This window comes from Candidatus Eisenbacteria bacterium (genome assembly GCA_035712145.1).
Taxonomy (GTDB): domain Bacteria; phylum Eisenbacteria; class RBG-16-71-46; order RBG-16-71-46; family RBG-16-71-46; genus DASTBI01.
This window is the reverse complement of sequence record DASTBI010000054.1, coordinates 1-54,949: the sequence shown is the minus strand read 5'-3', so window position 1 is coordinate 54,949 and position 54,949 is coordinate 1. Positions and strand designations below refer to the sequence as shown.

The following is a 54,949-nucleotide window of genomic DNA, read 5'->3' as shown; positions in this document are numbered from 1 at the left end:
ACCAGCGCCGAGATCTCGTGGATCGAGAGGCTGCCGTCGAGCAGCTGGAGCAGCTCGAAGGCCTCGATGCGGAGCGCCACCGGGTTCGGCAGGACCCCGAACGGATCGGAGATCAGCAGCAGCTCCTGATCTCCAGACCGCACCGGCACGATCTCGAGCGGCCGCAGTCGCGGGTACTCCGGCAGGTCGTCCTCGGTCTCCACCGACGATCCCGGAGGCAGGATGATCCGCGAGCCGCGCGGCTCCGGCGGAGCGGCAGCTTGCGGTTCGGGAGTCTCGGGAGGCTCCTCGAGACTTCCGGGCAGGATGATCCGTCCCGAGCTCTTCGGGCGCTCTGATTCGGGTGGCTCGACCGGCACGCGCTTCCTCCACGTCGAGTAAGTGGGTCGCCCAGTCTAGACCCGGGTCGCGCGACGGCTCAAGGACAGGAGCACTCCCAGCGTTCCGCGGACGCGCACGAAGTCTCCGGGTCGCGGTCCTGGTTGCGCCGCCATCGGGCTGGGCTCGGGCGGCGTGGCCGTTTCCTTGGGTTCATCGCACCGCGAGATCGCAACCAGCCACATCGCGATCAGGATCCACGAGACGCGCACCGAGAGGCCTTTCTTCGCGAGATCGAGGGCCCGCCCACGATCCGCCGCCATGATACGAAAAACCCGTGCGCTCGGGACGAAGGTTGACGCAATATGCGCATGCCTTGAACCCCTCGAACTGCCATATCCACGCCACGCAGATTGACGTCCGCATCGACAAGGAAACCCAGGTCCCGGGCCGGGCCTGGTGCGCCGAGCGTCCACGAGCGCTGGTCGCCATCATTCATGGCCTGGGCGAGCACAGCGGCCGCTATGCCGCGCTCGCGGGAGCGCTGGTCGACCACCGCTTCACGGTGGTGTCTCTGGACTTGCCGGGTCACGGCGAGGCGATCGGGCCCCGGGGCCACGTGAAGTCGTGGACCATGCTGCGCGACCTCGTCGTGCCCGCGATGTTCACCGTCACGCGCGGGATGCTGGGACAGCCGCCGGACCTGCCCATCATCCTGGTCGGCCACAGCATGGGGGGGCTTCTGGCGCTGGACTACGCGCTCGCCCATCCCAAGACCATCCTGGGGCTCGTGCTCTCGGCCCCCGCGGTGCGCAGCAATCCGCCGCCGGCGTGGAAGATGACGCTGGCAAGGATCGCGCACTCCCTGTCGCCGAGCGCCGGCTTCTCGAACGGCCTCGACGAGAGTGGCATCTCTCGCGATCCGGAGGTGCTGATGGCGCGGAGCCAGGATCCACTGGTCCACAACAAGATCAGCCCGAGGCTCTATTTCGGGCTCGAAGAGGCTCGCCGACGCGTGATGACGGAAGCGCGGCGACTCGCGGTGCCCACCCTGATCCTCCAGGGCGCGGCCGATCGCGTGGTGAACCCTTCGGGCTCGCTCGAGCTCAACGGCCTGGCGCCACACGGGATGGTGCGGCTCATCACCTATCGCGATGGATACCACGAGGTGTTCAACGATCTCTCGCGCGATCAGGCGATCCAGGATCTGCTGGGCTGGCTGGACGCGATCCTGGTGGTCTAGCGCGGCTCCTATCCGTCCCGGGACGGATGACGAGCGGACTTTGTCAGCACGGCATGGGTTGCGCCCGCGGTCGGCACATGGGTGGTGCACTCATAGCCCAAGGCCGTGAGATCGAGGCCGTAGAACAGATGCTCGCCGGAGCCGAGCAATCTTGGCGAGATCGCCACGTGCAGCTCGTCGATGAGCCCCGCTTCGAGATACTGGCGCACCGTCGATACGCCGCCTCCGATCTGCACGTCCTTCTCGGCCGCTGCCGCCGTGGCGCGCTCCAGAGCCTCGCGAACACCGCCCGTGACGAAGTGGAAGACCGTACCGCCTTCCATCTGGGCGGGCGGGCGGCCATGATGCGTCAGCACGAACACCGGGCCGTGATACGGCGGGTTCTTTCCCCACCAGCCGCGCCAGGCGTCATCGGGCCAGGGACCGCGAATCGGGCCGAACATGTTGCGTCCCATGATCCACGCGCCGACGCCCTCCCCGAATCGCGCCGCGAAATCGTCATCGACGCCGGTCGTGCCGGTCTTCCCGCCCATCCGCTGGAACGTGCGCGTAGGGATGTACCAGTCGTGCAACGCTTCACCACCGACGCCGAGGGGCTCCTCGCGAGTCTGGCGCGGGCCGGCTCCGTAGCCGTCGAGCGAGATCGTGAAGTTGTGGACGCGTACACGAGTCATGGTTTGCTCCCAGGCAAGGATGGCTGACTAACTCCGTAGCAGCATGGTCACTGCGTCCTTCCACCGCCGATACTCCGCTTCGCGCCACGCTCGCCCCATCCGTGGCTCGAACACCTTCTCGATCACCCGCGCGCGATCCAGCTCACGCGGGGAGCGCCAGAAACCAACCGCGAGCCCGGCCAGCAATCCCGCGCCCAGCGCCGTGGTCTCCACCACGCGCGGCCGGACCACGCGCACGCCGAGCAGGTCCGCCTGGTACTGCATGAGGAAGTCGTTGGCCGAAGCACCACCGTCCACGCGCAGCACGCTCACCCGGCGCCCGGCGTCTCGCCCCATCGCGTCGAACACGTCGCGCGTCTGGAACGCCAGCGACTCGAGCGCCGCGCGCGCCACGTGCGCGCGCGTCGTGCCGCGCGTGAGACCGAGCAGCGCGCCACGCGCGTCCGGCCGCCAGTAAGGGGCGCCGAGTCCGGCGAAGGCGGGCACCAGGACCACCCCGCCGCTGTCTTCGACGCCGCGCGCCATCGCCTCGCTCTCCGCGGCGCGCCCGAGGATGCGCAGTCCGTCGCGCAGCCACTGGATCGCCGCTCCGGCAATGAACACGCTGCCTTCGAGCGCGTAGGCCGGCTCTCCGCGCGCGCCGCAGGCGACCGTGGTCAGCAGGCCGGCCCTCGAGCGCCGGGGCCGGTCGCCGGTGTGGAGGAGGAGGAAGCAGCCGGTCCCGTAGGTGTTCTTGCAATGTCCCGGGGCCACGCATCCCTGTCCGAACAAGGCGGACTGCTGATCGCCCGCCACGCCCGCGATCGGAATGCCATCGGGAAGCCCGTCCACGCCGCGCGTGGCGCCGAAATCGCCGCTCGAAGGGCGGACCTCCGGCAGCACGGCCGCCGGGACGCGCAGCGTCCGCAGCAGGGCTTCCGACCAGGCGAGCTTGCGGATGTCGTAGAGCAGCGTGCGCGACGCGTTGGTGGGATCGGTGGCATGGACGCGCCCGCCGGTCAGCTTCCAGATGAGCCAGGCATCGACCGTCCCGAACGCGAGACGCCCCGCGCGCGCACGCACCCGCGCGCCGTGGTCCAGCATCCACTCGAGCTTCGTCCCGGAGAAGTAGGGATCGAGCCGCAGCCCGGTGCTCCGCGCGATCTCGGGCTCGAGCCCACGGCGACGCAGCGCAGCGCACCGCTCGGCGGTGCGCCGGTCCTGCCACACGATCGCCGGTCCGACGGGTGCGCCGCTCTTCCGATCCCAGAGGAGCGCGGTCTCCCGCTGATTGGTGATGCCGATCGCGGCGACGTGCTTCCCGGTGGTGCGGCCATGCGCGAGCGCGCGCTTCACCGCCGCCCGTACGGTGGCCCAGATCTCACGGCCGTCGTGCTCGACCCATCCCGGCCGTGGGAAGTGCTGGGGCAGCTCCGCGTATCCGCGGCCCCGGGTCGAGCCCTTCGCATCGAGCAGCAGCACGGTGGTGCCGGTCGTGCCCTGATCGATCGACATCACCACCGCGCGTTTCACGCCACCTCCCGCGCGGAGACCAGCAGACGGTCCTCGTGCTCGAGCGAAGCGAAGAACTCGCGTTGCTCCGCACGCGCGCGCTCGGGCGACCAGCCGAGGGCGCGCGCCAGACCCGCGGCCACCTGCGGCGCCGCCACCCGCCCGCGATCCGGTGTCAGCCACAAGCGGCTGCGCCGCCGGATCACGTCCTCCACCCTGCGCGCGAAAGCGCTCTGCGCCGACGATTCGGCGAATGCCTCCAGCGACTCGGTCGGCTCCGGCAAGCGGGGCAGAGGCTCGACCGAGTCGCGCGGATCGGGACCGCCGCGCTTGAGCTTGTCGACCAGGGCCTTCACGGCGTCGCGCGCCATCACGCGGAAGGTGGTGTACTTGCCGCCTACCACGGTCAACAGCGGACCGTCGTCGATGAGGCGGTGCTCCCGGGTCGCCGCGGCGATCGGCCCGGTGGCCGCCAGCAGCGGTCGCACGCCGGACAGCACGGCCATGGCTGGAGCCTCGGCGGCCTTGGGAATCGCGCGCGCGAGCTCCGATCGCAGGTAACGGATCTCCTCGACGCTGGGACTCACGTCGTCGTCACGGAGGGGAGAGACCACCTCTACCTCGGTGGTCCCGACCAGCGAGTGCTCGCCGAACGGGATGACGAAGAATACGCGGCCGTCGCTCCTCGCGAACAACAGCACGCCGTGCGAGCGGGTGAGCCGCGGAAACACCAGGTGCACTCCTCGCGAAGGGCGCAGCACCGGCGCCGGCTCGATGCTGCCGGGCTTGAGCGAGCCGAGCAGCATGGCGCGCGTGCGGTCGGCCCACGGTCCCGTGGCGTTGATGATCACGCGCCCTCGCAGCGCGATCTCGGCGCCCGAGAGCCGGTCGCGCGCCAGCAGGTCGAACCGATCCGCGTCGGCCGGACGCAGTCCGATCGCCTCGGTGTAATTGTGAACCTGGGCACCATGCGAGACCGCGTCGAGGCCGACCGCGACCGCGAGGCGCGCGTCATCCATCACGGCGTCCGTATAGAGGCCGGCGCCCTTCAAGCCGCCTTCCGCGAGATCCGGCTCGAGCGCGAGCGCCTCGGCGCGGCGCACCGAGGCGTGCCGGGCGAGGGTGGATCGTCCGGCGAAGGCGTCGTAGGCGAAGAGCCCGATGCGCACCATCCACGGCGGCCGTCGGTCGCCACGATAGAACGGGATCATGAATCGGGTGGGCCGCGCCAGCGAAGGCGCCATGCGGCTCACCGCGGCGCGCTCGCGCAGCGCCTCGCTCACCAGCACGAAGTCGCCGTGCTCGAGGTAGCGCAGGCCGCCGTGCAGCATGTGGCTCGAGGCGCTGCTCGCGCCCGAGCCGAGATCCCCGCGCTCCACCAGCGCCACGCTCAATCCGTTGCGCGCCGCGAGCCGGGCGATGCCGAGACCGGTGATGCCGCCGCCGACCACGACGGCGTCGAACATGGTCATGAGCGAGGCTCTATCCCTGGCATGAAGGCCTCCATCCTGGCTGCCATGGCTTTCCGAGTGCGCGGGGCAGCATAGCATCCGCCCCTTGGCGCGCCAGGTTGCCGTAATTCGCAGCGCGTGGTAATCGTCGATGCGACCTCCACGCGCAACGAGGAGCGCCGCATGATCTCGCTATTCCCCAAGCAGGAAGACTTCTTCACGCTGTTCGAGAAACAAGGGAGCGTGGTGCGCGAAGGCTGCGACCTGCTCCTCGACATGGTCGAGCACTTCGAGAACGTCGAGCAGAAGGCCGCCAAGCTCAAGCAGGTCGAGCACAATGGCGACCTCATCACCCACGACATCTTCGAAAAGCTCAACAGCACGTTCATCACGCCGCTCGAGCGCGAGGACATCCACGGTCTGGCGAGCAGCCTCGACGACGTCCTCGACGCCGCGGAGGCCATCGGCAGCCGCTTCGTGCTGTTCCGGGTCAAGCAGGTGACCCCCGAGGCGATCAAGCTGTCCCGCATCGTGGCGCAATCCGGGGTCCAGATCGAAAAGGCCGTCACCCACCTCCGGGATTTCGAGAAGCTGATGCCCATCACGATCGAGCTCAACCGGCTCGAGAACGAAGCCGACGAGATCTCGCGCGCAGTGGTGGCGGAACTCTTCAACGGCGGGCACGATCCGATCGACGTGCTGCGCTGGAAGGAGCTCTACGGACGCCTCGAAGCGGCGGCGGACATGGGTGAGGACGTCGCCAACATTCTCGAGGCCATCGTCCTGAAGAACCGCTGATCTCATGACCATCGCGACCGAGATCTGGCTCATCATCGCGGTGGCGCTGGCGTTCGACTTCATCAACGGGTTCCACGACGCCGCCAACTCGATCGCCACCGTGGTCAGCACCCGGGTGCTGACGCCGCGCGCCGCGGTGGTTTGGGCCGCCTTCTTCAACTTCATCGCGTTCCTGGTGTTCGGAGCCCACGTCGCCAAGACCATCGGCAAGGGCGTGGTCGATCCCGCGATCGTGTCTCCCATGCTGATTCTCGCCGGGCTCGCGGGCGCCATCGTGTGGAACCTGCTGACCTGGTGGTGGGGGCTGCCCTCCTCGTCCTCTCACGCGCTGGTCGGCGGCTATGTGGGCGCCGCGCTCGCCAAGGCCGGTCCGGATGCGGTCATCGCCGACGGCGTCATCAGGGTCGCCCAGTTCATCGTCTTCTCGCCGCTCATCGGGTTGACGCTGGGCTTCCTCAACATGTGGATCATCATGTGGATCTTTCACCGCTCGACTCCGGCGCGCGTCGACCGACTCTTCCGCAAGCTCCAGCTGGTGTCGGCCGCCGCGTTCAGCCTCGGCCACGGCGGCAACGACGCCCAGAAGACGATGGGGATCATCACCGCGCTGCTGTTCTCCACCGGCCATCTCACCGGGGAGTTCAAGGTGCCGCTGTGGGTGATCCTGTCGGCCCATGCGGCGATGGGGCTGGGCACGATGGCGGGAGGCTGGCGGATCGTGCGCACGATGGGGATGCGGGTGACCAAGCTGCAGCCGGTGGGCGGCTTCTGCGCCGAGACCGCCGGCGCGGTGACGCTGTTCGCCGTGACCGCGCTCGGCATTCCGGTCTCGACCACGCACACCATCACCGGGGCGATCGTCGGCGTGGGCGCGACGCGCCGGCTCTCGGCCGTGCGCTGGGGCGTGGCGGGACGCATCGTCTGGGCCTGGATCTTCACGATCCCGATGGCGGCCGCGATCTCGGCGCTCACCTACAAAGCGATCGCGCTGTTCGGCGCGAAGTAGCCGCGTTGTTAGTCGCAGTCGGACGGTGCTCACCCAAAATTGTACCGGTTGAAGAGAGAGCCCGATCAATTATCGGGCTCTCTCTTCTGAGGGGTACTGGGCTACTGCGGCAATAGAATCATTTTCTTCTGGTCGCGGAAACCTGGCGCTGTCATTCGATAAAGATACATGCCGGGAGCGAGCACCGATCCGGATCGATTTTTGCGATCCCAATCGACCGATTGATATCCAGCTTCGAACTCGCGGTCCGCCAAGACACGCACCCGTCGGCCGAATAGATCGAACACCTCGAGTTTGACTTTGGCCCTAGTTGGTAGCTCGAATCGGATGAGTGTGCTTTTCCCAAACGGGTTGGGCTGGTTCTGAGTCAGTGCAAAACGGGGCGGCAAGCCGCTGATCCCGGAGCTGAATACCTTCGCCGTGTATACACCCCTCGAGACCAGGAAGAGATCACGCGCCAGCCCCGCCGGAACCGGAGGAGCCTCGAACTCCAAGCTCAACGCCTGACCTGGATCGATCGTGGCCACCTTGCCGCCCGAACTGGTCAGTGCCTCCAGCACGTTCTTGTGAACTGAATGACGAGCGATCCGGAGCGGCAACTCCAAAGGTTGGGCTCTTACAGCGTTGGCGAGCTTGCCGACGAACTCCAGATGCTGCTTCCCCTGGAATGTCAGGCGCACGGACCCATGCCCTGCGCCCTCGACAACAGCTTGATCCCCGTTTTCTCTCGGATAGAGAGTGCTCAATAGACGAGCAGTGCCGCTGGCATCGGCGGTTTCGACCTTGAAGCCCGAACCGTCGAGGATTGTGGAATCGATCAGGCGTGCAGCATTCGGGTCCGATGGCTTGAGCGATCCTGGATTGGGCCCATTCTTTTCGCAACAAGGCTCCTCGAATAGACCAGGATCATCGTGAACGATACCAGGGTCTCGCGATTCCGAAGGGTCATCCATCTCGACGAGTACTATGTCGCCGACATTGCCGGTGAGCCGGCCGCCGCCGATCAGTAACTCGGTGACGTCCCTTCCGCTCGCTGTCACCCGGTGAGCGGGACGCCGCTCCCCTAGCCACACACGATCCGCACTGGCCACAGCCGTGAGTCTTGGGTCGTGATCAACCGCCAAGAGCCTGACTTGGTCCAGGGTAGTTTGCTCCTGCTCATTCTCGCGAATTTCTAGCCGGTAGCTGTTCTGAACGCGAGCGGGTTTCTCGCGCAGCTTGTAAGCGTCGACCATGTAGCGACCGTCCTTCGAGCGGCCGAGGATGGTGTTCTCCGTCCTCCAGCCCTTGCCCGTATACGATGCGAGGGTCGGGCACCCACCGCCTCCGCCGGTAGCGACCCAGATCTTTGCGATCGCGTAGTCCACGCCACCGCTCTGGGTCTCGACCTGGAAGCGGACGTCGTAACTGTGTAACAGATCCACCGTGTCGGGTGGTGTCCAACTTAACGTCTGACTAGAAGGACTGAAGCTCATCCCAAGGTCAGCTCGGAGGAAGTACGCCTTGAATGTCAGCGGATCTCCTTCGGGGTCCGTGGCCTCGACCACGAAAGTATTGAGGCTTCCACGAAGAGCTTGAAGTTCAACCACCGGTGTTGAATCAATGACCGCCTGCCCACCCACTGCATCGATCACTGGCGGTTTGCTCATGTTGCGTCGGCTTGCCCAGAGGTTCGCCCGTTGCTCAGGATGCCCTGGGTTCATCGCCCGGATTGCGACTCGCGTTCCGTCCGGAGAGAACCTTGCGCCGGGTGATTGAAGCTCGCCTTCTTCTTCTTCCTCGCCGGCGCTCAACACATATTCAGGGTAATTGCTGATCGCCCGATCTAAGGTCGTCTGTGAGGTGAAGCCCGCTATCGCCGTCCTCGTCGTCAAAGAATCGATGTCCCCAGTGCTCACTACGATCACTTTGCCGTCGGAACTGTATGCGGGTGTTACGGCCTGTAGGTTCGTCGGCGTCAATAATGGCACTGGGTTCCCACCGTTTTTGTGGATCCGGTAAGCCTGATGATATGTGCCGAAAGGGGCTCGCCGATCGAAAGTGATGGAATCGCCGTCCGGCGACCATCGCGGGTATAGCTCTTCGTACCCGTCGCTCAGGTTGGTGAGAGGAATGGCGACGGCTCCACTCGGCGTTCCCCCTACGGCGATCTTGAAGAGCTTGAAAGGCCCGGCATACATGTGCCTACAAAAGGCTATCCAGTTTCCATCCGGCGACACTGCGGGGAAGACATCGCCGGTCGTCATCGGTATCGCAGCCCCAAGACTGTCGTGGTGCGTAACTAAGCGGAGGGGCGTGCCTCCAGGCCAAGGGGCGGCATATATAGTGCTGTCCCCGCGATCGAAGAGCACTTCATTCCCCAGCGGTGACCACTCCGGGTCGTAGTCGTGAACTCTTACAGGAGGAGATGTGAATACATATGATGAATTGCCATCCTTTGGATCGGAAGGCACCACCGTCACCTTGCAATCACCTGAATCAGGATGGGCTCCGTCTCTAAATACCGTGTAGCCGAGCCAGCGCCCGCTTGGCGACCAGCTGGCAGGACTTGCACCAATCGTGTTCCGTGAGCCGTTGGGGCAGGTGTCGCATAGGCTGCTGCGCCGCACTAGCGTTCCATGCAGAGCATTCCGATGACTATGATCGCGGTGGGGGTGCAGAAGGGCGTAATCGCTGGGATTGACGCTTCCATCGTAGGTCCAGTCACACGCATTGACGGAGTCTGCGACAAGGTCAATGGGATCGTGGCCATCGGCATCTAGGGAGCGGACCCGTGCAGTCCGAGTGCCTTGCGACACTCCCGCCACATAGAGCCTGACGTCCAAGTCCCCGCAACTAGAAAATCCGAAAAGCCTAATCCGAGCGAGGCCGCTCGAATCCGTCGAGTCGTCGGCGAACACCTTCCACGAGAACCCATCGGTCGCATCGGTAGCATCTCGTAGGAGGATGGATCCCGTTCCGGTAGGGGCAAGAGTGACCCAAATGGATTCCGGCGGGACTCCAACTCGCGCAGTCCCTGATCCATTTGTGTAAGTTACTGCGACACGCAAGACGGAAGGACGCCCAGCCGACAACAGAATCACCAGCGGGACACGTGGCGACCAAGGAATCTCCCATCGTCCATCGTACGTTCCCAGCCCGGGCAGTTATCGCATGACCGAGCACCATGAAAAGCGTGAGGAAATAGGGGAGCAGAGAGGAGCGGGCGACGCGCATGATCGGATCCTCCGCAGCCAGCGTGTGGAGAATCAGATCCCCGAGCGCCGGCAGCCACGTAAGAGAGGAACTCGCGTCGGCGGAACTGGGGCTGATGTCGATTCGAGTTGGAGAGGCCCCGGCAGACACCGGCGTGCGGCTAGGCTGGGCTCATTGGGGATCGCCCGGGCGAAGTTTCACTTGCCGGGGGGGGGGCCAACGCAAGCACAATCTTCGATGAGACGGTGACCCCAATCCCGGCTAAGCTACGTTGAACTACGTCTCACTTCTGCTAGGTAGCACACCCCACGGTCTCGATCGCTGGCTATCCCATGGACCCTTGGCGCCTAGTCAGCCGCTTAGTCTGCTGGGCAATTGTATTTTCTTTTCTTCTGAGCCGTTCTCTGTCAGCGGCTGAATGCAACGCGGTCTCCGTCAGAGTAGATCCCTCTGTTGCCCCCGGAGCTGCATCAACAATCCTGGGAATGGCTGTGGGGCAGACTTTTCAGGCTCCAGCCAGATTTATCCAGTCGATCACTGCGTGGCGAGTGCCCGTGCAGGATTCGCTAGGGTTCGGAGTTCGCTTATTTATCTGTCGGGTCGATTCAACAGGAATGCCCCTAACCCAAGATCTGATTCTCAGGGGACCAACCCTCGTTGTCCCATACGGTGACGGCATTAACCCCATAGAGTTCCGTTATGCTTTCGATCCGCCCCTGGAACTACCGGAAATGGCCACGTACTGCTTCTTTCTTCAGGGGGAATGTGATGCCTACACCGATTTCATGGGGGGAAGAGATCTTTATTCCGATGGCTCTCTATGGATAACCGGCAGGAGCCTAGGACTAGGATGTGGCCTTCGACAATTTCCTACCGAATACTCTTGTTGTGACCTAGCCTTCGATATTGAGTTTTGTGACTTTCCCACGGCCACCAAGAAGGAGACGTGGGGGTCTATCAAGTCTCTCTATCGATGACCTAGCTACGTGACCCCGCGCGCCATCGCCGGCTCGGTCGGCGTCACCGGGGCGGTCTCCGGTTCCACGTCCACGCGCGCCGGTCGCGTCGAAGGCAGCGCGCTCACGGGCTCGACGGTGACGAGCACGTTGTAATCCGGTTCACCCGAAACCGGATCGAAGCGCCTCGGGATCAGCACGTTGGTTTCGGGCCAGTAGGTCTGCAGGTGGCGCTCCTTCATCGAGGCCAGACGCGCGCGGCCTGTCCATTCGCCCACATCCGAGCGGAGCCGCACGGGATCCCCATCGCGCACACCGAGCTTCTCCGCGTCGCCGGGATTCATCAGCACCGAATCGCGATCGCGGCCGCCGACGTGAAAGTCCTTCGAATGGAAGACCATGCTGTTGAATTGCTTGCCGCGACGCGTGGTCATGTAGAACCAGCCTTCGGGAATCACCACTTCGGGAAGCGGCACCGCGTTGAAACGCGCGCGGCGTTCGGGCATCCGGTCGAAGCCATCGGCGTACAGACGCTCGCCGCCCCACTGGACCCACTGGCCTTCGCGCTCGAGCTTCTCGATGCCGGCATACATCGGCATGGCCTCCGCCATCTCACGGCGGATGTCGGCGGTCGTGCTCCAGCGGAATGCGCTCCCGAGATCGGGCCGCGCGGCCGTGGCCACGTCCACCGGGATGCGCCATTCAGGCCGCGCGCCGGCGATGCGGGGCCCGGGAATCTCGGGCGTGAACCGGATGCGGCGCTCCGTGCTCGTCGCCGTGCCGCCGCCCACGGTCTCGTAACGGGTCTCGGCCGGCAGCAGCAGCACGGTTCGGCCAGGCAGCAACGACGAGGTATTGAGCACGATGTCCTGGTGGATCCGGAGGCGAACATTGGACAGCGCCTCGTGCATGTAGGCGCGATCCGGCATGGTCTCCAGCAGATTGCCGCCCAGCGAGTAGAGGAGATCGATCTCCCCGCGATGCGCCGCCTCGAGCATCTGCAGCGTGCGGTGTCCCTTGGCGCTCGGAAGCGGCCGGCCCCACAGCGTCTCGAAGCGGCGGCGGTCCGGCTCGTGGGCAACTTCGAGTCCGCCTGGATACTTGTCCGGGTCCACGCCGCATTCGCCGCCCCCCTGGACGCCCGAGTGCCCGCGGATCGGCATGATCCCGCACTTCTCGCGCCCGAGAAACCCGCCTGCCAGCGCGAGATTGACCACCGCCTTCACGTTGTCGACGCCGAATCGGTGCTGGGTGAGGCCCATGCTGTAGACGAACACCGCCGAGCGTGCGCGCCCCACTTCTTCGGCGAAGCGCCGCATGTCGTCGCGGGAAAGCCCGCTGTCGGACTCCAGCCGTTCCCACGTCAGCTCGCGAAGGTGCGCGCGCAGCGCTTCGAATCCGGAGGTGTGGCGGGCGATGAACTCGTGATCGACTCGATCGATCTCGATCAGGTGCTTCATCGCGCCGTGGAGGAACGCCACGTCGCCGCCGACCGCCACCTGGAAGAAGTCGTCCATCAGACGCGATCCGAAGAGCGCGCTGCGGACGTCGCTCGGCACCCAGTAGCGCTCGAGCGCGGGCTCGCGCATCGGGTTGACCACCACGATCCGGGTGCCCCGGCGTTTCGCGTAACAGAGGTACTTGGTGGTCACCGGCTGGTTGCTGGCGAGATGCGAGCCGAGGATCACCACCAGGTCCGAGCCGATCATGTCCTTGAGCGAGCAGGTGGGCGCCGCGATCCCCAGCGTGTCCTTGAGGGCCGAGACGCTGGCGGCGTGGCAGAGCCGCGAGCACAGGTCCACGTGATTGGATCCCAGCAGCCTCGCGGCCTTCTGGAACGAGTAGTAGGTCTCGTTCACCAGGCCGCGGGAGGTGGCGAAGAAGCCCATGCGCTCGCCCGGCAAGTCCCGTAACTCCTCGGCGACGATGCTCATCGCCTCGTCCCACGAAATCCGGTGCAGCCGGTCATCGCCCTCGCGATGCACCATCGGATAGGGAAGCCGTCCGAGGCCGTGGAGATCGCGGTTCCGGCGTGCCCTCAGAGCCGGGAGGTCGGCGAGGACGTCATCCGGGATCGGGCCCATCGTGTTGAGCCGGAGGAGGTCGAGGCGTGTCATGCACAGATGGATGCCCTTGATGACGTCGTCGCGCATGCCCCGCGGTCCGAGCGAGCAGCCATCGCATACGCCGCGGGCCAGGATCCTCCAGGCGTATGCCAGCTGGTCACGGTTCTCCCATGCCACCCGGAGCATGCCCCGGTAGGGGCGGAATGGCCTGGGCCGGGGGACAGCCCCCTGCAGCGGCGGCAATGGCTGGTCGCTGCGTTTCGATCGCGGACGCGCACACATGGACGCGAGGTTAGCGGGTTCACGCCGCCTAAGCCATGCGCGCTCCCGCTGCCTGCATCCGCCGAGCCAGGCTGTAGGTTCGGCCCAAGGCGCGGACGTTCGTACACGTCCCTGCCCGTTCGTACAGCGAGCTCCGTCGCAGGTGGCGGGGGCGAGGAGCATTATTTTCGAGGGGCTTGCGGGGACTGAGGCTCCACCTCGATTTCGGCACGTGGGTTGTTAGGACCTCGGGCATATGGCCCTCAGGAATCGAGGGCATGGATCGACGAGGCGCACAGGCGTCGACGCCATAGGAGGGCAGACATGAAAATGCCGCGCATCGAGACCACGCTCACGGCGTCGATGCTCGTCGTTGGCTTCGCGACCCACGCCGTCGCGCAGCCGCTGAATCCCCCGGATGTGACCGCCGCCGCCGCAGTCCAGATCGCGGACGCGATCGCCGGAATCCCCACCCAGCTCGTGAAGAAGGAACAGAAGGCCGAGGGAATGTCCTGGGCCGAGGTGACCATCGGGAAGGTGCTGCTTGCGGTGCAGACGGAGGAGTTCGCAACCGCGCCTCGACCGGTTGGAACCAAGGTGGCGAAGCAAGGGTAGGAGAGGCGTGGGAAGCAGTGAGCGCGCGACCCGGTGGACTCCTGGGTGTCCCCTTCACGCGCTTGATTGCTGATCACGACGGCGATGCCCGCTGCGGCATCGCCGTCGGTTTTTGTCCCCGCCTCCAGAATTGAAATGGGACCCGCATCCCTGCGGGTCCCGGCTGCTTGACGACGGACTCGGCTTACCAGTTCGGGGGAGCCGCGAATCCCAGCTCGCCACGCTCACGCTCCCAGGTCCGGTTGCGACCATTCCAGATCCGGATGCCGAGCGCGCGCAGACCACTCGCGTACTCGTAGCGCAGGATCACGTGGTCGACCGGGCTGGCCTCGGCCAGGAAGTGCGTCCGGGACACCGGGTCACGCTGCGAGTTGCCCCAACCCGTGCCAGGATTCGACTGCTCGTCGGCGTACGAACGGTTGCTCGGCGACGGAGCGCGATCCAGTCCCTGCAGGTCGCGAGGCGCCTCTTCTCCACGCCCCTCGAACTCGTCGGGCTCCTGCGAGCGGATCCTGCCCGGGACGTCCCAGTAAGGACGCTGCTCACGGAACGCCAGGACCCGGATCCAACCCATGTCGCCGTTGGCCTTCCCGACGCGCTCCGCGTACGAGCGCTCCTCGTCCACGAACACGAACCGGCGAACGCGATCCATCGAGGTGCGCCAGCCCTTGATCACCGTGCTCTCGAACGGATCGAGGACGTACATGGACTCGTTGCGGGACAGCCTCGACTTCTGGCCATTGATGGCGTTGAGGCCGTCCACGGCGAGCAGGACGCCCACACGGCGGTTGGTGTTGTTCCGAACCACCAGGCTGTAATTGCGTCCCTTGAACGCCTGGAAGTAGCGCCGGTCGAAACGGCCGTTCGCGGTATAGAGCGGCACCGTGCCCATGCCTTCGACCTGCACCTGGACGTCCACGAGACGTCCATCGGCGGCGAATTCGAATCCGCGGTTTCGGTTGCCCTGCCACGAATCGTTGTCGCCATGCCACGCCTGCGCCTGCGAGACGTTTGGCAGCGTCGCGACGAGCGCGAGCGCGCCGACCATCATCGCCGAGAAGGCGCGAGGACGACGAGGCAGCGGAATCGGTACCGGCGCGGGAACCCGACACGGCTCGATGGCCACCACGCGCTGAAACGCGCGCAGCGCCGCAGAGGTGTCGACCGCCAGCCGCGCGCGAGTCCACTGGAGGACCGGGCGGAGGCAGCCCATCAACGTAGCGGTGGTGAACATGACGTTCTCCCTTCTGGCGGGTCAGGTCGTTGCCGCCTTGGAACGCAGGAAGTACGCCAAGGGTGGGTCGCTATTCCGGCGCGGAATTGCCCGGAAAACAGCGGCTACTCACGACATCGGGAGGACAAGTGATCGTCAAGCCGCCACGGTTCGATGCGCCGTTGCGACGGGGCGCGCGCCCCGAATCGGCTACCAGGCGATGACGCTGTAGCCGCCGTCCACCATCATCACCTCGCCGGTGATGCCGCTTCCCAGATCGGAGAGCAGGAACAAGCCGGCGTTGCCGACCTCCTCCTTGGTGATGTTGCGGCGCAGCGGGGCGCGCTCCGCGTGCTTCTTGAGCATGTCTGTGAAGCCACGGATGCCGCGGGCCGCCAGCGTGCTCACCGGCCCCGCCGAGATGGCATTGACCCGGATTTTCCGCGGCCCGAGCTCGAGCGCCATCTGACGCACGCTCTGCTCGAGCACGGCCTTGGCGCTGCCCATCACGTTATAGGAGGGAACCGCGCGCTCGGCTGCCAGGTAGGAGAGCGTCACGATGCTGGCGCCGCTCTTCTCGAGCAGCGGCAGCATGCGGTGGGTCACGTTGAGCAGCGAGTAGGCGCTGACTTCGAGCGCCAGCTGGAAACCGTCCCGCGACGTCCCGACGAACAGACCCTCGAGGTCTTCCTTCTTGGCGAAGGCGATGCCGTGGACCAGATAGTCGATTCCGCCCCACTGCTCGCCGAGGCGCTTCGCGACCGCGTCGATCTGCGCGTCCTGCGTGACGTCGCACTCGAGCAGCATGATTCTCGGGCGGTCCTTCGCGACCTCCTCGACCATGCCCTTGAGCCGCTCGTTCGCGTACGTGAGGCAGAGGTCGGCGCCCGCCTGATGCAGCTTGTCGGCGATCGCCCACGACAGGCTGCGGTGGTTCGCGACCCCCATCACCAGCCCATGCTTGCCGCTCAAGTCGATCGAGATCATGTCTCCATACTCCGGCGCGCGGCCCGTACTTGCCGGCGCATCGGTTGTGCGAGGATCGATCCGTGGTTTCCAGCAGCCGGCACCGTGCGACCCGGCGTGAAAGGAGCGAGCAATAGGACCCCGCAGAGTGGAGCCTGTCAAGCGCGGCGAGCCCTCGCCGCTTTCCCGCTACGCTTCGCTCGATGCGGTGGCGCGCGCCGTGGTGCGCTGCGAGCGCTGTCCGCGCCTCCGAGCCTTCTGCACGCGCATCGCCACCGAGAAGAAGCGGGAGTTCCGCGACCAGACCTACTGGGGCAAGCCGGTCCCCGGGTTCGGTGATCCGCGCGCGCGACTGCTGATCGTGGGATTGGCGCCCGCGGCGCACGGCGGCAACCGCACCGGGCGATCGTTCACCGGCGACTCGAGCGGGGACTGGCTCTACCGCGCGCTCTTCGAGAACGGCTTCGCCTCGCAGCCGACGTCTGCGCGCCGGGGCGACGGGCTCGAGCTCATCGACTGTTACATCGCGGCGGCGGCGCGCTGCGCGCCGCCCGACAACCGCCCTGCCCCGGGGGAGCTGGCGAACTGCAGGCCTTACCTCGAGGCCGAGCTGGCGCTTCTCGAGCGCGTGAAGGTGGTGCTGACGCTCGGACGCATCGCCCTCGACGCCTGGCTTCGCGCTTCCGGCTGGTGGGAGCGCTTGCCGCCGCGCTCGCGCCCCGCGTTCGAGCACGGTGCTCTGACCGCGCTCGACGGCGGTCCACTGCTGATCCGCTCCTTCCATCCCAGCCGACAGAACACCAATACCGGCAAGCTGACCCGGCCGATGTGGAACCGCATCTTCCGCCGCGCCCGCGAGATTCTCGGTCCGTCCTGATCCGGGACGGCCTCTTCTCAAGTCATTGCCCGACAATGCCGATAGCACATCGACACCCTTTGGACGCCGGTGTGGGAGATTTCGCATGGACTGCGCTCGATGAAGCCCGGCAAGGCAGTGACATTCGCGGCATTGCTGCTGTACGCCACCGAGGCCGAGGCGGGTGTGATTCGCGGCCGGCTTCGGCTCGACTCGAGCCGCCAGGCCACGCCTTTGGGGACGGTCATCGAGGCGCCGAAAGTGGAGCAGGCCGTGCTGTGGGTGGACCCCCTCCCCGAGAAGCTCGCGCACCATTACCGCGCCAGGCCGAAACAGAAACGCGTCGTCCAGAGCAACCGGAGCTTCACGCCGCTGGTGACCACGGTGATCGCCGGCAGCACCGTCGACTTCGCCAACCGCGACCGCGTCTACCACAACGTGTTCAGCGTCTCACCCGCCCAGCGCTTCGATCTCGGCAAGTATCCGCCGCGCTCCAGCCAGCGGGTGACCTTCGAGCGCCCCGGCGTCGTGAACCTGTTCTGCGACATCCATCCATGGATGTCGGGATACGTCGTGGTGATGTCGCACAAGGTCTTCGCGACTCCTCGCCGCTCCGGTGACTTCAAGCTCCCACCGCTGCCACCCGGCCGCTACACCCTTCACGTCTGGCACCCGAGCATCGGCGAGCAACGTCGTCAGGTGCAGATTCCGGAGCGAGGCGACGCGGTGCTCGCCCTGGGCTACTGACATGCGTCTTCGACTGCGCTGGAAACTGCTCGCCTTCACCGCCCTCGCACCCGTTCTGCTGGCGCTCGGCACACTGTGGCTCGTCAATCGCAACGTCTCGGGCCACCTCGAGGACAACATCCACGAAAGCCTTCGGCGCTCGGCGAACGTGTTCGAGAACATGCTCTCGGCGCGCGCGGACGCGCTCGGCGTCACCGCGCAGGTGATCGTGCGCGACCCGCGGTTCTTCTCGGTGCTCACACTCCCCACGGAGCCGGGGGATACGCAGTACCGCGCCACCGTGCGTGGCGTGGCTCGCGACTTCCACGCCATCACCCAGAGCGATCTGCTGGAGGTGCTGGATCGCAACGGCCGCATGCTGGCATCGGTGGGCCGGCTCTCCTCCACGCAGGCGACCCGCGAGCGGCTGGTGCGGCATGCGCTCGAGGGCGAGCCCGCGTCGGGCATCCTGGTGGAGAAGGAGGCCCAGCTCCAGGCCACGGTCACCCCGGTGGTCGCTGGAGGGCGGGTCGTCGGCGCGCTCGTGCTCGGCGCCGAGATCGGTGAAGCGCTCGCCTCGAGGTTGCGCGGGCTGACCCACAGCGAGGTGACCTTCGTCTCCGGACAGCAGCCGACCGGCAGCACGGTCACGGGAGACGCGGACCGTGGCGCGCTCATGGACGCGGTGCTGGAGGCCGACCTCGATGGGGAGGAGGACGCGCTCAGCGAGGTGCATGGCGGCTCGGCCACCTACCTCACGCTGGTGCGCCGCATCCCTGAGTCGGACCCCAAGGGCCGCCAGCTCTACGTGCTGCAGCGTCCGCTCGACGTCGAAACGGCATTCCTTCGCCGGGTGCAGGCTGGCCTCGGCCAGCTCGGCATGCTCGCCGTTCTCGCTTCGTTCATCGTCGGGCTGATCGTGTCGGAGCGCATCACCCGGCCCATGCTCAAGATGGTGCGCGGCGCCGAGGAGATGAAGCGCGGCAATTACGACTTCCCGCTCCAGGTCAACAGCCAGGACGAGATCGGCTATCTCGCCGAGCGCTTCGAGGAGATGCGGGAGCACGAGAAGGACTACGTCAAGAGCCTCGAGGAAGTGGCGCGCGTGAAGAGCGAATTCATCAGCATCGCCTCCCACGAGCTGCGAACGCCGATCAGCGTGATCAAGGGATTCGTGGAGCTGTTCTCGAACGGCACGCTCGGTGGCATCAGCGAAAAGCAGCAGAGCGCGCTGGCGGCGATCGAGCGCAGCCTGAAATCGCTGACCCGCATCGCCGAGGACGCGACTCGCGTGGCTCAGATCGAGAGCGACCGGCTGGTGCTCACGCTCGGCAATCACGAGATCGAGGGCCTGGTCCGACAGGCGGTGAGCATCGCCGCCGGCGATGCGCCCGACCGCGATCTCTCGATCACCACCGAAGTGGAGCCGGGGCTTTCAGCGGCCCACGTCGATGGCCCGCGGCTCACCCAGGCGCTGGCGAACCTGGTGCGCAACGCCATCCGCTTCACGCCCAACGGCGGCAGCATCGACGTGCGTGGCGCACGCGATGGCGACGACCTCGTGCTGAGCGTTCGCGACTCCGGGATCGGCATCACCAGGGACAAGCTGGACGAAGTGCTGCGCCGCTCGTTCTCGGTGCGCGACTCGCTCAACCATCATTCTTCGGGAACGCTCGAGTTCAATTCCGCCGGCCTCGGGCTAGGCCTCACGCTGGCGCGCGGTATCGTGGAGGCTCACGGCGGCCGGATCGAAGCCGAGAGCAGGCCGGAGAAGGGCAGCACGTTCGCGATCCGCGTTCCCTATCGCGGCGCCGACTCCACGCTGAAAGCCGCCTGATCTCCGCACGGCATCCGCGGATCTGAGAAAGCGCTTGACGCCGGAGCCACCCGGCGCGATGGTGCCGCGCACATCTTCCGGGTGCCCCACAGGGCCTAACAGGGAAGAGGGGTGAAAGTCCCCCACGGTCCCGCCACTGTGATGGGTATCGCGAGCCTCACGAGCCACTGACCGCCGTGCGGTCGGGAAGGCGAGGCTCGCGCCAAGACCCAGAGTCAGGAGACCTGCCCGGAAGCCACGACCCGCGGTGCTCCGTTGGAGGGCGCCGGGCGAGCGAGATCGCGCCTGGCCCCTTCCCGCGTCACCCGGGAGGGGGCATTTCCTTGGGCGCGAGAGACGCCTGGGCATTCGCGGTCATGAGCTGTGCGCTTGCCGCGGCGAGCGCCACATGGGCTCAGGCGCCGCCGGACACCGCCTTCACCGACTCCGTGGTCGCGCTGCCCGAGGTCCGCGTCACCGAGCGGCGGCCGACCGAAGCCGAGCGCCGGATTCCCACCGCGTACACCTCGGAGATCCGGCCGGGCGCGCGCGGTGGGGCGATCGATCTCCTGCCCGACCTCATGAGCCAGCTCCCGGGCGTCCACGTGCAGCAGTATGGCGGGCTCGGCGCCTTCAGCGTGGTCTCGGTGCGCGGCTCCTCGCCCGGACAAGTGGCGGTGTTCCTGAACGGCATGCCGCTCAGCTCCGCTGCGCGCAGCGTCGTGAGCCTCGGCGATCTGCCGATCAGCGCCGTGGAGCGGATCGACGTGTATCGCGGGCCCACACCGCTCGGGTTCGGCGTGGTCGGCCCGGGCGGCGCGATCGATCTCGTGAGCCCGACCGGCACGGCGCCACCCGAGCTGCGCGTCATGCACGGGTCGTTCGACACCTGGGACGCGCGCGCCTTCGCCTCGCGCGCCTCGGGAGCGTGGTCGGCGCTGATCCACGGCGGCTTGCAGGCATCGAGCGGCGATTTTTCCTACCTCGACGACAACGCCACGCCGTTCAACCCGACCGACGACGTCATGGTGACCCGCGCGAACAATCGATTCGAGGCCTGGACCGGGCTCGGCAGCGTGACATGGCGCCCCGGCGCGCGCTTTCACGTGACCGGCCGGGGCGAAGCCCTGACCAAGCGGCAGGGAACGCCGGGGCTGGGCGCGCTTCCGGCGCGGCACACCTCGCTCGCCACGACATTCGGCGTGGCGCAGATCGAGGCCGTGGTGGAGCCGCACGGCGCGACGCCGCGCGTGGCGCTGCGCGGCAGCAGCGACCGGACGCGCAGCCAGTTCGAGGATCCCCATGCCGAGCTTGGACTCGGATCGCACGACACGGATGACCGCATCAGCGCCGATCACGCCGAGCTCGAGCTGGCCTTTCCGCTGCTGCCCATGGCGCTCGCGCTCGAAGCAGGAGCGACGGCGCGCCGGGAGGAAGCGCGGCTCCACGACGGCGGCGACGCCGCTCCGGACCCGGCGCCGAGCCGGCGGCTCCGCACCGGCGCGATGCTCGGGCTCTCGTTCCGCCCATTCCAGGGACGGGTGCTGCTCCATGCCGGCGAGCGCTGGGAGCGATTCGAGGACGAGCTTCATTCGGTCGGCGTGGGGGGAATCGAACGGTCGCGAGACGTCGAGCGCACGCTGCGTTCTCCGCAGCTCGGCGCGCGCGTCGCCGTCGGTTTCGGAGTCGACCTCAAGGGCAACTGGTCCAAGGCCGATCGCCCGCCGGATTTCATGGAGCTGTTCGGCAACCAGGGCGTGGTGCTCGGCAATCCCGCGCTCGAGCCCGAGCATGTCGAGAGCTGGGATGCGGGTGCTTCGTGGCGAGGTGTCCGTGGTTCGACGAGCGCTGCGCTCACCTGGGCGCACTTCGAATCGCGCGCGCGCGACTTGATCCTCTATACGCGCAACACACGAAGCACGGTGCGGGCGATGAACACCTCCGCCTCTCGGGTCCGAGGCGAGGAGTTCGCGCTGCAGCTCGGCGCCGGAGCGCTGCGGGCCTCGGCCTCGCTGACGCTGGAGGAGGCGATCGACGCGGGCGACGTGCCGTACTGGACCGGCAAGCGACTCCCCCAACGACCAGGCCAGGAGGGTTACGCGCAGCTCCTGTGGTCGCGCGGATGGCTTGGACTCGGGACCGACGTGTATGCGCTCTCGGACAACTACCTCGACCGCTACAACCGTTATCGCATCGACCGCCGCGTGCTGACCGGCGCATGGATCTCGCTGTCACCGGCGTCCTGGCCGCTGCGTCTCACGCTCGAGGGGAAGAACCTCGGCGACGAGCGTGCATCGGACGTCGCCGGCTTTCCACTTCCCGGCCGCACGCTGTTCATGGCGTGCGAGAGCCGGCTGGGCTCCAAGGTCCCCTAAGGAGGATTCATGAAACGAAGTCTTCGTGCCACGGCCGCCGCCCTTGGGGCAGCGGGTCTCCTCGTCGCGACGCAGCTCGCACCCGCTTCCCCGGCCGCCGCCGCGGACACGAAGGCGTTCGCCTTCACCTCGGACTTCGCGACCGGCGGCCTCTCGGTGGTCAACCTGGCCACGCGCACCGTGGTTCAGGACGTCGAGCCGGTGTGCTCCGACGCCGCGCTCCGCTACTTCAACGGAGCCCTCCACGTGGTGAGCCGCTTTGGCTGCGACAACATCCAGGTCATCGATCCCAATCTGCTCGCCACGCTGCGGCAGTTCTCGGTGGGGAACGGGAGCAACCCCCAGGACATCACCTTCCTCACCAGCAGCAAGGCGTATGTCCCGCGCTACGGCTCGGCCAGCCTGCTCACCGTGAACCCGGCCAGCGGGGTGGGTCTCCCGCAGTCGTCGATCTCGCTGGCCGGATTCGCCGACAGCGACGGCATTCCCGAAATGGCCCGCTCGATTCGCATCGGTCAGTATCTCTTCGTCGCCTGCCAGCGGCTCACCAACTTCGCGGCGAGCAATCCCAGCGTGGTGGTGGTGATCGACACGCAGAACGACATGGTGGTCGACGTGGACCCGGCCGCTCCGGGCGTGCAGGGCATTCCGCTCACGCTGAGGAACCCCGTCACCAGCTTCGAATACGACAAGGCGCACAACTGGCTGCTGATCGGCTGCGCCGGAAGCTTCGGCGCGCTCGATGGCGGCATCGAGGCGATCGATCCGTACCAATTCACCAACCAGGGCGTGAGGATCACCGAGGCCGAGCTGGGTGGTGACATCAACGACATCGTCTGGCACACGGCGACGCATGCCTACGCGCTGGTGAGCGCTGGTGCCGTTAATCGGCTGCAGGTGTGGAACCCGAGCACCGGGCTCAAGACCGCGACGCTGATCACCGTGAACGGCGGCTTCAGTTTGCCCGACATGGAGATGAACGACCGCAACGAGCTCTACGTGTGCAAGAACCCGAGTCCGGCCACCGGGTCGGATCTGCCCGGCCTGCTGGTGTTCAGCACCACCACGGACGCGCTGCTCGCCGGGCCATTGAACACCGGCCTTCCCCCGGTCGCGGTCACGTTCGACCACGCCACCGACACGCCGCTGAGCGTGCCGGGATCGCTGGGCTCGCCGACGCTGGCCCTCCAGGGACCTTGGCCGAATCCCGCCCGCGCTTCGGCGCGCATCGCGCTGCGGCTCGCGTTCGCGGGTCGCGTCGAGGTGACCGTGACCGACATCACTGGACGGACGGTGCGTCGCCTGATCGGTGGACCGGCCGCGGCCGGTGATCGGGAGATGGTCTGGGACCTGCGCGACGAAGCCGGTCGCGGCGTGCCAGCAGGGCTCTACTTCGTGCGCGCCGTGGCCGCCGGAGCTGCGTCGAGCCGCACGCTGGCCGTGATCCGCTGAGAGCCTTGGGCGGCTGCGCATGAGCGTGCGCGTGGTGCGATTGGGGAGTCCGCGGGAGGCAGGCGAGGGGATGCGCATCGGGACCGTTCGCCGACCGCCCCGCGGAGTCCCCAAGGCGCGCTGGGCCTCCGAGGATTGGTTCGACGTGTGGTACCCGAACCTGGCGCCCAGCCTTCCCGTCATGAAGCTCGGACTCGCCGCAGAGACGGCCTCGCAGTGGAAGGCGTACGTCCGCAGGTACACGAAGGAGATGTCCACGCCGGAGCGCCGTCACGACCTGACGCTCCTGGCGGCGTTGTCGCACGTCGCCAGCTTCTCGGTGGGCTGCTACTGCGAGGACGAATCGCGCTGCCACCGCTCGATTCTCAAGCGCCTGCTGGCCCAGCACGGCGCGAAGATGTCGTAGCCGCGAAATCGGCTAGATTGACGCCATGTTGCTCCTGCTCGCCCTCGTCCTGGCGCTCTCGGGCGCTGCTGAATCCTCGACATCGGCCGGGGTGGCATCCGATTCGCTCGCAGTCATGGGCCCCGCCGTCCACCCGCCCCGCGACTACCTGGCCGAGATGCGCGCCGGCTTCACGCCGGAAAACCGCGCCTACTGGACGACCCGCGTCGCACTGACGTTCATCGAGCCGGCCGCGGCCTTCCTGGTCGGCGCTCTGGTCCTGTTCACGGGGCTCGCTGCGAAGATGCGTGACGTGGCAGCGCGGCTCTCGCGCTCGCGTTGGCTCCAGCTCCTCGTGGTGCTCACGCTCTTCATCCTCGTGACATTGGTGCTGACGTTTCCGTTGTCGTGGTATGCGGAGTTCGCGATCGAGCATCAGTACGGCCTCTCGACGCAGAGCTTCGGCGCCTGGCTCGCCGACTTCCTCAAGGAAGCGTTGGTGGGCATCGTCTTCCTCGGGGTGGTGCCGGTGGTCGCGCTCGGTTACGTGGCCATCCGCAGGAGCCCGCGCCGCTGGTGGCTCTGGTGCGCCATCGCGACGCTGCCGCTCACGGTTGGCGCGGTGCTGATCCAGCCGCTGGTCGTGGATCCGCTCTTCAACGAGTTCCGGCCGCTGCGCGACCAGCGCCTGAAGGCGCGGATCCTCGAGCTCGCGGAGCGCGCCGAAATCCCCGGGCGCAATGTGTACGAGGTCGACAAGAGCAAGCAGACCAAGACCTACAACGCCTACGTGAACGGCTTCGGGGTATCGCAGCGCATCGTGCTCTGGGACACGATGCTCCTGGGGATGGAAGAGGACGAGATCCTGTTCGTGATGGGGCACGAGATGGGCCACTACAAGCTCGCCCACATCTGGAAAGGGATCGTGGCCAGCGCGATCGGGAGCTTCGCGTTCATGTGGCTGGTGGCCATCGCGGGGCGATGGGCGGTGCGCCGCTTCGGCGAGCGCTGGCGCTTCCACGAGCTCCACGATCCCGCGTCACTGCCGCTCCTGCTGACGCTGATCTCTCTGGTGGCGTTCCTGTCCCAGCCGATCTCCAACGGCGTGTCTCGCGCGATCGAGACCGAGGCCGACGTCTACGCGCTCGAGATCACGAGGGACAACGACGCCGGGGCGCGCACCTACCTGAAGCTCGCCGCGCAGAACAAGTCGAATCCCGAGCCTCCCGCCTGGATCCGGTTCGCGCTCTACTCGCATCCCACGCTCTCGGAGCGCGTGCATCGGGCGTTGAGCTATCACCCCTGGAGCGAGGGGAAGCCCAACCGCGTCTACAAGCCGGCCTCGTGAGTCGTCAGCAGCCGGCGAGAAAGCCGTAGCGGACGAGGATCTTTTGTCCTTCGGTCGACAGCACGGCATCGATGAACGCCTCCGCCCCATCGGTCGAGGACGCCGACTTCAGCAACGCGATCGGATATTCGGCGAGCACGTTGACATCCTCGGGAATGGCGAACGTCCGGAGATAGCGTCCCACGGGGCCTTGTGCGTCGGAGACGTAGCAGAACCCGGCGTCGACCTCCCCGATCTGAACCTTGGTGACCACGGCGCGGACGGTTTCCTCTTCGGAGACCAGATTGGCCAGGGTGCGCCGGGCGAAGTCTTCGCCGTACTCGGGCTTCTCGGAAAGCCGGCGCAGCACCTCTCGCGTGTACCGCCCGATCGGAACCACCTCGCCGGTCAACGCCAGCTTCACGCCGCGCTTTGCGAAGTCCCGCAGACTGGTGATGCGCGCGGGGTTGGTGCGCGGCACGATGGCGACCAACCGGTTGCGGGCGAAGGTGAGAGCGTCGCCCGTGAGCCGATCCCGCTCCGCCAGGTACTGCATCCAGGGTTGATCGGCCGAAGCGAACACGTCGGCCTTGGCGCCCTGCTCGATCTGGAGCGCGAGCTGATTGGAGCCCGCGAAGTTGAAGCGCACCTTCCAGCCCGGGTGCTCGCGCTCGACCTGCTTGCCGATCTCCTGGAAGGCCTCGGACAGCGAGGCGGCCGCGAAGACGGTGATGGTTCGGGTCGGCTTGGCGGCGGCCAACGTCCCCGCCTGGAGCATCCCGATCCCGGCCAGGAGAATCCACATGAGCCGCTTCATGCGTGTGCCAGGAGTCCTCAGAGCACCATCAGCCGGCGCGTCACCGACGCCGTCCCGGTCGTGAGTCTCAGCAGATAGAGGCCGGGTGGCGTACGCCGGCCGCTCGCATCCAGGAGATCCCAGCCCAGCTCGTAGCGCGCCGCGGAGTAGCGGCCATCCGCCAGTGAGCGCACGCGACGCCCCTGGAGGTCGAGGACTTCGAGCCGCACGTCGCCGGCAACCGGGAGCGTGAAGGCCAGCCGGGCGGCCTGCCGAGCGGGATTGGGCGATGGCGCCGCGAGCTCGAGCGCCGCCCCGGTCGGAGTCTCGCCGACCGCGACCGGGGCGGGCTGGTTCGCGGGATTGAACGTGACGAGACGCACCGAGTCGACGCGGAAGCCGTCGAAGTTGGTGTTCTGGTCGCTCAGTGACCGAAAGCGGATCTTGACCGTGGAGCTGGTCGGTCCGGCGAACGCCGAGAGATCGACGCGCTCGGGCCGCCACAGCTTGCCAGCGCCTTCGAAGATCGGGCCCCCGGAGAGAAGGTCCTGCTCCCCGCTCGTGCCGGCAGGCACCGAGGCGCGCGCGGGCGCGGGCGTCCAGTTGTTGCCGGAGAGATTGGCCTCGACGACGCCGGCGTCGTAGTCGCCTTCGAACTCCCAGCGCACCAGGAAATCGAGGTAGGCATGGACTCCAGTCGTGAGGTTGTAGGCGCTGCCGGCGGTGAACGTGCGGTTGGCGTTGTTGGGATAGAGAGCCGGTGAGTCCGAGAAGAACGTTCCGGGCCGGTAGGCGTCCCCGGTCTGAGTGGCCCAGGTGTTCGTGCTCCAATTGCCCATGCCCGTCTCGGCGTCGTCGGCGAGCAGAACGGTTGGCGCCCCGCAGTAGAGCTCGAGCGTGTCGCGCGAGAAGAACCCAGCAGCATCACTGAAGCTCACCTGGAACCTGAGCCTGCGCCCGAGCGTCACCGTGTCGTCGGCGGCGATCGCGAAGCCGAGGGCCGCGGGCTGATCGACGCTCTGGAACGAGCCGATCGACGGCAAGCCGCCCGAACCCTGCACCACGTGGGCGCCCGGCGAGAGCGACACGAGCGTGGCGGTCAGCTCGGGACCAGGCGTGGGAGAGAGTCCCTTGTTGCGCGCACGGAGGGTCAGATGCGCCACGCCCCCGCGGAGCAGCGCCCCTTCGGCGAGCGTCGCTCGCTCGACCCGCACCACCGGCCCGGCGATCGACGCCACCCAATAGCACCCTCGCAGGTTCTCGCGGGCGATCGGCAGGATGCGCGACGCAAAGGGCCAGAAGCCGTCGCTCGGACCACCGAGCTCCGGCGTCCACGCGAACATCCGGGGCTTGAGCACCGTCTCGCCGTAGCACCAGTCGGTGAACTCGCCGTTGACCTCGTAGAGCACGCGGATGCCCTGGCCGGAGTGGTATCCGTTGCCGAGCGTGATCTCGTCGTCCCACTCGTAGAAGCGCAGAGAGTCCGGCGTCGCCTGCGGCGTGTAGCCCCACGGGTGGATCATGAGGTCTCCGTAGGTGTGGAACGACATGCCGCATCGCGGGCCGAGCGCGATCACGATGTCGCGCTGCGCCTGGCTCTCGGGCTCCGAGAACGCCGAAGGCCCGCGGTAGGTCTCGTCGCTCGCGACCGGGCTCGAGCCGGTGTCATTGAATGCCCACTGGAACCCGTAGTTGCGGTTGAGGTCGACGCCGTCGGTGCCGCGGTCCACGAGTCCGTTGCCGTTGGTGTCGCGCGCGTTCTTGCGGTGATAGCTGAACGCCACGCCGCCGGAGGCGAAGTAGTAGTCCTGGTTGATCCGATAGCCGTCGGGATTCACGACCGGCACGAAGTAGAGCACGCGATGATCGAGGAGGTAGGTGGCGGTCGGATCGCTGCCGTACTTCGAGACGATGTCGTCGGCGAAGTAGAGGAGCGCCTGCATGCCTTCGGGCTCGCGCGCATGGGTGAGCGAGTTGTAGAACACCACCGGACGCGTGTCCGGACCGGGGATGCTCCTGGCGATCCGCAGTCCCCAGATCGGCCGGCCCTGGAGCGAATAGCCCAGGGTATCGATCTTGTCGGCCACCACGTCCTGGACGTCCGAGGCGACGAGGTCGTCGAGCTTCATCTTCACTTCCTCGAGCGTCCAGAAGCCGGCGAAGCTCCCCGAGCCGAAAGGCGGCAGGACTTCGATGCGCTGGATGCCGTCGGCGCGCGCCGCGCTCACCACCATCTTGCCGCGCGGCCGCGAAACGCGTGCGAGATCCTCGCGCGCAAGACGCGCCTCGGTGGCGCCGGGATCGTCGTCGACCACCTCGCGGGACGCGCCGAGCCGCGCCAGACGCTCGGCATCGCCGGGCCACTCGAGAACCATGGCGAAGCGGCCGGGGCGAGCCTCGATCACGTCCAGCCCGGCGCTGACCAGCGCCTGAGCGGTCAGGCCTTCGGCCAGCGAAACCCTCACCTTCCTGGGTGCCCCGGGATCGCGTGCGCTGGCCGCCGCGGAGCCCACGAGCACTGCCGCGAGCGCGAACGGAAGCGTTCCGAGCAGCAATGACGAGGCGGCACGCAGCGAGGGGGATCGGGTCATGGATGGGGTCCGCCGGGGCGGCCAAAGCCGCCGAAGCGGGGGAAGTCTAGCACGGCTATCGTGCCGGCTTGAGGTAAGGCTTGAGGAAAGCGGTGACGAACGGGTAGCTCACGCTGGAGGGCACCGCATGGCCGACCTTGGGCACGAGCTGCATCTCCACCGTGCCACCGGAGGCTCGCAGCTTGCCCGCGAGATCCAAGGACTGGTTGGCGACCGCCTCGGTGTCGGCTTCGCCGTGGATGAAGAGCACAGGAGTCTTGATGCGATGGGCGACCTTGATCGCGGATCGAGCGTTCCATCCCCCGTTCGACTTGCCTTCCTTGTCGAGTGCGCGTCGCAGCGAATCGCTGCGGGTCGCCCGATAAGCCGTCGAGGGATCGAACACCCCCGACTGCAGGACCAGAGCGGTGAGCGGTCGTTGCGCCGCGAGCAGCGCCGCCGCGGTCGCCCCGCGCGAGATTCCCCATATCCCGATGCGGGTCGAGTCCACCTGCGGCGAGCGGCGCAATGCGTCGAGCGCGAGCCCCAGGGCTCTCACCGTCGCCGGCCCTCCGAAGTCTGAAGGACCCGTGGACTGGCCGTACCCCGGAAGACTCACCATCATGACGCTGTAGCCCGCGTTCACGAGATTCCATGCGAGCGGAAGCATTCGCCGCGCATGGCTGCCCTCGGGGTGGACCAGGAGGATCGCGGGAGAGGCATCGCGCGGCCAGCGCTCGGAGATGAACACGGTCTCGATTCGCTTTTCCTTGTCCTCGATGAACGTGGACGGGAAGGAGCGGGAGACCAGGCTGGGCGCGGTCTCGACGCTGCACGTGGCCTGGTATGGCTCGCCGGTCGTGCTATGACCGAACAACCGAAACGTGAGGCGCGCGCGGTCGCACGATGCATAGCCGGTGAAGGTGATCGTCGTGCTGTCACGGTGGCCCAGGGACTTCATCACCTGGCTGACCGTGGTCGTCGTTCCCTGGAAGTGCCGGCCGGCTCCCGTGATCCCCGGATCGAGGTCGTCGACCTCGCAGGTCAGGCTGTCGCCCAGAATGCCCACCTCCATGTCGTTGATGACCTTGATCCCGACGCGCCATTTGGCGTCGTCGGTCGCCGTGACCGCCGCCGGCGGGCATACGATCCGAACTCCCGGACTCGCAGCACCAGGCGGGGCGGCGGCGATGAGCAGGAGGAAGGACAAGCCCAGAGTGCGTGGGGAAGCCGTGCGGATCATCGCGATGAACCTCATCGAAGGGCACATGCGGGAGAGAGGCTGGATCGAGAGCGCAAGATGCTAGCATGGCCGGCCGCTCGTCTCGGCCGCCGTCACCGCGAATTGGAAAGGTCTGAACGTATGCGTCTGGTGTGGCTGTTCGACGTCGACGGCACCCTGATCCGGAGCTACGGAACCGCGCGCGAGGCCTTTTCCGAGGCCGCCCGGCACGTGCTCGGTGTCGAGGACCCGCTCGAGGACTTCGCGTTCGCAGGCGGTCTCGACCCGCTGCTCTTGAAGAGCGTGGTCGACCGGCACGGTCGAACGCTCGACGACGCGCAGACGGCGCGGTTCTGGGAAGTGGTGCGGGACCGCACCCAGGCCGGGCTCGAGGCCGGTCGCGCGAGAGTCCTGCCCGGCGTCCGCGAGCTGCTCGAAGCCATCTCCCGTGAGCCGCAATGGCTGTCCGGCCTGCTCACCGGGAACGGCCGCGACATGGCGCGGCTCAAGCTCGGCCATTTCGGCCTGCTCGACGCTTTCGCCTTTGGCTCCTTCGGCGACGAGGCGGCGGACCGCAACGCCCTGGCCTGCCTGGCGGTGGAACGCGCGCGCGAGCGCTGGCAGGTGCCCGCCGAGCGTTGCGTGGTGGTGGGCGACACGGAGAAGGACGTCCGGTGTGCGCGCGCCGCGGGCGCTCACTCGATCGCGGTCACCACGGGGACGAGGACGCGGGAGGATCTCCTGCGGGAATCGCCCGACCTGCTGCTCGACGACCTGAGCGACACCGCGATGGTCGTTCGCTGGGCCCGCGCGATCGCGCCTCGAGCCGGCGACTAGCCTTCCGCCGCCTCAGGCGTGATTGCCTTCGTAGCGCACGGCCGCGTTCTGAAGCGCGACCAGCGCTTCGTCGAGGTGGAGCGCCACGGTGGCCTCGGGAAACTGCGCCCGCAGCCCTTCGACCGGGCGGTAGAGCAGGGGGAAGTCGCAGGCGCGCAGGATCGAGAGATCGTTGAGGCTGTCGCCGACTGCGGCGACGTTGAATCCCGCGCTGTGAAATCCCGAGACGATCCGCTCCTTGAGGCCCCGGATCCGCAGCTTGAACCCTTTGATCAGGCCTTGCTCGTCCACCTGGAAGCGGTTGGCGAAGAGGCTATGCCCGCCGAGCTTCTGGGTGAGCGGCTCGGCCAGCTCGTGAAAGGTATCCGAGATGATCACCACCTGCCCCATGGCGCGCAGGCGCGAGAGGAATTCACGGGCGCCGAGATAGGGCTCGATCGAGTGGGCCACGGCCTGCAAGTCGCGCAGGGTGAGCTGGCGCTCGCGGGTCGCCACCACCCGGCGACGCATCAGCTCGTCGAAATCGCCGAGGTCCCGGGTGGTGAGATGGAGATCCGGGATGTCGAAGTGCACACCCAGGATGGGCCAGATTTCGGGCGCCAGGACGCCCTCGAGATCGATCGCGAAGACCATAGGGTCCGGCACTCTAGACGAGGCGCGCCGGTCTTGCCAGAGCTCATATGTGCAGTCATGGATAGAATAAACTCTTGAACTACAGGCAAAATGCCGAATAATAGTCAGCGATATGCCGACTCAAGCGAATGGTACTCAGAGCCTCGATCTCCGGGACCGGAAAATCCTCGAGCTCGTCCAGCGGGACGCCAAGCTTCCACAGGCCGAGATCGCCCGTCGGGTCGGGTTGTCGACGGCCGCGGTCAACGAGCGCCTGCACAAGCTCGAGGCCGCGGGGTTCCTGCGGCGCTACGTCGCGGTGGTGGATCCCAAGGCTGTGGGCGCCGGGATCGGAGCGTTCGTGGAGGTGTTCATCGAGCATCCGCGTCACGAGCCGCAGTTCGTGGAAGCGGTGCTGGGGCTCGACGAGGTGCAGGAGTGCCACCACATCACGGGAGAGTTCTCGCTGCTGCTCAAGATCCGGGTTCGCGACATGGAGGCGTTGCAGCAGCTGCTCATCCATCGAATCAACGCGCTCGAAGGAGTGCGACAGACGCGCACGGTGATCGTGCTCTCGACCTCGAAGGAGGAGAGCTTCGTTCCGACGGGCGCCGAGGAGAAGACGCCATGAATCCCACGTCGACCGCGCGCAGCGGACTCTCGTCCGTCGAGGTCCACGGAGTGATCGCCCGCTACATGCTGAGGGACGGTTACGATCTCGTCCTGGACCTCGAGAAGAGCCAGGGCCGGCGTCTCTACGACTCGCGTCACGGCCGCACCTACCTGGATCTGTTCTCGTGCTTCGCCACGGTGCCCATCGGCTTCAACCATCCCAGGATGAGGGATCCCGACTTCCTGGCGAAGCTCCAGCGGGCGGCGCTCACCAATCCCACCAACTCCGATCTCTACACCATCGAGATGGCGGAGTTCGTGGAGACCTTTGGCCGCCTGGCGATGCCGTCCTATCTGCCTCATCTGTTCCTCGTGGCGGGTGGCTCGGTGGGCGTGGAGAACGCGCTCAAGGCCGCGTTCGACTGGAAGATCCGCCGCAACTTCCGCAGGGGATACAAAGAGGAGCGTGGTCATCAGGTGCTCCACTTCCGCGAGGCCTTCCATGGGCGGACCGGATACACGCTTTCGCTCACCAACACCGCCGACCCGAGGAAGTACCAGTACTTCCCGAAGTTCGACTGGCCGCGCATCGACAATCCCAAGCTTCACTTCCCGATCGATGCCGCCGAGCTGGAGCGGGTGGTGCGCGCCGAATCCGCGGCGATCGCGCAGGTCAAGGACGCCTTCGCGACACGCAAGGACGACATCGCCTGCATCCTGCTGGAGCCGATCCAGGCCGAAGGCGGCGACAACCACTTCCGCCCGGAGTTCCTCCGTGCGCTGCGTCAACTCGCCGACGAGAACGAAGCGCTGCTGATCTGGGACGAAGTGCAGACCGGCATGGGCATCACCGGCCGGATGTGGGCGCACCAACACGACGACATCCGCCCCGATCTGCTGGCCTTCGGGAAGAAGACGCAGGTGTGCGGGATGCTGGCGGGAGCCCGCCTGGACGAGGAGCCTGAGAACGTGTTCCGCGTCTCGTCGCGGATCAATTCGACGTGGGGCGGGAACCTGGTGGACATGGTGCGCTGTCAGCGCTACCTCGAGATCATGGAAGAGGAGCGGCTCATCGAGAGTGCCGCCACCGTGGGCGCCCATCTGCTGCGCAGCCTCGAGGCCCTGGCCAAGGAATTCCCCGAGAGCATTTCCAACGTGCGCGGTCGCGGCCTGATGTGCGCCATGGACCTTCCGAGCGGCGAGCAGCGCGATCGCCTGCGCGACAAGCTGTTCGAGCAGGGCGCCATCATCCTGGGTTGCGGCACGGTCGGCCTGCGCTTCCGCCCTCCGCTCGACATCACCGCGGCGGAGGTGGACGAGGCGATGGCGCTCATCCGCAAGGCGCTGCGAGCCTCCGCTCCCAAGGCTGCCTGAAACAGAGACGGGCCCGGAGACGCCTGGAGTCTCCGAGCCCAGTGGGTCCGAACCGCTCGCGAACGAGGCCTTGGCCGAAACGGCCAGGGCCTCTCTTCCTATGGGTTGACGGTGGCGCAGGCCTTCAGCGCCATGTCCGACCTGAGCTGCACTGAAACCGACTTCATATCCGCGATGCGCATGCTGGTCTTCGTGTTGAAGACCGCCTTGCCCATTGGATTCGATTTGAACGAGACCAGCTGAGTCGCCGGGGAGCTGGAGCAAGCCCCGTCGGCGAAGTGCTGCGTCACGTACTCGACATTGGGCTCCAGGCCCTGGAGCCTGCCGTGAATCATGGTGCCGCCGCCCGACTGTGCGTTGAGCGTGAGGTCGCCGGTCACTCCCGAGCTGGCCTGGGAGACGAACGAAACGACCACTTTGTCGCTTGCCGCGAGCGCGACCGCGGCGACGAGCAACGCAGCCAGGAAAGCGGTTGCTAGCGAGATGTTGCGCATGGGCTCTCCTCGGATGGCAACCGGTCATTGGGGGTCGACCGGACGGACCCGTGGGGGCACTGATCACCCTACTCCGATGCGGAAACGAGGAGCGTCAAGAAGCCGTCAGAGATTTCCCTCGAAACGAGGTGTTGAATGATGCGACGCTGCGCCCCGTGACTCGTAAGGCATTTACCCGAGATTCGGCAGGGTGAGCCGCGGCGTTCGTGAAGGTCCCGAACGAATACCGGTCATCGTCGAGGACAGCCACGACGAGATTGCACGCACCGTCGCAGGACGCATTGCCGATCTCATCCGCGAACGACGCCGGGCTCGCCGCAAAGCGGTGCTGGGCCTGGCCACCGGCTCCACGCCGATCGGCATCTACCGCGAGCTGATCCGGCTGCATCGCGAGGAAGGCCTCGACTTCTCGAACGTCGTGTCCTTCAACCTCGACGAGTACTACCCGATGGCGCCCGACAGCCTCCACAGCTTCCATCGGTTCATGCGCGAGAATTTCTTCGACCACGTGAACCTCGAGGCGCGCAACATTCACATCCCTCGCGGGGATCTCCCTCGCGCGCAGATCGAGCCACACTGCCGGGACTACGAGCGCGCGATCACCGAGTCGGGCGGCATCGACTTCCAGATTCTCGGCATCGGGCAGACCGGCCACATCGGCTTCAACGAGCCGGGCTCCAGCGTGGGATCGCGCACGCGCCTGGTGGCCCTGGACACCATCACGCGCCGCGTGGCCGCGAACGACTTCTTCGGAACCGAGAACGTGCCGACCGAAGCCATCACGATGGGCGTCGGAACCATCCTGGAATCGCGCGAGATCGCTCTGGTCGCCACCGGCGAGCACAAAGCCGCGATCGTGAAGCGCGCGGTCGAAGGCGAAGTCGACCGTGCGGTGGCGGCCACGTATCTGCAGCAGCACCCGAGCGCGACGGTGTACCTCGACGCCCCCGCGGCCGCCGAGCTGACGCGCCGCAAGACGCCGTGGGCGCTGGGAGAGATGGACTGGACCCCCGAACGCGAGATCGAAGCGGTGGTATGGCTGAGCGGCGTGACCGGAAAGTCGGTGCTGAAGCTCGAGGACCTCGACTACCGCGACCACCATCTGGGCGCGCTGCTCATGCGGCACGGCTCCTCGGAGACGCTGAACGGCGCGGTCTTCAATGCCCTGATCGCCAAGGTCCGCGGCCGCAGCAAGCTCCCCCAGGGGAAGCGCGTGATCCTCTTCTCGCCGCACCCGGACGACGACGTGATCTCGGCCGGCGGCATCCTGGGCAAGCTGGTCCAGAACGGAAACGCGGTCACCGTCGCGTACCAGACCTCGGGGAACATCGCCGTGTTCGATCACGAAGTGCGGCGCTACCTCGACTTCCTGCGCCGCACCGCCGACGACTTCGGCTTCGGCCACGAAGACCTGCGGACCTGGATTCGCGAGGTAGGGGATTTCCTCGCGCGCAAGGAGCCAGGCGAGGTCGACAGCGCCGCGGTGTCGAAGCTGAAGCAGCGGATCCGGGAGGTCGAAGCGATCTCGGCGATCGAGGTGCTCGGACTCTCCGCGAGCCAGGCGCGGTTCCTCAACCTGCCCTTCTACCAGACCGGTCGCGTGCGCAAGGACCCGATTGGCGCGCGGGACGTGGATCTCGTGCTGGGCCTGCTCGATGAGATCCACCCGCACATCATCCTGGTCGCCGGGGACCTGTCGGACCCGCACGGCACGCACCGCATGTGCGCGGAAGCCGTCGATCAGGCGCTCGCGCGCTATGGAGGAGAGCCTCCGGAGATCTGGCTCTACCGCGGGGCCTGGCAGGAATGGTCGGTGGCCGAAGCCGACCTGCTCATCCCGCTCTCCGAGAAGGAGCTCCGGACCAAGATCAGCGCGATCTTCAAGCATCAGAGCCAGAAGGACCGCGCGCCGTTTCCGGGGGTCGACGAGCGCGAGTTCTGGCAGCGAGTCGAGGAGCGCAACCGGACGACGTCACGTCTGGTCGATCAGCTCGGCCTGCCCGAGTACTTCGCGATGGAGGCCTTGGTGGTGCGCGAAGCGCGGCGCGGCCACCTCAAGGCTGAGCAGCCGGGGTTCTAGACGACCAGCTCGAGGCCGCGCGCGGCTTCTTCGATCGCCTTTCGCAGACCGAGGGATCGGCCTACGCGCGACTCGGCCTCGAGCCGCTCCGGACCGAGATCGCGCGCCGCGGACTCCATCATCGGCTCATGCGCCTTGAGCCAAGCCGTCTCCGCCCGGTTGCCGAGGTCGATCCGGTGCTGGCCCGCTGCGGCGTAGAGCCGGGCGGCGCGCGCCGATTCGTGCCGCTCGGCGAGAACCGCCGCCGCCACCTCGACCGTCGAGGCCGCATGGCGCATGAGTCGATGCTCGCGCACCAGTGCGAGCGCCTCGGACAGGCAGGCGGCGGCCTCGGTGGTGCGGCCCAGATGATGGGCGACGAAGCCCAGGTTGGTGAGCGCCAGGGCGCGTAATCCCGGGTCGCGCGCCGGCTCCGCGTGATCGAGCGACTCGAGGTGGAGCCGGCGTGCTTCCTCCCAGCGGTCCTGGCGCCAGGTGATGGCGCCGAGGTTGTTGAGGACGTGCGCCTCGCCGCGGCCGTCGCCGATCTCCCGGAACAGATCGAGGCTCTCGCGATACGACATTTCGGCGGACGCGTAGTCGCTGATCTCGTGAGCGATGATGCCGAGCGTCACGAGCGTGCGTGCGATCCCCGCCCGATCGCCGAGCGCGCGATACCGCTCGAGCGCCTCGAGCCCGAATGCTCGCGCCGGAGAAGCATCGGACTGATAGATCGCCAGCGTGCTGGCTCCGAGCAGCGCGCGCGCATGGGCCAGCGGCTCGCGTGCGGCGTGCGGCGTGGCGAGCGCTTCCGTGAGGGCCTCGCGCCCGCTGGTCAGGTGGCCGCGCTCCGTCCAGAACCGCGCCAGAGCGCCGGCGAGCCTCAGATGATCGACCTCGCGGCCCGCTTGGCCCCGCGCCCAAGCCAGCGCCGCCTGGAGATTGGGATGATCGGCCTCGAGCCATTCGCAAAAGGACGCCTGCTCGGGGCCCCACAGGCGCGGCTCGGCTTCCTCGGCGAGCGCCAGGAAGTGCTCGAAGTGGCGTTGCTCGAGCAGGTCGAGCCGGCCGGACTCGGCGAGACGGTCGCGCGCGAATCCGCGCAGCGTGTCGAGAAGCCGGTAGCGCGTGACGCCGAGGCAAGGGGGCGCCACCGTGACCATGGACTGGTCGATGAGTGTGGTGAGGGCATCCAGCACGACGATCTCCGCCGTGCCGTTCATGCAGACGGCCGCCGCGGCGGCAAAGGACCATGTGCCGGTGAAGATGGCGAGGCCGTCCATCAGCGCGCGCGCCTCGGGTGAAAGGGTGTCGTAGGTCCACCGGATGGCTGCTTCGAGGCTCTCGTGCCGCGCGTTCGGTGAAAAGCCGCCGCGAGCGAGAATGCTCGTGCCCTTGGCCAGATGATCGCGGATCTCTTCGGGGGTGAGTGCTCGCGTCCTCGCGGCGGCCAGCTCGATGGCCAGCGGCAGGCCATCGGTGCGACGACAGACTTCCGCGACCGCGCTCGCGTTCTGAGCGGTGAGCTGGAAGTCCGGTCTCACCAGGCATGCACGCTCCACGAACAGGCGGACGGCATCGAACCCCGACACCGACTCCACCGAGCCGGAGACGTCGGCGGGAGGGACAGAGAGCGGCGGCACCACCAGCATCCGCTCGCCAGGGACTCCGAGGGGGGACCGGCTGGTGGCCAGGATGATGAGCCGTGGACAGCTCGAAAGCAGGCTCAGCACGAGGGATCGCACCGTCTCGGCGATATGCTCGCAGTTGTCGAGCACCAGCAGACCCGGTGCGTCCCCGACCGCCATGGCCAGTGACGTCGACCGGTCGCCGATGGCCACCGGAGAGGACTCCAGCGCGCGCCGCACCTCGGGCTCCACGGTGGCGGCGGCCCCAAGCGAAGACAGATCGGCGAATGCCACGGGGAGGCCGCTCTTGGCCATGGCTTCGGCGGCGCGGACGGAAAGGCGAGTCTTGCCCGTCCCACCCGGTCCGACCAGCGTCACCAGCCGGTGCGACGCCAGCGCATCGTGACACTGAGCCAGCTCGTCATCACGACCGATGAAGCGGGTGATGAAGTGCGGCATTCGAAGTGCGTGACCTTCGGGCCGCGACGGCGCCACGGACGGTGGCTCCGGGGCCCGCGCTCCCAGGAACTCGAGCAATAGGCACTCCAGCGCTTCGGCATCCGCGGGCCGCGCCTCAGGTTCCTGCGCGAGCGCGCGATCCACGATGCTCACGAAACTCGCGGGCAGATCGGGACGCCGCTCGAGCAGTCCGACGCCCTCGTGTCGCTGCTGAAGGCGGCCGACTTCCGCGGCCGTGCGCCCCTCGTAGGGATAACCACCGCTCACCATGCGGTACAGAAGGATGCCGACGCCGTAGAGATCGGACGCCGCCGTGGCGGGAGCGCCACGCAGGATCTCGGGCGCCATGCTGGACGGAGTCCCCGCGGCCCTTCCGGCATCGGCGTCGGCGGCGTGCTCGATGGCCAGCCCGAAGTCGAGCAGAACCACGCGTCCGTCCACCTCGCGCATGACGTTGGCGGTCTTGACGTCGCGATGGACCAGTCCCGCACGATGGACGGCGCTCAGCGCCCGGCAGACTTCGATGCCGACCTGCGCCGCTTCGCGCGCGCTCAGAGGGCCGACGGCGGCAAGCTCCTCCTCCAGCGTGCGGCCACGCACCAGATCCGTCCACATCCCCATCCAGCCGGCGTGCTCGTCGGCGCCGTGCACCGCCGGGAGGTTCGGGTGGCGGAGACGCGCGAGCGTGCGCGCTTCGAGAAGCAGCCGATCCGCGTCGCGGCCTCGACGCCACAGCTTGAGCGCCACTTCCCGCTGCAGCACCGGATCGTTGGCGCGGAAGACGTGGCCGAAGCCGCCCCGACCCAGACTTTCCAGGATCTCGAGCGGACCCCAGGCGGTGAGGCCACGTGGCGTCTGCTCGCTCTCGCGTTTCCCAAAGCGCGGCGCGGCCGCAGGCGAATCGACCGTCGAAACGGCCGACTCGTGCACCGAAACCAGCGCCTGAAGGCGCCGCAACCGATCGAGCGCGCTTGCCATCTCGGGTGCGAGCTCGAGCTCCGCCTCCCACGCCACGGGCCGACGGTCCGACACCGCGCGCGCGATGCGACTCAGTGTCCTCACCGGATCGGCGCGTCGTGGAGGCCTCTTAGCCATGGGGTTCCATCTCGCGGCTCAGCCGAAGCAGCGCGCGCACCACCATCATGCGCGCGGCATTGGGTGACGAGCTGCCGAGGGCTTCGGCAATCTCGTCGTAGCTGTAGCCCATCTCGAGTCTCAGGACGATCGCCTCGCGATGCGACGCCGAGAGCCGTGCCAGCGCCGCCTCGTAAGCATCGACGAAGTCCCGGCCGATGGCCGCTTCCAGCGGACTCGCACCAGGCTGCTGCAGGTGCTCGCCCAGTTCCTGATGAGGCACACGTGTCGAGAGCCGTCGAGCCTCGTCGCGGATCTGGTTGAGGACGATGGTCCTCAGGTTCGCGAGGAACGACCCATGCCCTCGTCTCTCGAACGTTTCCAGCCGCTCGAATGCACGCATGACGGCATGCTGGACGAGGTCGTCGGTGTCGAGCCGGCCACGGACGCCGCGCGGGACCCGGCCGGCCGCAAACCGCTGGAGCGCCTCGACGCAGCGCCGCGCGAGCTGCTCGCGGGCGCGCGAATCTCCTGACCGGGCGCGCTCGACCAACACCGAGATCGTCCCCAGGGACGCTCCCGAGCGCGCCGCCTTTTCGAAGTCGTTGGGGGGTCGACTCAAGGGAGTCTCCAGCGCGGGTGCCATGCTAACCCCGCGCCGCAGCGCCGGCTACCCCAAACCTCCCCTGAGGCCGCCTCTCTGCTAGCCTGCCACGCTCGGTTTCGTGATCGTTCTGGGAGGCCCTTTGGTGACCGATCCTCGTCCATCACGCCCTTCGGCCGCGGTCGTGCTGTTGCGCGGCCAAGGCGCCGCGCTCGAGACCTTCTGGGTCCTGCGCAGCGAAGCCGTGCGGTACATGCCGGAGTTCCGTGCTTTCCCGGGCGGTACGGCCGATGCGGAAGACGCGAGCATCGAGATCGAAGGGATGGCGCCCGGGACCGAGCGAACGGCGCGCGTATGCGCGATCCGCGAGGTCTTCGAGGAGACCGGGATCCTGCTCGCCGAACAGGACGGAGGCGCGGCGTCCCGAGAAGCGGCGCGGGATCGCTTGCTCGAAGGGCGCGCCACGTTCGCCGAGCTGATCCGCGAGCATGGCTGGCGCTTTCGCGAGGCGACGTTGGTGCCGGCAGGCCGCTGGGTGAGTCCGCCGTTCGCGGCCACCCGCTTCGAGACCGAGTTCTTCCTTGCCCGCCTCACCCGTCCGCAGGAGCCGAGCGTGCGCGTCGGAGAGCTGGCGAGCGGCGAGTGGATCTCGCCGATCACGGCGCTCAAGCGCTGGCAGGAAGGAGCGGAGACCTTCGCGGCGCCGGTGCTCTACGCCATGATCGCGCTGGCCCAGGGTGAGGAGAATCTCCCGCAGCGCATGGTGCAGTCGCCCGAGGCCTCGGGCCGCCCTGTCCGACGCATCGAGCTCAAGTGGGGCATCGTGCTCCAGCCGATGAAGACGCGGCCATTGCCGCCAGCCACGCACAGCAACGCGTACCTGGTCGGCGATCGCGAGATGGCGCTGATCGACCCGGGAAGCGGCGACGAAGAAGAACTGCAGCGGCTCTTCGGTCTCATCGAGATGCTCGCCACCGATCAGCGCAAGGTGCAGGTCGTGCTGCTCACCCATCACCATCCGGATCACGTGGCGGGGGTTCAGGCGGTGCGCGAGCGCTACGGCGTGCGGGTGGGAGCGCATCCCGAGACCGCGAAGCACGTGCGGGTCGATTTCACCATCGAGGACGGTCAATGGATCCCGCTGGTCCACGAGATCGCCGACTGGAACCTGGTCGCCATCCACACGCCGGGTCACACGCGCGGGCACCTGTGCTTCTACCATCCGCGCACCCGCTCATTGTTCTCGGGGGACCACGTGGTGGGAGGGGTCGGCACGGTGATCATCGATCCGCCGGAGGGCGACATGGCCGGCTACCTGCGCTCGCTGGAGCGGCTCCTGGCGCTCGGCGCCGAGACGCTGTTCCCGGGTCATGGCGCGCCGCAGGGCGGGGTGAAGCGGCGTCTCGAGAAGCTGATCGCGCATCGGCTGGAGCGCGAGGCGAAGGTCCTGGCCGCGCTCGAGCCGCAGCCGGGGGCGCTGGCCGAGCTCGTCGAGCGCGCCTACGCCGACACGCCTCGCGAGCTGTGGCCTTACGCCGAGCGCTCGCTGCTCGCTCACCTGCTCAAGCTCGAAGCCGAAGGCCATGCGCGCCGTGAAGGCGATCGTTGGGCCCTGTCAGGGAGCTGAAGCTGACCCATCCGACCGAGTCGCATCCGATCGTCGTCTTCGACGGCGTGTGCAACTTCTGTAACGCTTCGGTCCAATTCATCCTCCAACACGATCGATCTCGGGTCTTCCGCTTCGCCGCGCTCCAGTCCTCCGCGGGCCGGGCACTGCTCGAGCGGCACGGCTTCGACCCGCTCGAAGCCGACACCTTCGTGCTGGTCGAGGGTGAGAAGTGCCGCGTCCGCAGTGACGCGGCGCTGGGCGTCGCGCGACGTTTGCCGCTTCCATGGCGTCTGGTCTTCTTGCTGCGCTGGATTCCGAGGCCGCTGCGTGATGCCGTCTATCGCACCATTGCCCGCAACCGCTACCGGTGGTTCGGCAAGAGGGAGAGCTGCATGGTGCCTTCCGCCGACGTGAGCGAGAGGTTCCTCGAATGAGCCGTTCCGATCCCAGCTTCCGCATCGAGACGCCCGACCTCGGCGGACGGCGCGGCCGGCTCAGCGACTGGGTCACTCAGCGCTGGGTCCAGCACACGGGGCGGCGGGTGCGATGGAGCGAAGCGCCCTGGCTCCAGGCGCCGGTCGGGGACGTGAACGTCATCGGGGCCCGCTTCTACGAGCGTTATGCCGAGCGTCATGGCTTACGGCTTCGCAAAGACGAAGGCGTGCGCGGCCTGCTCGAGCGCTTCGACGAGCTCGAGAGTCCGCGCTGCCGTGTCGGAACCATCGCCCCCGCGGTTGCGGCGTTCTACCAGCGCACATCGGAGTTCGATCTCGATGTGTGGTCCGAGTGGTGCGGCGCGTACCGGCCCTTCGGCGGTCTCCTGGCCGCGATCTTCAGCCGCCGCCTGCAGCAGCTGAACCTCCCGCTCTCACCGCTCGACAGCCGCCTGGGCGTCTCGAGCCAGGTGCTGGCGCTCGAAGGTCCGGATGGCCAGGCGCCGTGGCGCGCGTGGGTGCGGACCAATCTCTCGGACGGCGCCGTCATCTACGCCGGCAGCTACGCCATCACCCGAGTGCCGTGCAGGGAGGGAGGCTGCGTGAAAGTGGCGTTCCCGCTCCCCAACGGGTACGCGCTCGTGGTCCTGTGGCCGGAGTCGCATCCCGATGGATCGCTGACGCTCCACTCGAGCGGCGAGGGTTTTGGCGATGCCGGCTTCTACTTCTATGTGGAGCGCGAGCCGGGAGAGGGCTGGGCGCGCTATGTGGGGTCGCTCATCGAGCACATCCACGTCTTCGTGGATCCGCGTGGGACGCTGCGCGCGGATCACGAGCTCCGCATCTGGCGCACGCGTTTCCTGCGACTCCACTATCGGCTGGGGAGAGCCGCGACACGCTGACCCGCGGCTCGCCCCGCAGCCGCTGATCAGGCCGCTTTGCGCCCGCTCTCGGCCGGCGGCCCAGCGGACTCGATGGTGGCCTTGAGCTTCGGCTTCTGCAGCACCTTGGTCGCGAACCAGGCGCCGACGAGCCCGAAGAAGATCGACATGATCTCGTCCTTCGGGTTCTCGCTCCAGGTCCTGAGGAAGACGTAGAGGCCGGCGTCCAGGTTGAACCCGACTTCCGGATTCGCCTTCGCGACCCACCAGCTGAAGAGCAGGATCTCGCCGATCACCACGCTGACCACCGTGAGCGCCGCGGCGATCACCCGGCCGGCGATGTCGACGCGGTCGGCCCCCGCGCGATAGGCCCAGGCGACCAGCGCGCCGATGCCGATGGCGAGAATGGCGAAGATGCGCCCGGTCAGCGCCGCGACTCCTGCCCAGAGCACGGCGCCAACGATCGCGGCCCCGAGGCCGAGCATCACGCCCGGCAGATGGCGCGCCTCTTTCATCTCGTAGGCGCGAGCCGCCATGTCGCCTTCGGCCTGCATGCGCTGCTGACAAGCGGAGCAGATCATCGCCGGCAGGTCGTCCACGACGACGTACTGTCGCGTGGTGCCGGTCGCGCAGGTCTCGCAGCGCCCGTTGAATCCGGGGGTGGCGCGAGCGATCGCCGTGACGAGTGCGTCCACCCACGCCTGGACCTCGGCCGTCTTTGGCGTCCGGAACGCGAAGCTCCGGTGCCACAGCAGGCAGGTGTCGGAGAGGTGGAACTCGGGCTGCTCACCGATGCGAATCGTCTTCTTGCCCGTGTCCTCGACCCCCATCTTGCGACGGCCTTTCCCCTTGCCGGGCAGGATGTCGAGCGTCGAATCATCGATCAGCGCCTGCTTCAGGCGTCCCAGGTCCGCGACGCACGGGAAACGGATGGCAACCACCAGTCCGGGATTCTCGTTCGCTCCCCAGCCCGCGCGAATCAACAGGCCCTTGCGCTCGCCGATCACGTGCTCGGTGCGCTGGAACACGCCTTTCTGGGGGTAATGGGCGAGGCCCCAGTCACGGGCCCATTCGGTCCACTGGTTCTTCGCGAAAGTCAGCACGGCAGGTCCCTCGGATCGTTGGGGGTCAAGCGCGCCTCGAGCGGCCACGAGAGGTACTGGCGCGTTCATCGTCACCGGCACGCGCGAGGGCGAGCGAGGAGGGTCCGGTCCTCGACAGTCATCGGCGCCTGGACACCGGGACTTCAGGGTTCTCCTGGCTGCCTCGGTCGTCCAGACGGGGCATGACTTTGGGTCCCGTTCCGTTGCGGGTAGGTTCTGCGCGGTGAATCCCGCCTACCTCCTGGCTGCCCTGGGGTCGCTTCTCTACGGGAGCGCCGACTTCTGCGGGGGACTCGCCTCACGCCGCAGCCATGCCCTCGCGGTCACCTATCTGGCCGGGTTCTCGGCGCTCGCCGTGCTGTTCGCCGGCATGCCGCTCGCGCCCGGGGAGACGCGCGGATCCGACCTCGGCTGGGCGATCGCCGGTGGCGTCTTCGGCGCGATCGGCGCGATGCTCGCATACCGCGCGCTCGCCATCGGACCGATGAGCGTCGCCTCGCCGATCTTCAGCATCACCGGCTTGGCGCTTCCGGTGGTGGTGGGCATGGCGCTGGGCGAGCGTCCAGGGTGGATCGCCGTGGCCGGCCTGTCGCTCGCCCCGCCGGCGATCGTGCTGCTCGCGCAGGGAGCCCACGCTCATGAGCGTTCCGCGCAGCGCTCCATTCACATTCGCGGCGCGGTCGTGCGCTCGTTGATCGCAGGCGCGGTCCTCGGCTTCTTCCTCGTCTTTCTCGGACGCATCGAGCGCGGCGCAAGCCTCTGGCCGCTCGTCCTGGCGCGCATCACCGGCATCGTCTGCCTGGGCGTGGTGCTGATGGCCCGGCGGCAGCCGCTCATGCCCGCGCCGGGGGATCGTCCGATGTCGCTGGTCACCGGGGTCCTCGATTCGCTCGCCAATCTCGCCTACGTCGCCGCCGTGCCTCGGGGCTCGCTGTCACTCGTCGCCGCGCTCGTGTCGCTGGCTCCGGCCACCAGTGTGCTGCTGGCGCGGGTCATGCTGAACGAGCGCTGGAGTCCGCTCCAGGCGGCGGGACTGGTGCTCGCTCTGGGCGCCGGCATATGCATCTCGCTCGGCTGAGCGGCTACGAGGCGGCGTGGGCCTTGGGAGGCTCTTTGTGCTCGAGCTCCTCCAGCAGGATTCTCTCGAGCGTGCGGCGAGCGAAGGGACGGTGGATGGCGGTCATGATCCACGGCCAGGCGAGCGACCAGAAGCCGACCATGAGCCAGAAAATCCACGCCAGCGAGTCGATCTGCCCTCTCAGGCTTGGATGGAACGAGGCGAGGATGAGCGCCACGCCCAGCAGTGCGCCGTGGGCGACGACGTAGCGATTCCAGCGCGCGAAGCTCACGCGATAGGCGAGTGACTTCCCGGTGAGCCACAGCTCGACGTGATTGAGCCCGATGGCGTAAGCCGTCGCGAAATCTCCGGCCTCGAACACCAGCTGATGCGGGCCGGCCGCGGTCACGCGATAGTTCGCGCGCGCTTTCCTTCCGGGGACGAGGAAGCCCTCGTCGATCCGCGCCTGGATGCGCTGGTGCCAATCCGGAGGCAAGTCCAGGCTCAGCATTCCCTCGAACGACGGGCGGAAGGAGAGAGCGGCATCGGATGGCTTCATGGCTGCCTCCCGGCAGGACTATCGACCCACCCGCCCCGCGTCTCCATAGAAAAGGTGCGAGTTTCCGGGTCCACCTCGAGCTGGGCTAAGCTCCGGGACGACTTCGAGGAGGTTCGTCATGATGGAGCGCGCAGCGCTACCCCGGGAGCTTCGTCCCTTCGTCGACGAGGAAGGGCGCCTGACTCAGTGGCCGGTGCGGCAGAAGGTTCAGCGCATGGCCCTGGCCTATCTGGCGGACGCGTTCGAGCCGGGCCGTGAGTACGGAGAGCGCGAGGTCAACGAGATCCTGCGTGAGTGGCACACCTTCGGCGACTGGGCGCTGCTCAGGCGCTGGCTTTGCGACTGGGATCACATGGAGCGCGAGCGCGACGGAACGCGCTACCGGCTGCGTCCCGCTCCCAGCACCAGGACCGCGTAGACCGGAAAAGAGGAAGCGCAGCGGAGAGACCCGCTGCGCTTGCTCGTCGGTGGCGGGCTCAGCGCTGCTGGGCCATGAACTGACGGCCGCGCTCTTCCATCTCTTTCGGCGTCAGATCCTCCTTGCGTGTGGCCACCGCCCACGTGTGTCCGTAGGGGTCGGTCAACACGCCGTAGCGATCTCCCCAGAACATGTCCGCCAGCGGCATCGTCGCCGTGGCCCCCGCCGAGACCGCCTGGTTGTAGATCTTGTCGCAGTCAGGGACGTAGAGATGGATCACGACCGGCGCTTCACCGGCACGCGGCGCCTTGAAGCCTTCATCCATCTCGTCGTTCAGGAAGAAGATCGAATCACCAAGCTTCATCGCGGCGTGCATGATCTTTCCGTCGGGCCCTGGCATGCGGTTCAGCTCGGTCGCGCCCAGAGCCTTCTTGTAGTACTCCATCGCCTGGCTCGCGTTCTTGACGGTGAGATGCGGGGTGATGGTATGGGCGCCCTCGGGAATGGGATTCTTTGCCTTCGACATGAGGAGAACTCCTTCCGAAGTGATGGCCGCTGCGGTCTCGCCTCCCTGAGACGCTCGAACTCGCACCCATCCGTGGCTGCTCTTCCAATGCTTCGACGCTACACACGTCTCCTTCGGCGACGGAAGCGTTTTTCCACGAGAGGATGGATTCCTCGGTCCTGAAAATTCTTCAACCGGGATTCCGCCACCGGGCAGCGCGCACGGTCACGGCGTTGAAGATTGCGTCCCGCAACCCACGCAGCGAGGTCCCGCCATGGTGTCGAGGAATTTCCTGCGGTGCGTTGCTAGAATTCACTCGGGTCATGGTCTGCGGTTCCATTGTGTGTCCCGAGGGAATCCTTTGACGTCTCGCTCGCTCTTCCTGGCCGTGGTCGCCTGGCTGGCCGGCGCCGGCTTCGTTCCTTCGGCCGAGGCTCATCTCCTGATCACGGAGGTCGGCTACGACACGGTCGACGAGACGAGCCCGACGTCCGAGTTCGTCGAGATCCTCAATCCGGACGCCGGCAGCGTTTCGCTCGCGGGCGTCTGGCTGGTCGGCGACGAGGATGCCTATCCCTACCTGGTCAACGGGCCGGTTTCGCCGATCACACTCAACAACTTCATCTATCGCTTCCCGTCGCTCAGCATCGGCTCGGGAGAGGTTCTGGTCGTCTGTCAGGACAGCGACGCTTTCCTCGCCGAGTTCTTTCCCATCAATCGCCTCGCCGACTTCCAGGCTCAACCCGGCAGCCAGACTCTGCTCGAAGTGACGCAGGACGGGATCGCCGACGGCGTGCCGGACATGATTCCCTGGGGGAGCAACCCTTCGGGAACCCTGAGCATGGCCAACAACGGGGAATGCGTGGGGCTCGTCTTCTGGGACGGAGCCGGCGACCTGGCCCGGGACCTCGACTGGACGTGCTGGCTCACCACGACGTTCATCCCCAACAAGGACGTGGATTATCCGTTCGGCATCGACGGACCCGACCCCAACCTCGACACGAGCTTCTTCGCCAACGATCTGGGGACGGGGCTTCCCGCCCCCGATTCGCCGCAAGGCTCGTCGATCCATCGGGCCAGCCTCTTCGAAAAGAGCGAGGTCTCGAGTGGTGGGAATGGCGTGAATGGCCACGACGAGACCAGCGAGGACTGGTCGGGGTGGACGATTGGCGGCTACAGCCCGGGTGTTTGTGCGCTCTCGACCGTCGCCGTTGCCCAAGGCGAGACGCCGACGCCCGAGTTCGGGATTCGAGTCGCCGGAGCCAACCCTTTCGGTGGAACTGTACGCATCGAGTATGTGCTGCCGAGCTCCGGCAGGGTACGGATCACCATCCACGATCTCCAAGGCCGCGTGATCGCCTGCGTTCTCGACGGCGTGGCCGCGGCCGGTCCGGGGGTCGCCGCGTGGAACGGATGCGATCGCTCCGGTCGTGGCGTGGGCACCGGCGTCTTTTTCGCGCTTCTTTCGTGGAACGGACAGGTTCGCTGCCTGAGGCTGGTGCGAATCCGCAACTGATTCGTCCAGCCCCTGGATGTGAACATTCGCGTGAAGCGCGCACCAGCCTCTTGTTTTGCCATTGACTCCGGCGACAAGCGGGCGGTTAATCTTGCCGGTTCGCAAGATCCTTCGAACAGAGTGGCACGTCAGTAGACGATCCAAGGCTCGCCTCTCCAGCGCCGCGCATCGCTTCGTGCTCTTTGTCGCGCCCCGCCTGGTTTCGCGCCACTCGCCAAACGCGCACGGTCCGAGCACTGCCCAAGGCGCCGGGGCATCGTGGAAGCCCCGAGCGTCACCCTTGCGTCTCTCGAGCGACGCCGCTGATGAACGGTCACACGATTCAGCTGGATCGCTGGGCCCTCGCTCCAGGTTCATGAGCGAGCACCCGAGCTGGAGGATGCTCCCCATGAAGAAGCCTGGCCGCTGGTATGCCTCGATCGCGGTTTTCCTGGGACTGCTCTGCGCGAGCTCACTTGCCGCTCAAGGATCGAGCGGATACCCGTCCAAACCGGGCGAGGTGATCATCAAGTTCAAGCGCGGCGCCAAGACTCAGGAGCGCAACGCGATCGTCACGGATCTCGGTGGGTCTCCGATCGGCCGATTCCCGGGGCGCCGGGGCGAGCATCTTCGAATCACGAAGCTCAGCGTGGATCAGGCAATCGCTCGTTACCGATCGCACCCCAAGGTCGAGTACATCGAGCCGAACTACGTTTATCGGATCGTCGCGACCACGCCGAACGATCCGGACTTCTCCCGGCTCTGGGGACTCCAGAACACAGGGCAGACCGGCGGCCTTCCCGGAGCGGACATCGACGCCCCGCTCGCGTGGGACGTGCTCACGGGCTCGGATGTCCTGGTGGCGATCACCGACACCGGGATCGATTGGGGGCACCCCGACCTGGCCGCGAACGTCTTCTCGAACGCCGGTGAAATCCCCGGAAACGGCCTCGACGACGATCACAACGGCTTCATCGACGACGTGCGCGGCTGGGACTTCGTGAACCGCGACAACGATCCCATCGACGATCAAGGTCACGGCACCCACGTGTCGGGAACGGTGGGAGCGATCGGCAACAACGGAATCGGCGTGGCGGGCGTCAACTGGAACGTGAAGATCATGCCGCTCAAGTTCCTGGACGGCGGCGGGTTCGGCTCCACCGCCGACGCGGTCTCCGCCATCGATTACGCGGTGGCCATGGGCGCTCGGGTCATCAGCGCGAGCTGGGGCGGCGGTGGCGCGTCCGCGGCGCTGCAATCGTCGCTCGAGTCCGCCGACAGCGCCGGCGTCCTGTTCGTCGCGGCGGCCGGCAACTCCGGCCTCGACAACGATGTCTTCCCCAACTACCCCTCGAATTACGACGTCCCCAACGTCATCGCCGTGGCGGCGAGCGATGCGTTCGATCGTCTGCCGTTCTGGTCCAACTTCGGCCGCACCACGGTCGATCTGGCGGCGCCGGGCGAGAACATCTACAGCACGCTGCCCGGCGGGGGCTACGGCTACAACAGCGGCACGTCGATGGCGACGCCGCACGTGACCGGAGCGCTCGCCTTGATCCTGGGGCGTTTCCCGGGGATGAGCGGGGCGGACGCCAAGGCGCTGCTCCTCAGCAAGGTCGACACCCTTTCCTCTTTATCCGGCAGAGTCGCCACCGGCGGCCGGCTCAATGCCTTCAACACGATCGCCATTCCGGACTCCCTTCCGCCCGGAACGATCTCGGATCTCCATGCCTTCGAGCCCAACGGGACGCGCGTGACGCTGAGCTGGACCGCGACCGGCGACGACGGAGAGGTGGGCACGGCGAGCCGCTACGAAGTGCGCTACTCGACCGCGCCCATCGACGAAGCCAACTTCGAAGCGGCTTCGCTCGCCACCGGCGCGCCGCGCCCGGTCGCGGCGGGCGGCACGGAGCAGATGCGAGTCGGCAACCTGGCCTTCTCCACCAGCTACTACTTCGCGGTCAAGGCATTCGACGAGTTCGGGAACCCTTCGCCGATCTCGAACCTGGCGACCGCGACGACCTTGCCCCCTCCGGATATCGCCGTCACCCCAGGCGCCGTGTCGGCGGATCTGCTGACCGGGGAAACGGCCACGCGCACCCTGACCGTCACCAACACCGGGACGGCGGAGCTGAACCTGAGAGTCACGATCGAAGCCGTGGCCGAGGCGGCCAGCGTCAGCTCGGCGCCACGGATTCTGCGCACCTTCACGCTTCCGAACCCGGCGTCTTCGGTCGTCGCGAGCGTCGAGACCCCGCCGGCGTATCCGGTGAAGACCACGGCCTATGCGCAGGGCACGAGCGGCACACGTCCGGCCTACGCTCCGGAATCGAGTCGCTACGACAACATCTTCTCGGGCAGCCTGCGCATCCTGCTTCTCCACACCGGCGACATGTCCGAGATGCGTGCGCTCCTCCAGGGATTCCCGGACATCGCCGTGGTCGACGAATTCGACGGCCGAACCGGCGCCCCGACCTTGAGTCAGCTCCAGGGTTACAACTCGGTCATCGTGGGCGCCAACTTTCCGTGGACGGATCCCGTCGCAGTCGGCAACGTGCTCGCGGACTATGTCGACAGCGGTGGAGGCGTGGTCCTCACCCTGGCTTCGTTCATCAGCGGCTGGGTTCCGCAGGGCCGATTCCTGACCGAAGGCTACTCGCCGTTTCCGCCTGGATCCGGCCCTCTTCCAGGGGCGAGCCTCGGGACGTTCGACGCCACGCACCCGATCATGGCCGGCGTGGCCAGCGCTTCCGGCAATCTGCTGGGTGACGTGAGTCTCGCCATCGGCAGCGAGCTGGTGGCGAGCTGGACGAATGGCGAGCCCATGGTGGCCACGAAGGGCTCGCGGGTGGCCGCCGTCAACATCTTCGTCGCCGCTTCGGGTTACTGGACGGGCGACATTCCGCTCATCCTGCACAACGCCGCGTTCTGGAGCTCGGGAGTCACGAAGTGGCTCTCGGCCGATCCCGACACCGCGGTGGTTCCCGCCGGGGGCTCGCTCGGCGTGGTGGTCACCTTCGATGCCACCAGCCTGGACGGCGGCGATTACGACAATCGCGTCGTGTTCTCCAGCGACGATCCCGACGAGAGTGAGCTTTCGGTGGCGGCCCATCTGCACGTCACCGGTGCTCCCGACATTCGGGTCGACGGCGAGCCGGTGATGGTGGAGTCGGCGGTGGACTACGGCATCGATGGGGCACAGACGTCGCATCACCTGCTGATCGCGGTGCCCGTGGTGCCTGGCTTCGGCGGCTCTCTGGAGCTGCTCGCGGACGGTGACTATGGAGATACGGTCGAGAGGGCGACCGCGGTCGCCGAGAGCACGGCCTTGGGGTCGGTCGGGAACGCCGGCGTCGACTGCCTGACGGCGCGCGGCAGCTTTTCGCTGAGCGCCGCGCTCCTGTCGTCCCTGGCGGCGGACGGTGTGGTGAACGTAACGGTCAACAACACGCTCGACGTGAATGTCTTCTGCCCGGTCAATCGCCACACGGTCCGACTTCACTACGACGTTCCGGCCGACCGGCTCGAGTTCGCCTCGATCTTCACGGGACAGAGCCGCGACCTGGCATTGACGATCCGAAACATCGGCAGCGCCCCTCTGGAATTGAGCTCGATCACCAGCGACCGTGCGGAGTTCACGCCGGGCGTGTCGGCCCTGACGCTGGCCCCGCGCGCCACACATCGGCTCGTGGTGACGTTCCACCCGGGGAGCGCGGGGGACTTCACGGGAACGTTGCGACTCCAGAGCAATGATGCGGATCAGCCGCTGATCTCGATCGCGCTGTCCGGAACTGGCCTGAACCCGCCGGCGGTGGGCGTGCAACCCTCGTCCCTGACCTCGACGTTGAACGAAGGAGGGGAAGAGACGCAGACGCTCCGGATCCTCAACACCGGGCTGAGTCCGCTCACGTTCTCGCTCGATGTCACCCCGGGACTTGGCGGTGCAGGACGGGTGCCTTTCGGGGGCCTGTCACCGCCGGGAGTTTCGAGCAACAACTCGCCTCCCAGGACCTCACAGGTGACGCACATGCCGGAGAGCCGTGAGCCGCGGTTCAGGGCGGCGGCGGCCCAGATGGCGGCGCGCCATGCGAGTCCACAACCGCTGACCTGCGTGGTCGGTGATCCGTCCGCCGGAGTGATCTACGCCCAATCCAATCAAGGCACGCCGTTCTATCGCTACCGCGCTTCGAGCGATACGTGGGAGGTGCTGGCGAACGCTCCCATCTCGGCGGGAAACAATGGAGGCGCGGCACTGCTGAATGGGCGTATCTACACCACCTACGCCGGGATATCCGGGGGCATGGGCGTTTACGACATCGCCACCAACACCTGGACGACCGTGCCGAGTCCGCTGGGAGAAGGGACCGCCAACATCGCCAGCGACGGAGGTCAGTATCTCTATCTGGCCGTGGGCTCGCGCATGGTGCGCTACGACCCCGCGACCACGAGCATCGCTGATCTGACCCCCGCGCCCTTCTATTTCGAGCCCTGGGGCGCGCTGAAGTATCTGTCCGGAAAACTCTTCGGACACCAGGGAAACGGGTCGAATGCTCTTGCCACCTACGACGTGGCCAGCAACGCCTGGACCCTTCTGCCCCCGATGCCCGGCGGGGCCGTCGCGGGAGCCGCCATCGATCCTTCGGCCCGGGAGTATTTCGCCTACGGCAGCTACGGCGGAAACAATCTCTACCGGTACTCGATCGACTCCGGCACGTGGAGCGTGTCGACCATTTCGTTCTTCTCCGTGGACGACGGCGGTCTGGCGTGGCTCTCCGGATCTCAGCGCGGCATCTACTTCGCGCAAGGTGAACGGGGAACCGGTTTCGTCCGCTTCCTCGACTCTTCCGACTTCCTGACCGTCACGCCCACGACCGGCGTCGTGCCGCCCTCTGGATCCATGGACGTCAGCGCGCGCTTTGTCGCCGGAACGCTGTTCGGCGGCACGTACCAGTCGAGCATCTTGGTGTCGAGCAACGACCCGGTGACTTCCGTGCTCGAGGTGCCGGCGACCCTCACCGTGATCGGCGCGCCCAACATCCAGGTGGAGGGCGATCCCACGATGCTCGAGTCCGTATCATCCTATGAAGCGCCCGGGGCGCGGACGACGCACCGGCTCTTGGTGACGTCGCCCGTTCCCACCAGCGCGTCGGGCTCGCTCGAGCTCATCGCGGAAGGCGACTACGGAGACGCGTCCGAGCTTGCGACCGCCATCGCCGAGAGCACGACCGTGGGATCGGTGGGCAGCGTGGGGTCCGACTGCCTGACGGCGACCGGCAGCTTCCCGCTGAGCGCTGGATTCCTTCAGTTGCTCGCCGCGGATGGAGTCGTGGACGTGGTCGTCCAGAACACGCCCCCCGTCGACGTCTTCTGCAGCGCCAACCGCCACATCGTGCGGCTGCGGTATGGCGGAACCACCGACCGGCTCGATTTTGCCGCGTTGTTCGTCGGTCAGTCTCGTCAGATGACCCTGACGGTCCGCAATAATGGCAGCGAGGCCCTGCAGGTGACGTCGATCGCCAGCGACAATCCGGTTTTCACGCCCAGCGTGTCCTCGATGACCTTGGCCCCGCGCACCGCGCAGCAGGTGGCGGTGACCTTCCACCCCGGGAGCGCCGGGCCGTTCGCAGGGACGCTGCGCTTCCAGAGCAACGACCCGGATCAGGCGCTGCTCTCGGTGGCCATGTCTGGAATCGGGTTGATCCCTCCCGATATCGCGGTGTCGCCGCCGTCCCTTTCGGCGTCTCTGTTCACCGGAGAGAGAACCACGCAGGTGCTGACGATCCAGAACACGGGCTCGAGTGATCTGACATTCAACGTCGCGGTGGAGAACCTGACCGCGAATGCGCGGGCTGGGCAGGTGCGCGAGATGACCAACGTTCCCGTGCTCGCCAAGGGGGAAGTGGACCTCCGGCGCGGCGAGGCGGTGATCGCGAGCACGGGCGGCCCCGACCGGTTCGGATACGAGTGGAAGGACAGCCATAGTCCGGGCGGCCCGACGTTCAACTGGGTGGAGATCTCGTCCATCGGGACTCCGGTGCCGATCTGGGGCGACGACTGGAACTCCGGTCCGGTGCCGATCGGCTTCAGCTTCCCGTACTACGGGAACACCTTCTCGAACCTGCGCATCTGCTCGAACGGGTTCATCAGCTTCACGAACGACGGGGCGCCGTTCTCACACCAGCCTCTCCCGACTCCGTTCGCGCCCGAGAACATGCTGGCCGCCTTCTGGGCGGACCTCTGGACCGATCCCGGCTCGGTCTACTACTACAACGATGGAAGCCGGATGATCGTGGAGTACCGGAACGTGAGGTATCTGGGGGGATCGACGCCGTTCACGTTCGAGATCCTGATCTACCCGAACGGACGAATCGTCTATCAGTACCTCGACATGGGAGGCACGCAGTCGATCGCGACCATAGGGTTCCAGAACGCCGTGAGAGACGACGGGCTCACGATCTCCTTCAACGCGCCGTACGCCCAGAACCAGCTGGCCGTGGCGATCGCGTCCCGACCCGATTGGCTCTCGGTCCTGCCGGTGTCGGGCACCATTCACGCCGGAGAGCATCTCGACCTCGCCGTCAACGTGGATGCCGCGGGGTTGGAGGGTGGCGACTACCAGAACCTGATCGCCATCAACAGCAACGATCCGGACGAAAGCCTGGTGTCGGTGCCCGTGAGCCTGCACGTGACCGGGGCACCGGACATCCTGCTCTCACGAAACTCCTTCGACTTCGGAGAAGTGTTCGTCGGCGGCGCTCGCGCCGAGACCTTGGTGGTGAGCAACCTCGGCACCGACCTGTTGACGGTCTCCGAGGTCACGGCGTCGCGGACCGACTACCACGCTGACATCGCCGCTTTCGATCTTGCGCCAGGGGCGTCGCGGGCCGTGATGGTCACGTTCCAACCGGAGGCCGCGGGCCTGATCCCCGGGACGCTGACGGTGCGGAGCAACGATCCCGACCACGCGGAATGGGTGCTGTCCCTGACGGGGACAGGACTGGTCCCACCAGATATCGCGGTGACGCCAGCAAGCCTGACCGCATCGCTCTTCACGGGTGGGATGGCGACGCGGACGGTGACGATCCAGAACACCGGCGAGAGCGATCTGACCTGGACGGTCGGCACAGCCGGAGGAACGGGAGGCGCCGCGGTCGGTGGTCATTCGACGCCGGCTCATCCTCCTGCCACCCCGCCGCCTGACTACCAGTCGGTCGCCTCGGCGCCGATTCACCAGGCCGGAGCGACCGTCCTCGTCGTCGAGGACGTGCTGCCCTGGTTCAGCGCGGCGGTTGAATCGCTCCTGATGCTCAATGACATCGTCTACGACGTCATCCCGTCATCCGCTCTCGGCGGGACC

41 protein-coding genes and 1 riboswitch are annotated in these 54,949 nt (G+C 67.0%); of the genes, 22 read left to right on the top strand and 19 right to left on the bottom strand.

Annotated features, from left to right (window positions below; all coding sequences use genetic code 11):
- Positions 1 to 359: hypothetical protein (locus VFQ05_03285; protein HET9325771.1), on the bottom strand; the 359-nt coding region annotated here is incomplete at its 3' end.
- Positions 360 to 395: 36 nt separating this feature from the next.
- Complete coding sequence (locus VFQ05_03280) at positions 396 to 641, bottom strand: hypothetical protein (GenBank protein HET9325770.1); 246 nt, start codon at positions 639 to 641, stop codon at positions 396 to 398.
- A 53-nt stretch (positions 642 to 694) separates the two neighbouring features.
- Here VFQ05_03280 and VFQ05_03275 point away from each other — a divergent pair, with 53 nt between their 5' ends.
- Entirely contained in the window at positions 695 to 1,561 is an 867-nt protein-coding gene (locus VFQ05_03275) for an alpha/beta hydrolase (GenBank protein ID HET9325769.1), read from the top strand.
- Between the two features lie 8 nt (positions 1,562 to 1,569).
- Here VFQ05_03275 and VFQ05_03270 read toward each other — a convergent pair whose 3' ends face one another.
- From VFQ05_03270 to VFQ05_03260, 3 genes are read right to left on the bottom strand one after another with little or no spacing between them, the layout of a single operon-like run.
- Positions 1,570 to 2,235 (bottom strand): dihydrofolate reductase family protein, encoded by a 666-nt coding sequence (locus VFQ05_03270; protein HET9325768.1) that lies wholly within the window; start codon positions 2,233 to 2,235, stop codon positions 1,570 to 1,572.
- Positions 2,236 to 2,262: 27 nt separating this feature from the next.
- Positions 2,263 to 3,729 carry a glycerol kinase GlpK gene (gene glpK, locus VFQ05_03265; protein HET9325767.1) on the bottom strand — a complete coding sequence of 489 codons (1,467 nt, stop codon included), beginning with the start codon at positions 3,727 to 3,729 and terminating at the stop codon, positions 2,263 to 2,265.
- 14 nt (positions 3,730 to 3,743) lie between these two features.
- The gene (locus VFQ05_03260; protein HET9325766.1) at positions 3,744 to 5,198 is read right to left on the bottom strand and encodes a glycerol-3-phosphate dehydrogenase/oxidase; all 1,455 of its coding nucleotides are present in this window, start codon (positions 5,196 to 5,198) and stop codon (positions 3,744 to 3,746) included.
- Positions 5,199 to 5,360: 162 nt separating this feature from the next.
- Between VFQ05_03260 and VFQ05_03255 the strand changes: the two genes are divergently transcribed.
- The gene (locus VFQ05_03255) at positions 5,361 to 5,975 is read left to right on the top strand and encodes a DUF47 family protein (protein ID HET9325765.1); all 615 of its coding nucleotides are present in this window, start codon (positions 5,361 to 5,363) and stop codon (positions 5,973 to 5,975) included.
- A gap of 4 nt (positions 5,976 to 5,979) precedes the next feature.
- Entirely contained in the window at positions 5,980 to 6,981 is a 1,002-nt protein-coding gene (locus VFQ05_03250) for an inorganic phosphate transporter (protein HET9325764.1), read from the top strand.
- A 101-nt stretch (positions 6,982 to 7,082) separates the two neighbouring features.
- On the opposite strand, the gene VFQ05_03245 is transcribed toward VFQ05_03250, so the two are convergent.
- Together VFQ05_03245 and VFQ05_03240 are read right to left on the bottom strand one after the other, a co-directional pair.
- Positions 7,083 to 9,227, bottom strand: coding sequence for a T9SS type A sorting domain-containing protein (locus VFQ05_03245; protein ID HET9325763.1), 2,145 nt, complete (start codon positions 9,225 to 9,227; stop codon positions 7,083 to 7,085).
- A gap of 1,931 nt (positions 9,228 to 11,158) precedes the next feature.
- Positions 11,159 to 13,384, bottom strand: coding sequence for an FdhF/YdeP family oxidoreductase (locus VFQ05_03240; GenBank protein ID HET9325762.1), 2,226 nt, complete (start codon positions 13,382 to 13,384; stop codon positions 11,159 to 11,161).
- 399 nt (positions 13,385 to 13,783) lie between these two features.
- Here VFQ05_03240 and VFQ05_03235 point away from each other — a divergent pair, with 399 nt between their 5' ends.
- The gene (locus VFQ05_03235; protein HET9325761.1) at positions 13,784 to 14,074 is read left to right on the top strand and encodes a hypothetical protein; all 291 of its coding nucleotides are present in this window, start codon (positions 13,784 to 13,786) and stop codon (positions 14,072 to 14,074) included.
- Positions 14,075 to 14,258: 184 nt separating this feature from the next.
- Here VFQ05_03235 and VFQ05_03230 read toward each other — a convergent pair whose 3' ends face one another.
- Positions 14,259 to 15,308, bottom strand: coding sequence for a hypothetical protein (locus VFQ05_03230; protein ID HET9325760.1), 1,050 nt, complete (start codon positions 15,306 to 15,308; stop codon positions 14,259 to 14,261).
- 189 nt (positions 15,309 to 15,497) lie between these two features.
- Positions 15,498 to 16,274 (bottom strand): enoyl-ACP reductase, encoded by a 777-nt coding sequence (locus VFQ05_03225; protein ID HET9325759.1) that lies wholly within the window; start codon positions 16,272 to 16,274, stop codon positions 15,498 to 15,500.
- 127 nt (positions 16,275 to 16,401) lie between these two features.
- Between VFQ05_03225 and VFQ05_03220 the strand changes: the two genes are divergently transcribed.
- The 7 genes from VFQ05_03220 (at position 16,402) to VFQ05_03190 (ending at position 25,211) form a co-directional block, all read left to right on the top strand.
- Complete coding sequence (locus VFQ05_03220) at positions 16,402 to 17,130, top strand: uracil-DNA glycosylase (protein ID HET9325758.1); 729 nt, start codon at positions 16,402 to 16,404, stop codon at positions 17,128 to 17,130.
- A 99-nt stretch (positions 17,131 to 17,229) separates the two neighbouring features.
- Positions 17,230 to 17,856: a hypothetical protein gene (locus VFQ05_03215; protein ID HET9325757.1), complete on the top strand. Its 627-nt coding sequence runs from the start codon at positions 17,230 to 17,232 to the stop codon at positions 17,854 to 17,856.
- Position 17,857: 1 nt separating this feature from the next.
- Complete coding sequence (locus tag VFQ05_03210) at positions 17,858 to 19,672, top strand: ATP-binding protein (protein HET9325756.1); 1,815 nt, start codon at positions 17,858 to 17,860, stop codon at positions 19,670 to 19,672.
- A gap of 62 nt (positions 19,673 to 19,734) precedes the next feature.
- Positions 19,735 to 19,919: riboswitch (cobalamin riboswitch) on the top strand.
- A gap of 109 nt (positions 19,920 to 20,028) precedes the next feature.
- Positions 20,029 to 22,026, top strand: a complete 1,998-nt coding sequence (locus VFQ05_03205) for a TonB-dependent receptor (GenBank protein HET9325755.1) — start codon at positions 20,029 to 20,031, stop codon at positions 22,024 to 22,026.
- Positions 22,027 to 22,035: 9 nt separating this feature from the next.
- Positions 22,036 to 23,478 carry a FlgD immunoglobulin-like domain containing protein gene (locus VFQ05_03200; GenBank protein ID HET9325754.1) on the top strand — a complete coding sequence of 481 codons (1,443 nt, stop codon included), beginning with the start codon at positions 22,036 to 22,038 and terminating at the stop codon, positions 23,476 to 23,478.
- 19 nt (positions 23,479 to 23,497) lie between these two features.
- The gene (locus tag VFQ05_03195) at positions 23,498 to 23,884 is read left to right on the top strand and encodes a DUF488 family protein (protein HET9325753.1); all 387 of its coding nucleotides are present in this window, start codon (positions 23,498 to 23,500) and stop codon (positions 23,882 to 23,884) included.
- Positions 23,885 to 23,909: 25 nt separating this feature from the next.
- Positions 23,910 to 25,211, top strand: coding sequence for a M48 family metallopeptidase (locus VFQ05_03190; protein HET9325752.1), 1,302 nt, complete (start codon positions 23,910 to 23,912; stop codon positions 25,209 to 25,211).
- A gap of 4 nt (positions 25,212 to 25,215) precedes the next feature.
- Here the strand turns inward: VFQ05_03190 and modA are convergent, their stop codons facing one another.
- The 3 genes from modA to VFQ05_03175 are packed head-to-tail and all read right to left on the bottom strand — an operon-like array spanning position 25,216 to position 29,799.
- Positions 25,216 to 26,007 (bottom strand): molybdate ABC transporter substrate-binding protein, encoded by a 792-nt coding sequence (gene modA, locus VFQ05_03185; GenBank protein ID HET9325751.1) that lies wholly within the window; start codon positions 26,005 to 26,007, stop codon positions 25,216 to 25,218.
- Positions 26,008 to 26,024: 17 nt separating this feature from the next.
- Positions 26,025 to 28,577, bottom strand: coding sequence for a M14 family zinc carboxypeptidase (locus tag VFQ05_03180; protein HET9325750.1), 2,553 nt, complete (start codon positions 28,575 to 28,577; stop codon positions 26,025 to 26,027).
- Positions 28,578 to 28,632: 55 nt separating this feature from the next.
- Positions 28,633 to 29,799: a prolyl oligopeptidase family serine peptidase gene (locus VFQ05_03175; protein ID HET9325749.1), complete on the bottom strand. Its 1,167-nt coding sequence runs from the start codon at positions 29,797 to 29,799 to the stop codon at positions 28,633 to 28,635.
- A 120-nt stretch (positions 29,800 to 29,919) separates the two neighbouring features.
- Between VFQ05_03175 and VFQ05_03170 the strand changes: the two genes are divergently transcribed.
- Positions 29,920 to 30,615 carry an HAD family hydrolase gene (locus tag VFQ05_03170; GenBank protein HET9325748.1) on the top strand — a complete coding sequence of 232 codons (696 nt, stop codon included), beginning with the start codon at positions 29,920 to 29,922 and terminating at the stop codon, positions 30,613 to 30,615.
- Between the two features lie 12 nt (positions 30,616 to 30,627).
- Here VFQ05_03170 and thrH read toward each other — a convergent pair whose 3' ends face one another.
- Positions 30,628 to 31,248: a bifunctional phosphoserine phosphatase/homoserine phosphotransferase ThrH gene (thrH, locus tag VFQ05_03165; GenBank protein HET9325747.1), complete on the bottom strand. Its 621-nt coding sequence runs from the start codon at positions 31,246 to 31,248 to the stop codon at positions 30,628 to 30,630.
- 112 nt (positions 31,249 to 31,360) lie between these two features.
- Here thrH and VFQ05_03160 point away from each other — a divergent pair, with 112 nt between their 5' ends.
- A complete protein-coding gene (locus VFQ05_03160; protein ID HET9325746.1) occupies positions 31,361 to 31,858 on the top strand; it encodes an Lrp/AsnC family transcriptional regulator in 498 nt (165 codons plus the stop codon).
- Positions 31,855 to 33,213 (top strand): L-lysine 6-transaminase, encoded by a 1,359-nt coding sequence (gene lat / locus VFQ05_03155; GenBank protein ID HET9325745.1) that lies wholly within the window; start codon positions 31,855 to 31,857, stop codon positions 33,211 to 33,213. Before VFQ05_03160 ends, lat begins: the two co-directional genes overlap by 4 nt.
- 98 nt (positions 33,214 to 33,311) lie before the next feature.
- Here lat and VFQ05_03150 read toward each other — a convergent pair whose 3' ends face one another.
- On the bottom strand, positions 33,312 to 33,707 hold the full coding sequence (locus tag VFQ05_03150) for a hypothetical protein (protein HET9325744.1): 396 nt from the start codon (positions 33,705 to 33,707) through the stop codon (positions 33,312 to 33,314).
- 190 nt (positions 33,708 to 33,897) lie between these two features.
- Here VFQ05_03150 and nagB point away from each other — a divergent pair, with 190 nt between their 5' ends.
- Entirely contained in the window at positions 33,898 to 35,787 is a 1,890-nt protein-coding gene (nagB, locus tag VFQ05_03145) for a glucosamine-6-phosphate deaminase (GenBank protein HET9325743.1), read from the top strand.
- On the opposite strand, the gene VFQ05_03140 is transcribed toward nagB, so the two are convergent.
- Entirely contained in the window at positions 35,784 to 38,948 is a 3,165-nt protein-coding gene (locus VFQ05_03140) for a protein kinase (protein HET9325742.1), read from the bottom strand. The two genes, nagB and VFQ05_03140, sit on opposite strands and share 4 nt — an antisense overlap.
- A complete protein-coding gene (locus VFQ05_03135; GenBank protein HET9325741.1) occupies positions 38,941 to 39,549 on the bottom strand; it encodes a sigma-70 family RNA polymerase sigma factor in 609 nt (202 codons plus the stop codon). The genes VFQ05_03140 and VFQ05_03135 overlap by 8 nt, the downstream gene beginning before the upstream one ends.
- Before the next feature lie 127 nt (positions 39,550 to 39,676).
- Here VFQ05_03135 and VFQ05_03130 point away from each other — a divergent pair, with 127 nt between their 5' ends.
- The 3 genes from VFQ05_03130 to VFQ05_03120 are packed head-to-tail and all read left to right on the top strand — an operon-like array spanning position 39,677 to position 42,476.
- Positions 39,677 to 41,158: an MBL fold metallo-hydrolase gene (locus VFQ05_03130; protein ID HET9325740.1), complete on the top strand. Its 1,482-nt coding sequence runs from the start codon at positions 39,677 to 39,679 to the stop codon at positions 41,156 to 41,158.
- Entirely contained in the window at positions 41,137 to 41,574 is a 438-nt protein-coding gene (locus VFQ05_03125; protein HET9325739.1) for a thiol-disulfide oxidoreductase DCC family protein, read from the top strand. The genes VFQ05_03130 and VFQ05_03125 overlap by 22 nt, the downstream gene beginning before the upstream one ends.
- Positions 41,571 to 42,476, top strand: a complete 906-nt coding sequence (locus VFQ05_03120) for a hypothetical protein (protein HET9325738.1) — start codon at positions 41,571 to 41,573, stop codon at positions 42,474 to 42,476. Before VFQ05_03125 ends, VFQ05_03120 begins: the two co-directional genes overlap by 4 nt.
- A 26-nt stretch (positions 42,477 to 42,502) precedes the next feature.
- On the opposite strand, the gene VFQ05_03115 is transcribed toward VFQ05_03120, so the two are convergent.
- Positions 42,503 to 43,558 carry a hypothetical protein gene (locus tag VFQ05_03115; protein HET9325737.1) on the bottom strand — a complete coding sequence of 352 codons (1,056 nt, stop codon included), beginning with the start codon at positions 43,556 to 43,558 and terminating at the stop codon, positions 42,503 to 42,505.
- A 223-nt stretch (positions 43,559 to 43,781) separates the two neighbouring features.
- On the opposite strand from VFQ05_03115, the gene VFQ05_03110 reads away from it, so the two are divergent.
- Positions 43,782 to 44,636, top strand: a complete 855-nt coding sequence (locus tag VFQ05_03110) for an EamA family transporter (GenBank protein HET9325736.1) — start codon at positions 43,782 to 43,784, stop codon at positions 44,634 to 44,636.
- A gap of 4 nt (positions 44,637 to 44,640) precedes the next feature.
- Here VFQ05_03110 and VFQ05_03105 read toward each other — a convergent pair whose 3' ends face one another.
- Positions 44,641 to 45,174, bottom strand: a complete 534-nt coding sequence (locus VFQ05_03105) for a hypothetical protein (protein ID HET9325735.1) — start codon at positions 45,172 to 45,174, stop codon at positions 44,641 to 44,643.
- Between the two features lie 118 nt (positions 45,175 to 45,292).
- Here VFQ05_03105 and VFQ05_03100 point away from each other — a divergent pair, with 118 nt between their 5' ends.
- On the top strand, positions 45,293 to 45,592 hold the full coding sequence (locus tag VFQ05_03100; protein HET9325734.1) for a DUF2087 domain-containing protein: 300 nt from the start codon (positions 45,293 to 45,295) through the stop codon (positions 45,590 to 45,592).
- A 58-nt stretch (positions 45,593 to 45,650) separates the two neighbouring features.
- Here the strand turns inward: VFQ05_03100 and VFQ05_03095 are convergent, their stop codons facing one another.
- Positions 45,651 to 46,118 carry a VOC family protein gene (locus tag VFQ05_03095; protein ID HET9325733.1) on the bottom strand — a complete coding sequence of 156 codons (468 nt, stop codon included), beginning with the start codon at positions 46,116 to 46,118 and terminating at the stop codon, positions 45,651 to 45,653.
- 340 nt (positions 46,119 to 46,458) lie between these two features.
- Here VFQ05_03095 and VFQ05_03090 point away from each other — a divergent pair, with 340 nt between their 5' ends.
- Positions 46,459 to 47,613, top strand: coding sequence for a hypothetical protein (locus VFQ05_03090; GenBank protein ID HET9325732.1), 1,155 nt, complete (start codon positions 46,459 to 46,461; stop codon positions 47,611 to 47,613).
- Positions 47,614 to 48,001: 388 nt separating this feature from the next.
- The coding region (locus tag VFQ05_03085) for a S8 family serine peptidase (GenBank protein HET9325731.1) at positions 48,002 to 54,949 on the top strand (6,948 nt) is incomplete at its 3' end.

Excerpts from the sequence above, each read along its gene's own strand:
- VFQ05_03235 (HET9325761.1), top strand. The coding sequence starts at position 13,784 with ATGAAAATGCCGCGCATCGAGACCACGCTCACGGCGTCGATGCTCGTC.
- VFQ05_03245 (HET9325763.1), bottom strand. The coding sequence starts at position 9,227 with ATGACGACCGGCGATGTCTTCCCCGCAGTGTCGCCGGATGGAAACTGG.
- VFQ05_03270 (HET9325768.1), bottom strand. The coding sequence starts at position 2,235 with ATGACTCGTGTACGCGTCCACAACTTCACGATCTCGCTCGACGGCTAC.
- VFQ05_03120 (HET9325738.1), top strand. The coding sequence starts at position 41,571 with ATGAGCCGTTCCGATCCCAGCTTCCGCATCGAGACGCCCGACCTCGGC.
- VFQ05_03105 (HET9325735.1), bottom strand. The coding sequence starts at position 45,174 with ATGAAGCCATCCGATGCCGCTCTCTCCTTCCGCCCGTCGTTCGAGGGA.
- VFQ05_03095 (HET9325733.1), bottom strand. The coding sequence starts at position 46,118 with ATGTCGAAGGCAAAGAATCCCATTCCCGAGGGCGCCCATACCATCACC.
- VFQ05_03200 (HET9325754.1), top strand. The coding sequence starts at position 22,036 with ATGAAACGAAGTCTTCGTGCCACGGCCGCCGCCCTTGGGGCAGCGGGT.
- VFQ05_03255 (HET9325765.1), top strand. The coding sequence starts at position 5,361 with ATGATCTCGCTATTCCCCAAGCAGGAAGACTTCTTCACGCTGTTCGAG.
- VFQ05_03210 (HET9325756.1), top strand. The coding sequence starts at position 17,858 with ATGCGTCTTCGACTGCGCTGGAAACTGCTCGCCTTCACCGCCCTCGCA.
- VFQ05_03205 (HET9325755.1), top strand. The coding sequence starts at position 20,029 with ATGAGCTGTGCGCTTGCCGCGGCGAGCGCCACATGGGCTCAGGCGCCG.
- VFQ05_03230 (HET9325760.1), bottom strand. The coding sequence starts at position 15,308 with ATGTTCACCACCGCTACGTTGATGGGCTGCCTCCGCCCGGTCCTCCAG.
- VFQ05_03260 (HET9325766.1), bottom strand. The coding sequence starts at position 5,198 with ATGACCATGTTCGACGCCGTCGTGGTCGGCGGCGGCATCACCGGTCTC.
- VFQ05_03140 (HET9325742.1), bottom strand. The coding sequence starts at position 38,948 with ATGGCTAAGAGGCCTCCACGACGCGCCGATCCGGTGAGGACACTGAGT.
- VFQ05_03170 (HET9325748.1), top strand. The coding sequence starts at position 29,920 with ATGCGTCTGGTGTGGCTGTTCGACGTCGACGGCACCCTGATCCGGAGC.
- VFQ05_03215 (HET9325757.1), top strand. The coding sequence starts at position 17,230 with ATGAAGCCCGGCAAGGCAGTGACATTCGCGGCATTGCTGCTGTACGCC.
- VFQ05_03160 (HET9325746.1), top strand. The coding sequence starts at position 31,361 with ATGCCGACTCAAGCGAATGGTACTCAGAGCCTCGATCTCCGGGACCGG.
- VFQ05_03180 (HET9325750.1), bottom strand. The coding sequence starts at position 28,577 with ATGACCCGATCCCCCTCGCTGCGTGCCGCCTCGTCATTGCTGCTCGGA.
- VFQ05_03250 (HET9325764.1), top strand. The coding sequence starts at position 5,980 with ATGACCATCGCGACCGAGATCTGGCTCATCATCGCGGTGGCGCTGGCG.
- VFQ05_03190 (HET9325752.1), top strand. The coding sequence starts at position 23,910 with ATGTTGCTCCTGCTCGCCCTCGTCCTGGCGCTCTCGGGCGCTGCTGAA.
- VFQ05_03280 (HET9325770.1), bottom strand. The coding sequence starts at position 641 with ATGGCGGCGGATCGTGGGCGGGCCCTCGATCTCGCGAAGAAAGGCCTC.
- VFQ05_03225 (HET9325759.1), bottom strand. The coding sequence starts at position 16,274 with ATGATCTCGATCGACTTGAGCGGCAAGCATGGGCTGGTGATGGGGGTC.
- lat (HET9325745.1), top strand. The coding sequence starts at position 31,855 with ATGAATCCCACGTCGACCGCGCGCAGCGGACTCTCGTCCGTCGAGGTC.
- VFQ05_03100 (HET9325734.1), top strand. The coding sequence starts at position 45,293 with ATGATGGAGCGCGCAGCGCTACCCCGGGAGCTTCGTCCCTTCGTCGAC.
- VFQ05_03240 (HET9325762.1), bottom strand. The coding sequence starts at position 13,384 with ATGCTCCGGGTGGCATGGGAGAACCGTGACCAGCTGGCATACGCCTGG.
- VFQ05_03195 (HET9325753.1), top strand. The coding sequence starts at position 23,498 with ATGAGCGTGCGCGTGGTGCGATTGGGGAGTCCGCGGGAGGCAGGCGAG.
- thrH (HET9325747.1), bottom strand. The coding sequence starts at position 31,248 with ATGGTCTTCGCGATCGATCTCGAGGGCGTCCTGGCGCCCGAAATCTGG.
- glpK (HET9325767.1), bottom strand. The coding sequence starts at position 3,729 with ATGTCGATCGATCAGGGCACGACCGGCACCACCGTGCTGCTGCTCGAT.
- modA (HET9325751.1), bottom strand. The coding sequence starts at position 26,007 with ATGAAGCGGCTCATGTGGATTCTCCTGGCCGGGATCGGGATGCTCCAG.
- VFQ05_03175 (HET9325749.1), bottom strand. The coding sequence starts at position 29,799 with ATGATCCGCACGGCTTCCCCACGCACTCTGGGCTTGTCCTTCCTCCTG.
- VFQ05_03150 (HET9325744.1), bottom strand. The coding sequence starts at position 33,707 with ATGCGCAACATCTCGCTAGCAACCGCTTTCCTGGCTGCGTTGCTCGTC.